The following is a 57,671-nucleotide window of genomic DNA, read 5'->3' as shown; positions in this document are numbered from 1 at the left end:
CAGAAAATCGACGCTGCGACGAATTTCCTCTTCAGCATTAATCTGCGGTTTTGCGCCCAGCGCCTTTATTATTTGTTGCTGCAATGTCATTGAACCCCTCCAGACAAAAAAATAAAACTTCCTTAAAGCTAACCCGTTGCTACAGAAACGACAAGCGACAGCAGGTTGAATGGTGGTTAAAACGTCATACAGGAATCCTCTGAAAGCGAAACCGTTTCGCTCTCAGGCTTGAAAAAGCCCCCGATGTATTCCAGGCTTATCTAACACGCTGATAAACAAGAGGACGGAATATGAACAAGAATATGGCAGGAATTCTGGGTACAGCGGCGGTATTAACCATGCTGGCAGGTTGTACGGCGTATGATCGTACCAAAGACCAGTTTGTACAGCCTGTGGTGAAAGACGTCAAAAAAGGCATGAGCCGGGCGCAGGTTGCACAAATTGCGGGTAAACCTTCGTCTGAAGTGAGCATGATCCATGCTCGTGGTACTTGCCAGACCTACATTCTGGGTCAACGTGATGGTAAAGCAGAAACCTATTTTGTCGCGTTAGATGATACCGGGCATGTGATCAACACCGGCTATCAGACCTGTGCCGAATACGACACTGATCCGCAGGCTGCGAAGTAATTCCTTCATCTGAAAGCTTGAGTCACAACGAAAACCGGCCATTGTGCCGGTTTTTTTATGCGCGTGTTCTTATTTGTTGACGCGAATTATTTAACCGAAATGTGAAGGTGGTCATAACAGCAGGTCAAGGAGAGACAATTTGTATAGTCAAAGAAATACTATTGCTCAGGTCAATACCGTATACTCTTTTCAGCCACCAAAAAAAGTCATGTTGGTTTCGCAAGTTACCCAGAGCATGGAAGCAGGTGAAGGCTTGCGGAGTGTCTGGCTGACAGATAATCGTTGATGAGGGCAGTTTTATGGAAAAGAAACACATTTATCTGTTTTGTTCTGCGGGCATGTCTACCTCTTTACTGGTATCAAAAATGCGCGCTCAGGCAGAAAAATATGAAGTTCCGGTCATTATTGAAGCATTTCCAGAAACGCTGGCTGGTGAAAAAGGGCTGAATGCCGATGTCGTTTTATTAGGGCCGCAGATTGCTTATATGTTGCCCGAAATTCAGCGTTTGTTACCCAACAAACCGGTGGAAGTAATTGACTCGCTGTTATATGGCAAAGTCGATGGTTTAGGCGTGCTTAAGGCTGCAGTTGCAGCAATTAAAAAAGCCGCAGCAAATTAATTTTTAAATTTTCCCGTCAAAGAGTTATTTCATAAATCTATACCGCAATATTTGAATTGCGGTTTTTAAGGGTATTTTTCTATGAGTAATGTTATTGCATCGCTTGAAAAGGTACTCCTCCCTTTTGCAGTTAAAATAGGAAAGCAACCGCACGTTAATGCAATCAAAAACGGTTTTATTCGCTTAATGCCGTTAACCCTCGCAGGGGCTATGTTTGTATTAATTAATAACGTTTTCCTTAGCTTTGGGGAGGGGTCGTTTTTTTATTCCTTAGGTATTCGCCTCGACGCCTCGACCATTGAAACACTCAATGGTCTGAAAGGTATTGGCGGAAATGTTTATAACGGAACGTTGGGGATTATGTCTTTAATGGCACCGTTCTTTATCGGCATGGCGCTGGCTGAAGAGCGTAAAGTCGATGCGCTGGCAGCGGGATTGTTATCCGTTGCGGCGTTTATGACCGTCACGCCTTATAGCGTCGGCGAGGCTTATGCCGTCGGCGCTAATTGGTTAGGCGGCGCAAATATCATCTCCGGGATTATTATCGGCCTGGTGGTGGCAGAAATGTTTACCTTTATTGTCCGCCGCAACTGGGTAATTAGACTGCCTGATAGCGTACCTGCGTCGGTATCGCGTTCTTTCTCTGCATTGATTCCCGGCTTTATTATTCTTTCCGTGATGGGGATTATTGCCTGGGCGCTGACGACCTGGGGTACAAACTTCCATCAGATCATTATGGATACTATCTCGACGCCGCTGGCATCGTTGGGCAGTGTGGTCGGCTGGGCGTATGTGATTTTTGTTCCACTGCTGTGGTTCTTCGGTATTCACGGCGCGCTGGCGCTGACTGCACTGGACAACGGCATCATGACGCCGTGGGCGTTGGAAAACATCGCGACCTACCAGCAATATGGTTCCGTCGAAGCGGCATTAGCTGCCGGTAAGACCTTCCATATCTGGGCCAAGCCGATGCTGGACTCCTTTATTTTCCTCGGTGGTAGTGGTGCGACCCTGGGCCTGATTCTGGCTATCTTTATTGCTTCTCGCCGTGCTGATTATCGTCAAGTGGCAAAACTGGCGCTGCCGTCCGGCATCTTCCAGATTAACGAACCGATTCTGTTTGGTCTGCCGATTATTATGAACCCGGTGATGTTTATCCCGTTTGTGCTGGTACAACCGATTCTGGCTGCAATCACCCTGGCGGCATATTACATGGGCATTATTCCACCAGTGACCAACATTGCGCCGTGGACCATGCCAACCGGTCTGGGAGCCTTCTTTAACACCAACGGTAGCGTTGCCGCCTTACTGGTCGCACTCTTCAACCTCGGTATCGCCACGCTGATTTATCTGCCATTTGTTGTGGTGGCTAACAAAGCACAAAACGTGATTGATAAAGAAGAGAGTGAAGAAGATATTGCTAACGCGCTGAAATTTTAATCGATACCGGCACAGGTAACGCTGTGCCGGGTAAGGAAAGTGAGGAACTGAGTATGATGGATCTCGACAATATCCCGGATACGCAAACCGAAGCCGAAGAACTGGAAGAAGTGGTGATGGGGCTTATCATCAATTCCGGGCAGGCGCGCAGTCTGGCGTATGCGGCGCTGAAACAGGCAAAGCAGGGCGATTTTGCTGCAGCAAAAGCGATGATGGATCAGTCACGAATGGCGTTGAATGAAGCGCATCTGGTACAGACGAAACTGATTGAAGGCGATGCGGGCGAAGGTAAGATGAAAGTGAGTCTGGTGCTGGTCCACGCTCAGGATCATTTAATGACCTCAATGCTTGCACGTGAACTGATTAGTGAATTAATTGAGCTTCATGAAAAATTGAAGGCATAAGGAGTTGATGATGCAGCCAGTGATTAATGCGCCGGAAATTGCCACAGCCCGTGAACAACAACTGTTTAATGGCAAAAACTTCCATGTGTTTATCTACAACAAAACTGAGAGTATCAGTGGGCTGCATCAACACGACTATTATGAATTCACCCTGGTGTTAACGGGTCGTTATTACCAGGAGATAAACGGTAAACGCGTGTTGCTGGAGCGGGGCGATTTTGTCTTTATTCCGTTGGGCTCGCACCATCAAAGTTTTTATGAGTTTGGCGCCACGCGTATATTAAATGTTGGGATCAGCAAACGTTTTTTTGAGCAACATTATCTGCCGTTGTTGCCTTATTGTTTCGTCGCATCACAGGTATACCGAACCAATAACGCTTTTCTCACCTATGTGGAAACGGTCATCTCTTCACTGAATTTCCGTGAAACCGGGCTGGAAGAGTTTGTTGAGACAGTGACTTTTTATGTTATCAACCGCTTACGCCATTACCGTGAAGAACAGGTAATTGATGATGTGCCGCAGTGGCTGAAAGGCACGGTTGAAAAGATGCATGATAAAGAGCAGTTTAGTGAAAATGCGCTGGAAAATATGGTGATACTGTCGGCGAAATCGCAGGAATATTTGACGCGTGCGACCCAGCGATATTATGGCAAAACACCAATGCAGATTATTAATGAAATTCGCATTAATTTTGCCAAAAAACAACTGGAAATGACCAACTATTCGGTAACGGATATTGCATTTGAAGCCGGTTATAGTAGCCCAAGTTTGTTTATTAAAACGTTTAAGAAACTGACCTCGTTTACACCCAATAGTTATCGTAAAAAATTGACTGAATTTAATCAGTAGCCATTGTGTCAGAACACTAAATTTACATGCTTGCTCTGTATAACCTGGTATTTCCGGGTTATTCCTGACTTAGCGGCAGGCACGACGAATATCAGTATTTCCTAATGAAGGGAGAAATTATGAGCCAGAAATTAAAAGTCGTCACTATTGGTGGCGGGAGCAGCTATACCCCGGAATTACTGGAAGGGTTTATTAAACGTTATCACGAATTGCCGGTGAGTGAATTATGGCTGGTGGACGTCGAAGAGGGTAAAGCGAAGCTGGATATTATTTTCGATCTCTGCCAGCGGATGATTGATAACGCTGGTGTACCAATGAAGCTTTATAAAACGCTCGATCGCCGCGAAGCATTGAAAGATGCCGATTTCGTCACTACCCAGTTGCGCGTAGGTCAATTACCAGCACGCGAACTCGATGAACGTATTCCGTTAAGTCATGGTTATCTCGGCCAGGAAACCAACGGTGCAGGTGGCCTGTTTAAAGGTCTGCGTACTATTCCGGTGATTTTTGACATAGTCAAAGATGTTGAAGAACTTTGCCCCAATGCCTGGGTGATTAACTTTACGAACCCTGCGGGAATGGTCACCGAAGCCGTTTATCGTCATACCGGATTTAAACGCTTTATCGGCGTGTGTAATATTCCGATTGGTATGAAGATGTTTATCAGCGATGTTTTAGCGTTGAATGAGAACGATGATTTATCTATCGATCTGTTCGGGCTGAACCACATGGTGTTTATTAAAGATGTGCTGGTAAATGGCAAGTCTCGCTTTGCCGAATTGCTTGATGGTGTGGCATCCGGGCAGTTAAAAGCGTCTGGCGTAAAAAATATTTTCGATCTGCCGTTTAGCGAAGGCTTAATTCGCTCACTGAATCTGTTGCCGTGCTCGTATCTGCTTTATTACTTCAAGCAAAAAGAGATGCTGGCGATTGAAATGGGTGAGTATTATAAAGGCGGCGCACGTGCACAGGTGGTACAGAAAGTCGAGAAACAACTCTTTGACCTGTATAAAAATCCGGACCTGAAAGTTAAGCCGAAAGAACTGGAACAGCGCGGCGGGGCATATTACTCAGATGCGGCGTGTGAAGTGATTAATGCTATCTACAACGACAAGCAAGCAGAACATTACGTTAATATCCCGCATCATGGGCATATTGATAATATTCCGGCAGACTGGGCGGTAGAAATGACCTGTACACTGGGGCGCGATGGCGCGACGCCACATCCACGCATTACACACTTCGATGACAAAGTGATGGGCTTGATTCATACCATCAAAGGTTTTGAAATTGCCGCCAGCCACGCAGCCCTTAGCGGTGAATTTAACGATGTGTTACTGGCGCTCAACCTTAGCCCGCTGGTGCATTCCGATCGTGACGCGGAACGGCTGGCAAGAGAGATGATTCTGGCGCATGAGAAGTGGTTGCCAAACTTTGCTGACTGCATTGCAGAACTCAAAAAAGCACATTAACTGAGGCTGATTATGGAACGCTTACTGATTGTTAATGCTGATGACTTTGGCTTAAGTAAAGGCCAGAACTACGGCATTATCGAGGCCTGTCGTAATGGTATTGTCACCTCAACGACGGCGCTGGTGAATGGGGAAGCTATCGACCATGCGGTGCGGTTAAGTCGTGATGAGCCGAGTCTGGCAGTTGGGATGCACTTTGTCCTTACACTGGGCAAGCCGCTGACTGAGATGCCTGGGCTGACCCGGCAAGGTGTGCTGGGGAAATGGATCTGGCAGCTGGCAGAAGACGATGCCTTACCACTGGAAGAAATTTCCCAGGAACTCGCCCGCCAGTATCTGCGATTCATTGAATTGTTTGGCCGCAAACCAACACATCTTGATAGTCATCATCACGTGCATATGTTCCCGCAGATTTTCCCGATTGTGGCGAAGTTTGCGGCTGAAGAGGGGATTGCGTTGCGTATTGATCGCCAGCCAGTATTTAACGACGGTGATTTACCCGCTAATCTGCGCAGTTCACAGGGCTTCAGTAGTGCATTCTATGGTGAAGAGATCAGTGAATCACTGTTCCTGCAAGTGTTGGATGATTCCAGTCATCGCGGTGAACTCTCACTGGAAGTGATGTGCCATCCTGCGTTTGTCGATAATACAATTCGCCAGAGTGCTTACTGTTTCCCGCGGTTAGCGGAACTGGATGTGTTAACGTCGGCGTCGTTGAAGTATGCCATTGCCGAGCGTGGTTATCGGTTGGGTAGTTATCTGGATGTGTAGGTAAGGCTGTTTTGCCGGATGCGGCGTAAATGCCTTATTTGGCATACAATATATTGAAATTTCATAGCATTATGAACATCCGGTAGGCCTGATAAGCGCAGCGCATCAGGCAAAGGTGGCGCAATTGCGCCACCTATATTTACGCCGGAATTTTGTCAATCTTAGGCATACGTGACCAGACGCGGTGCGCCGCCATTAGCGTTAACAGTTCATCCATAAAACTACCGTCGGCGCTGTCGGCTTCCACAACCCCTTCTTCACTTTTGTCATCCACCTTAATTGTCGCTTTGAACTTGCGGGCGTCTCCCGCCAGCGCAATCGGTTTAAGGTGTTTGTAGGCTTCCATCAGGTAATAGTTCGCATCGCCGTTGTCTGCGATATCCGCAATATTACCGCAAGGGACAATGACCGCATCCACCGTCAGCGAAGGCGCTCCGGCAAAGGTAGCAGCAATTGGCAACACCGTGCCGTCGTCGGCGGTCACTTCGCCCATTCGTGAATAAAGCAGTTTGGCATGAACACCTTTGGCTTTCAGCGCCTTGAGAATGGCCAGCAGGTCTGCCGATCTCACTTCATCATTAAGCAAAATCGCAACCACACGGCCTTTGACATCACCGTCAGGAATGGCATACAGGCTTAATGTTGGGGCATTTTTCAGACCGTTGATGTCTGGTGGCGGGGTAATATTCAGTTGTTCATCAGTCAGTTCGATACCGAGATTTTCCGCCACAGCCTGCGCCAGAGTGAGATCGATATGTGCCAGTTGATCAACGACGCGTTCACGAATATACGGACGAGCAACTTTGCTCAATTCAAAGCTGAAAGCGTCGATAATGTGGCGCTGTTCAAACGGTGTCTGGCTTAGCCAGAACAGACGGGGATGGGAATAATATTCGCCAAACGATGGGCTGCGTTCGCGGACTTTGTTGCCTTCTACACGTTCCTGGTATGATTCAAATCCGCCGCGTTTCGGCCCCGGCGGTGTTTCGCGCGGCCAGTTGTCGTTGATCGAGTTCGGTTCGTAGTTTGCCGGATTTGTGTCAATTCCCATGCGGTGCATGCCGTCACGCTGGAAATTATGGTAAGGGCAGGTCGGGCGGTTAATCGGAATTTCATGGAAATTGGGCCCACCAAGACGACTGATTTGTGTATCGGTATAAGAGAACAAACGCCCCTGCAATAACGGGTCGTTGGTGAAATCCAGACCGGGGACAATATGCCCTGGATGGAAAGCTACCTGTTCGTTTTCGGCAAAGAAGTTATCCGGGTTGCGGTTAAGCACCATTTTGCCGACGCGCTGTACCGGCACCAGTTCTTCCGGGATAAGTTTGGTTGGATCGAGAAGGTCGAAATCAAACTTGAATTCGTCTTCTTCCGGGATTAACTGGAGGCCCAGTTCGTATTCCGGGAAATCGCCTGCTTCAATGGCTTCCCACAGCTCACGGCGGTGGAAGTCCGGGTCACGTCCGGTGAGTTTCTGCGCTTCATCCCATACCAGCGAGGCTTTACCTGCCAGTGGTTTCCAGTGGAAACGCACAAACGTCGCTTTCCCTTCGGCGTTAATCAGGCGGAAAGTGTGGATGCCGAAACCTTCCATCGTACGGTAGCTGCGCGGGATCCCGCGATCCGACATCGCCCACATCACGTTGTGCAGAGTTTCAGGTTGCAGAGAAACATAATCCCAGAAAGTATCGTGGGCGCTTTGCCCTTGTGGAATTGCCCAGTGCGGTTCTGGTTTTACCGCATGAACAAAATCGGGGAATTTATGCGCATCCTGGATAAAGAAGATTGGCGTGTTATTGCCAACGAGGTCAAAAATACCCTCTTCAGTATAGAACTTGGTGGCAAAACCACGGATATCACGCACGGTATCGGAAGAGCCAGCGCCACCCTGAACGGTAGAGAAACGGACAAACACTGGGGTGATTTTGTTCGGGTCAGACAGGAAGTCGGCTTTGGTAATATCGCTTAAGTTTTTATACGGCTGGAAATAACCATGAGCCGCAGATCCTCGCGCATGAACAATACGTTCCGGGATACGCTCATGGTCAAAGTGAGTGATCTTCTCGCGCAGAATAAAATCTTCCAGCAGCGTTGGACCACGGCTACCGGCACGCAGTGAGTTTTGATCGTCAGCGATGCGCACGCCCTGATTGGTGGTCAGCGCATAATTTTCACTACCTTTACGTACATCTTGCAGGGAATTGAGTTTTTCGTTACGCGTATCAGGGGCTTTCAGACTGCCTGGCGCGGTAGGCTGCGCGCCAGGCGGCGTCGGTTCAGCCGCTGGACGATGAGAGCCGTCCTCAGGTGCCAGTGAGTCCATTCCTGGTTTCGCTTCGTTCGAGTCGTGCAGGGGGGACTGGTGCTGATGTGGGTTCTTTTCGTTATGTTGCGACATTGAACTCGTCTCCTTATTTCATTGCTGAAAGGGCCGCTTTTTTGGTCAAAAAACCCTCTAACTATAGACCATCGGGGATGTCTCGCTCTGGAAGTGGTGTCGGCGAAAGTATTTGAAGATGTACGCAAAGCAGGACGGACGTGGGCTAAATCGGCTAAACTACATTTTTTCTGATTTTTAATATGCGTTTAGTGAAGCCAGTAATGAAGAAACCGCTACGTCAGCAAAACCGCCCGATTATTAGCTATGTCCCGCGCACGGAACCTGCGCCGCCGGAGCATGCGATTAAAATGGATTCGTTTCGTGATGTCTGGATACTACGTGGCAAATATGTAGCGTTTGTTCTGGTGGGGGAATCATTCTTGCGCTCACCGGCGTTTAGTGTGCCGGAGGCGGCCCAGCGCTGGGCGAATCAGATTCGACAAGAGAATGAGGTCGAAGAGTGAAAAAAACGCCTGTCGGGATGACAGGCGTTTTGCGTTATAAGCCAGGGTTAACGGTGAGCCAGTTCGGCGTCATCTTCGCTATCCAGAATGGATTTATCGGTCTGCTTCAGCCACTGGCTGGTCAGTGTACCTGCGGTCATAGAACCGCTGACGTTCAGTGCCGTACGGCCCATATCGATAAGTGGTTCAACGGAAATTAACAATGCCACCAGCGTTACCGGCAAGCCCATTGCAGGGAGTACAATCAGTGCGGCGAATGTTGCACCGCCACCAACGCCTGCAACACCTGCTGAACTCACAGTGACGATACCAACGAGTGTCGCAATCCACATTGGGTCCAGCGGATTAATGCCAACCGTAGGCGCAACCATCACTGCCAGCATTGCCGGATACAGCCCGGCGCAGCCGTTTTGACCAATGGTCGCGCCGAAAGAGGCGGCGAAACTGGCGATGGATTCAGGAACACCCAGACGACGCGTTTGTGCTTCTACATTCAGCGGAATAGACGCAGCACTGGAGCGACTGGTGAAGGCAAACGTCAGCACTGGCCATACTTTACGGAAGTATTTCAGCGGGCTTACGCCATTAATGCCCAGCAGAATGCCATGCACTGCAAACATAATGATAAGACCGAGGTAGGACGCGACAACGAAGCTACCCAGTTTAATGATGTCTTGCAGGTTGGAACCAGCAACGACTTTGGTCATCAGTGCCAGAACGCCGTATGGCGTCAGTTGCATGACCAGGCGAACCAGTTTCATCACCCAGCTTTGCAGCGTATCGATAGCGGTTAAGACTCGTTCACCTTTCGGCGCATCATCTTTCAGCAGTTTCAGTGCTGCAACGCCCAGGAAAGCCGCAAAAATTACCACGCTGATAATTGACGTCGGATTGGCGCCGGTCAGATCTGCAAACGGGTTTTTCGGGATAAAGGACAAGACAAGCTGCGGAACGCTCAGGTCAGAGACTTTACCGACATAGTTGCTTTCGATAGCGTTCAGACGCGCAGTTTCTGCACCACCCTGAACCAGCCCCTCAGCCGTCAAACCAAACAGGTTGGTGACCAGCACTCCGACCAGCGCCGCAATCAGCGTGGTAAACAAAAGCGTACCGATGGTCAGAAAACTGATTTTTCCTAGTTGAGACGCGTTATGCAGACGGGCAACCGCACTTAAAATGGAGGCAAATACCAGCGGCATGACGATCATTTGCAGTAGCTGAACATAGCCGTTACCGACAATGTTAAACCACTGAACAGAATCTTTAAGTACCTGGCTGTCAGAACCATAAATGGTATGTAGGGCAAGGCCAAAAACCACACCCATCACCAGACCTACCAGCACTTTTTTGGCCAGACTCCACTGTTTGTGGCGGGTTTGGGCCAGCGCAAACAGCAGCACAACGAACACTATGATGTTCGCAATTAATGGAAAGTTCATCCCCGTTCTCCTGATCTTATTATTTCTATCGCTACGCAGTAGCCATAGTGTTGAAGCAAGATTAACAGAACTGTGAGCTGGCTCTTATATTCAAATGGAATGGCTTATTCCAGAAAAGCGATTTTTGTTTTTTTAGTATTCAACCTGATGCTTAATAAGGCGATGAAACTCGATCTGCAAGGTATTAATCATTTGCGATGACCAACGCACGGCACTGTTTTCGGGCAGTGAATGGGGCATCCACACTGACCAGACAAACAACGCCATGCAGAGAAAACGTTCTAACTGGTTGCCTTTTTGTGGAACCAGAATTGGCAGACGGAAACGCCATCGGCACGGCCAGAGTAGGGGAACGCCAGCGGGGGTCAGCATATCAGCAAGAATATGACTCAAATAACCGAGAACCATACCTTGCAGAGCATCAGCCGGAATAAACCAGCTTTCCGGAACTTTCAGATAAAAAGTCGCCAGTAGAGCAAACACCGCCAGCAGACTGTGGGTAAAGCCACGGTGACCAAAAGCGCGGGCAATGGGTTTTGATATCCACTTTAATCGCTGCCCAAGAAACGACTTTGGATGGTCAATATCCGGTAACAGACAAGTTAATATTGCGGAAGGGACAATATGCCACCAGTCACCCTGTGCCAGCACGGGTGTAAGCTCGGCATTTTTAGCAAACACCGCACAAGCAATAGAAAAGAGGAGGTGACCTTCCGCCGTCATGATAAAACTCACTAAACTGTCGATACGTACAGTATAGGGTTTTTATACAGTGCGCGGAAGTGGTGACGGTGTAACTCTTCATCATAATTTGATGATAAAATCATCAGTTGAACGTGATTTCAGATAAGCAACCAGGGGCCGTGTCACCACGCCCCTTTTTATTAACCGAGGAGGTCTTTCGCGGTGAGTTCGGTCAAGGATGAAAGTTTTACATTCGCCAACACAAAACGGGGATCATTTTGCGCTTCTGGTGCTGGAACGACGATGGAGCGCATTCGTGCTGCCTTCGAGGCGATCATGCCATTAACAGAATCTTCCAGCGCCACGCAGGCGATTGGGTCAACGCCCAGTTTTGCTGCGCAGTCGAGATAAACCTGCGGATGTGGCTTGCTATAAGGCAATTTTTCGGCGGAGGCGAGGGCATCGAAACTGTCACGTAGGTCAAACATGGCCAGCACTTTTTCAAGCATATGCAGCGGTGACGCTGAAGCCAGTCCAACCAATATGCCCTGCGCTTTACATAAAGCAACGGCTTCACGCACGCCAGGCAGTAATGGACGCGTCTCTTCAACCAGCGAAATGGCACGGGCAATTACCCGATCGACCACTTCCTGACGACTCGGTCCATTCCACGGTTGCCGGGCATACCACAGATCAACCACCATATCGATGCGTAAACCTAAGGTGTCCGGTAGCTCATTACGACGGGAGATGTCCACCCCCAGGCTTGCCATCACATCCAGTTCGGCCCGATCCCACAATGGTTCGGAATCGATAAGTAATCCATCCATATCAAAAATTGCAGCAAGAATCTGTCGTGGGGTTGACATTACAACCTCTCCTTTAGAGCATTATGTGTAAGGTATTAAGCTGTGCTTATGATTAAGCGCCTATCATATCGCCTTTAAAGAATGGGCGAAAACAGATATCTACAGGTAAACTAAGTGAATCGACGCGTCTTAATCAAGGAGAACTCATGACGTATCAACAAGCTGGACGCATTGCTATTTTGAAAAGGATTTTCGGTTGGGTGATTTTTATACCAACACTTGTTTCCACGTTGATTTCCTTGCTGAAGTTTATGAATACCCGGCAAGAAACCCAGGAAGGCATTAATGCGGTAATGCTCGACTTTGCCCATGTCATGATCGATATGATGCAGGCGAATACGCCTTTTTTGAATCTGTTCTGGTATAACTCGCCGACGCCCAATTTTAATGGTGGTGTGAACGTTATGTTCTGGGTGATCTTTATCCTGATTTTTGTCGGGCTGGCGTTGCAAGACTCTGGAGCACGCATGAGTCGTCAGACGCGCTTCTTGCGCGAAGGCGTTGAAGATCAACTCATTCTGGAGAAGGCTAAAGGGGAAGAGGGGTTAACGCGTGAACAGATCGAGTCGCGCATTGTCGTTCCACGCCATACTATCTTCACGCAGTTTTTTTCACTCTATATCCTGCCGGTCATTTGTATTGCTGCGGGATACGTGTTCTTTTCTCTGCTCGGTTTCATTTAATACAAAGGCCGCGCGGTGCGGCCATTATCATCGACTCCCGTCACGCGGCTAACAATCTATCCAATGATTGTTGAGCAATAACCAGATGTTGACCACCAAACAACCTTGCACGGTTTAGCAAAGTGTAAAGCTGGTAAATCGGTTGGCGTTCGAGGAAATCGATCGGTAGCGGTGAAACTGATTGATAACCATCATAGATTTGCGGAGGCTGTTCGGTATGTAGCGGCAACATCGCCAGATCGCACTCTCTGTCGCCCCAGTAACAAGCAGGGTCGAAAATATACGGACCATTCGGACCTAGCGCACAATTCCCTGACCATAGATCGCCGTGTAACAGTGATGGTTGCGGCTGATGTGAGGCCAGGCGCTGCTGGATATGCTCGACGATGGCGTCGATATTGCCGAAGGCTATCCCTTTTTCTGCTGCCAGCTCCAGTTGCCAGCCAATCCGTTGTTCAGCAAAAAACGTTGACCAGCGGCGTTGCCAGGTATTGGGTTGAGGGGTAGTAGAAAGGGCGTTGTCGAAATCGAGGCCAAATTGTGGCTGGTCACTCCATTGATGTAGATGCGCAATTTGCTGCCCTAAAATAAAGGCGTTATGTGCATCCAACGGCCGGGGAGGGAGATAATCCATCACCAGAAAACTGTAGTCACGGTCAGCGCCAACTGCCCACACCCTGGGTACGGTGACGGTTTTACTGCGAGACAATAACTCCAGTTGGTCGGCTTCGGCGGTGAAACCGGGAAGCAATTCTCTTTCATCACATTTGACGAAAAAGTCACGTCCTGCATAGCGCAAATGCCATGCGGCATGGACTTCCCCGCCAGGCAGTTCATTACGCAGTTCGATTTCGCCTTCACCTAACTGCTCGCTCAAAAGACGACTGATTACCTGCCACATGATGTCTCTCCCATGCTGTCTGCCAGATCATAAGGTTAGCGCAAGAATAAGGTGTAAAAACACGAGCTAACGCACACCACAGACTGATTATTGCCCAAAAATCTTTATTTGTTGCTATTCCATTCCTCCCAGGTGGTGATCCTTATCTCGGGGTCTTTGCCTGTAGCGCTCTGGGCGAGCCCGGCAACGAGTTCTCTTATCTCATCTTCGTTTTGCGTACTGATAAGTCCAAAGGTATTCGTCCCTAGTTCATGGATATTCCCATCATCGTCAGTCATGGTCAGTGAAAAGCCATCGCGTGTCAGAAAGTTATTTAACTCATTAATTTCAGTTAATGTATCTTCATGCAACATGACGGTAATGACATAACGGACAAGATCGCCACCGGCCATAATTCACCTCTTTGTTATCACGTGATTTTTTAGCATAGTCGCAGAAACGCGTTGCCGACAGGTTTGTGGTGATTCCCCCAACCGATGGGGGAATGTCTCGATTAGCGGGAAAGGTAAGCGTAAATTTTTTGTGTATCGTCATGGGAGCACAGGCGTGTTCCCTGATTGAGTGTTGCGGCACTACCGGCAGCGACGCCAAAACGAACCATTTCATCAAGCGAGGCATTTTCTGCCAGCTTCAGCGTCATAGCCCCTACCATACTGTCGCCAGCACCGACGGTACTTTGGCTTTTTAGCGGTGGTGGCACTACCTGAATGCAGTTTTCGCTATCTACCCCCAACGCTCCTTGTGGACCAAGGGAAACGACGACCCGTTTGGCCTTACCACTATTAACAATTTCCTGCGCGGCTTTACGCACATCATCGGGTTGGGTGAGTTCGCGACCTACCAGTGCGCTGAGTTCTTTTTGGTTAGGTTTAACTAACTCGATATTGCCAATCGCCAGTGCTGCGCTTAAGGCTTCGCCGGAACTGTCGACGATGCAGCGTATTCCTTGTTTTTGCGCAGCAGAAATAAGCTGCGTTAACTTTTCCAGTTTCACGCCTGGTGGCAGGCTTCCACTAATAACCAGAATAGCCCCTGACTCGATTTCCAGAACTTGTTCTTCAAGTTGACGAAATTCATCTTCGCTTAAAGCTGCTCCGGGCATGACAAAGCGATACTGCTCCCCGCTGGATTCCACATGTACATGCAGATTCTGGCGGGTCCAGTCCTTCGCTTCGACAGTGGCAACAGGGACATTTTCATCGGCCAGCAGAGCGACGAGATGTTCCCCGGTCGCGCCACCGGCCGGGAATATAGCCGTCGCGCTCCCGCCCAGATGAGCAATAGCGCGAGCGACATTAATACCGCCGCCACCAGGTTCAAACACGGGGGCAGTACAGCGCAGTTTTCCTTCGGGGTAAATTTGCGGGGTAATTGTTGCGCTATCGAGAGAGGGCGCAAGTGTCAACGTATAGATACGTACCATCATTTCCTCCTATAGGCTGATTTCAGTCTGGCACTGAATCAGTGGAAAGTGAAGGAATTAACAATATGATTTATTAGATATTTATATAGAATTAATAAGGTAAAGATATATAAATAAATATCTGTTTTCGCAACGCGCTTATTCAAAAAATGAAATAAGAAGTCATTGCTAAGTTTTTCACTCCTTTTTATAATTTGTCACCTTTCCAGGGACGCTACTCTTTGATCCTTAAGAAAGTTTCCGGGACCGCGATGGTCTCTTTTTTTGTTGTACGGACTTTTAATAAATGAAGCTTTTGAAGACAGTTCCTGCCATCGTTATGTTGGCGGGGGGTATGTTTGCGTCTCTGACTGCAACTGCCGATGATTCCGTTTTTACTGTCATGGACGATCCTGCCAGCGCAAAAAAACCTTTCGAAGGTAATCTGAACGCAGGTTATCTTGCACAATCAGGCAACACGAAAAGTTCCTCACTGACGGCTGATACCACCATGACCTGGTATGGGCAGACGACTGCCTGGTCGCTGTGGGGAAATGCCAGCAATACTTCTTCTAATGATGAGCGTTCTTCGGAAAAATATGCAGTAGGTGGTCGTAGCCGTTTTAATTTAACTGATTATGATTATCTGTTTGGTCAGGCAAGTTGGCTGACAGACCGTTATAACGGTTATCGGGAACGAGATGTATTGACTGCGGGTTATGGTCGCCAGTTTTTAAATGGCCCGGTACACAGCTTCCGTTTTGAATTCGGCCCTGGCGTGCGTTACGACAAATATACCGATAATGCCAGTAAAACGCAGCCGCTGGGGTATGCCTCCGGAGCTTATGCATGGCAGTTGACCGACAACGCTAAATTTACCCAGGGTGTATCGGTTTTTGGTGCTGAAGACACTACGCTGAACTCGGAAAGCGCATTAAATGTTGCCATCAATGAACATTTTGGTCTGAAGGTGGCCTACAACGTTACATGGAACTCTGAACCGCCTGAGTCTGCGCCAGAACATACCGATCGCCGCACCACGTTATCGCTGGGCTACAGGATGTAATAATGTGCCGGACCGTGTTATGCGGTCTGGCTGCATTGTTTGTTGATAGCGCATCACCATTCAGCCCCAAATCATCGCTGCCCAGCGTAGCAACAGCATCGCGCCGCAAATAGACAGCAGGACTACCACCATCTTCCAGTGTTTTTTGTTGAAACGTTTTGTCGGCATGCGTTTTTCCAGGGGATTTCCAGTCTTCAATAATCGAGTGTAACAAAAGGGTCAGGTGTTGCCTGTATTGATTTATATCATATCGAACATGATGATTGTCGCTTTGCCCGATAACAATTACCGTGTAAACTGCCAAGCGGTATTATCAGAAAGTGGGTGTAGGTCTGGCATCGCCAATCAGCATGCTGTGACATATTTCGCAGAGTGAAGCGGGAATCAGCTCAAACCTTTTTGATAAATTTCATATGAATCTTTGTATGTGATCTTTCGTGTGGGTCACCACTGCAAATAAGGATATAACATGCCTGTTATTACTCTTCCTGATGGCAGCCAACGCCATTACGACCACGCTGTAAGCCCCATGGATGTTGCGCTGGACATTGGTCCAGGTCTGGCGAAAGCCTGTATCGCAGGGCGCGTTAATGGCGAACTGGTAGATGCGTGCGATTTGATTGAAAACGACGCTAAACTGGCGATCATTACCGCTAAAGACGAAGAAGGTCTGGAGATCATTCGTCACTCCTGTGCGCACCTGTTAGGGCACGCAATTAAACAACTTTGGCCGCATACCAAAATGGCAATCGGCCCGGTTATTGACAACGGTTTCTATTACGACGTTGATCTTGACCGCACGTTAACTCAGGAAGATGTCGAAGCACTCGAGAAGCGGATGCATGAGCTTGCTGAGAAAAACTACGACGTCATTAAGAAGAAAGTCAGCTGGCACGAAGCGCGTGAAACTTTCGTTAAACGCGGCGAGAGCTATAAAGTCTCCATCCTGGACGAAAACATCGCCCATGATGACCAGCCTGGCCTCTATTTCCACGAAGAATATGTCGATATGTGCCGCGGTCCGCACGTACCGAATATGCGTTTCTGCCACCATTTCAAACTGATGAAAACGGCAGGGGCCTACTGGCGCGGCGACAGCAACAACAAAATGTTGCAACGTATTTATGGTACTGCGTGGGCAGATAAAAAAGCCCTCAACGCGTACCTGCAGCGTCTGGAAGAAGCCGCTAAACGCGACCACCGTAAAATCGGTAAACAGCTCGACCTGTACCATATGCAGGAAGAAGCGCCGGGTATGGTGTTCTGGCACAATGACGGCTGGACCATCTTCCGTGAACTGGAAGTGTTCGTTCGTTCTAAACTGAAAGAGTACCAGTATCAGGAAGTTAAAGGTCCGTTTATGATGGACCGCGTCCTGTGGGAAAAAACCGGTCACTGGGAAAACTATAAAGATGCAATGTTCACCACCTCTTCTGAGAACCGTGAATACTGCATTAAGCCGATGAACTGTCCGGGTCACGTACAAATCTTTAACCAGGGGCTGAAGTCGTATCGCGATCTGCCGCTGCGTATGGCCGAGTTCGGTAGCTGCCACCGTAACGAGCCGTCAGGATCCCTTCACGGCCTGATGCGCGTGCGTGGTTTTACCCAGGATGACGCGCATATCTTCTGTACTGAAGAACAAATTCGCGATGAAGTTAACGGATGTATCCGTTTAGTCTATGATATGTACAGCACTTTTGGCTTCGAGAAGATCGTGGTCAAGCTTTCCACTCGTCCTGAAAAACGTATTGGCAGTGACGAAATGTGGGATCGTGCTGAGGCGGACCTGGCAGTTGCGCTGGAAGAAAACAACATCCCGTTTGAGTATCAACTGGGTGAAGGCGCGTTCTACGGTCCGAAAATTGAATTTACCCTGTATGACTGCCTCGATCGTGCATGGCAGTGCGGTACAGTACAGCTGGACTTCTCCTTACCGTCTCGTCTGAGCGCTTCCTATGTAGGCGAAGACAACGAGCGTAAGGTTCCGGTAATGATTCACCGTGCAATTCTTGGGTCGATGGAACGTTTCATCGGTATCCTGACCGAAGAGTTCGCTGGTTTCTTCCCGACCTGGCTTGCGCCGGTTCAGGTTGTTATCATGAACATTACGGATTCACAGTCTGAATACGTTAACGAATTGACGCAAAAACTATCAAATGCGGGCATTCGTGTTAAAGCAGACTTGAGAAATGAGAAGATTGGCTTTAAAATCCGCGAGCACACTTTGCGTCGCGTCCCATATATGCTGGTCTGTGGTGATAAAGAGGTGGAATCTGGCAAAGTTGCCGTTCGCACCCGCCGTGGTAAAGACCTGGGAAGCATGGACGTAAATGAAGTGATCGAGAAGCTGCAACAAGAGATTCGCAGCCGCAGTCTTAAACAATTGGAGGAATAAGGTATTAAAGGCGGAAAACGAGTTCAAACGGCGCGTCCTAACCGTATCAATGGCGAAATTCGCGCCCAGGAAGTTCGCTTAACAGGTTTGGAAGGCGAGCAGCTTGGTATTGTGAGTCTGAGAGAAGCTCTGGAGAAAGCTGAAGAAGCCGGAGTAGACTTAGTCGAGATCAGCCCTAACGCCGAGCCGCCGGTTTGTCGTATAATGGATTACGGCAAATTCCTCTATGAAAAGAGCAAGTCTTCTAAGGAACAGAAGAAAAAGCAAAAAGTTATCCAGGTTAAGGAAATTAAATTCCGTCCTGGTACAGATGAAGGCGACTATCAGGTAAAACTCCGCAGCCTGATTCGCTTTCTCGAAGAGGGTGATAAAGCCAAAATCACGCTGCGTTTCCGCGGTCGTGAGATGGCGCACCAGCAAATCGGTATGGAAGTGCTTAATCGCGTGAAAGACGATTTGCAAGAACTGGCAGTGGTCGAATCCTTCCCAACGAAGATCGAAGGCCGCCAGATGATCATGGTGCTCGCTCCTAAGAAGAAACAGTAAGGCCATCAAGTAATCATTCCTGTGGGCCTCGGCTCACAGGGTGATTCGCCTTTGTTTCTGTTTATCAACAATGCGAAGTGGAAGTTATTAAAATGCCAAAAATTAAGACCGTACGCGGTGCTGCTAAGCGCTTCAAAAAAACCGGTAAAGGTGGTTTTAAGCACAAGCACGCTAACCTGCGTCACATTCTGACCAAAAAAGCGACCAAACGTAAACGTCACCTGCGTCCGAAAGCCATGGTTTCCAAAGGCGATCTGGGCCTGGTAATCGCGTGCCTGCCGTACGCATAAGCCGTTAACGTTTATTAACTTTTTAATTAGAATATAGATACAGGAGAGCACATATGGCTCGCGTAAAACGTGGTGTTATTGCACGCGCACGTCACAAGAAAATTTTGAAACAAGCTAAAGGCTACTACGGTGCGCGTTCTCGCGTATACCGCGTTGCCTTCCAGGCTGTTATCAAAGCTGGTCAGTATGCTTACCGTGACCGTCGTCAACGTAAGCGTCAGTTCCGTCAACTGTGGATTGCGCGTATCAACGCAGCAGCACGTCAGAACGGTATTTCTTACAGCAAATTCATCAATGGCCTGAAAAAAGCCTCTGTTGAAATCGACCGTAAGATCCTGGCTGATATCGCAGTATTCGACAAAGTAGCGTTCACCGCTCTGGTTGAAAAAGCGAAAGCAGCTCTGGCATAAGCCAGTTGAAAGAGGGAGCTAGTCTCCCTCTTTTCGTTTCAACGCCATCAAAACATTGACTTTTATCGCCGTAGCCTTTTCAATAAAGGTCTTTTGAAAAGTACCAAAAGGTAACGCAAGCAATGAATGCTGCTATTTTCCGCTTCTTTTTTTACTTTAGCACCTGACTCCAGGAGGCTAGCGCGTGAGAAGAGAAACGGAAAACAGCGCCTGAAAGCCTCCCAGTGGAGGCTTTTTTTGTATGCGCGTTTTGAAAAATAAAAAGCCTGTCTCATCAGGCGTAATTGTCGCAGCCAGTCTGGACACGGTCAGCGCGGAGAAACCGGAGCGTACTTAAGTACGTGAGGATTTCGAGCACTGCCCGGGACCAAAATGGCAAGTAAAATAGCCTGATGGGATAGGCTCTAAGTCCAACGAACCAGTGTCACCACTGACACAATGAGGAAAACCATGTCACATCTCGCAGAACTGGTTGCCAGTGCGAAGGCGGCCATTAGCCAGGCGTCAGATGTTGCCGCGTTAGACAATGTGCGCGTCGAATATTTGGGTAAAAAAGGGCACTTAACCCTTCAGATGACGACCCTGCGTGAGCTGCCGCCAGAAGAGCGTCCGGCAGCTGGTGCGGTTATCAACGAAGCGAAAGAGCAAGTTCAGCAGGCGCTGAATGCGCGTAAAGCCGAACTGGAAAGCGCAGCGCTGAATGCGCGTCTGGCTGCAGAAACTATTGATGTTTCCCTGCCAGGTCGTCGTATCGAAAACGGCGGTCTGCATCCGGTTACCCGTACCATCGACCGTATCGAAAGTTTCTTCGGTGAGCTTGGCTTTACCGTGGCAACCGGGCCGGAAATCGAAGACGATTATCATAACTTCGATGCTCTGAACATTCCTGGTCACCACCCGGCGCGCGCTGACCACGACACTTTCTGGTTTGACGCTACCCGCCTGCTGCGTACCCAGACCTCTGGCGTACAGATCCGCACCATGAAAGCCCAGCAGCCACCGATTCGTATCATCGCGCCTGGCCGTGTTTATCGTAACGACTACGACCAGACTCACACGCCGATGTTCCATCAGATGGAAGGTCTGATTGTTGATACCAACATCAGCTTTACCAACCTGAAAGGCACGCTGCACGACTTCCTGCGTAACTTCTTTGAGGAAGATTTGCAGATTCGCTTCCGTCCTTCCTACTTCCCGTTCACCGAACCGTCTGCAGAAGTGGACGTCATGGGTAAAAACGGTAAATGGCTGGAAGTGCTGGGCTGCGGGATGGTGCATCCGAACGTGCTGCGTAATGTTGGCATCGATCCGGAAGTTTACTCCGGTTTCGCCTTCGGTATGGGGATGGAGCGTCTGACCATGTTGCGTTACGGCGTCACCGACCTGCGTTCATTCTTCGAAAACGATCTGCGTTTCCTCAAACAGTTTAAATAAGGCAGGAATAGATTATGAAATTCAGTGAACTGTGGTTACGCGAATGGGTGAACCCGGCGATTGATAGTGATGCGCTGGCGAATCAAATCACGATGGCGGGCCTGGAAGTTGACGGTGTAGAACCGGTTGCCGGTAGCTTCCACGGCGTGGTCGTTGGTGAAGTGGTTGAATGTGCGCAGCATCCGAATGCTGACAAACTGCGAGTGACCAAAGTCAACATCGGTGGTGATCGCCTGCTGGACATCGTCTGCGGCGCGCCAAACTGTCGTCAGGGCCTGCGTGTGGCGGTAGCAACTATTGGTGCTGTACTGCCGGGCGATTTCAAAATTAAAGCCGCGAAACTGCGCGGTGAACCGTCTGAAGGGATGCTGTGCTCCTTCTCTGAGCTGGGTATTTCTGACGATCATAACGGTATTATCGAACTGCCTGCGGATGCGCCAATTGGCACCGACATCCGTGAATACCTGAAACTTGATGACAACACCATCGAAATCAGTGTGACGCCAAACCGTGCAGACTGCTTAGGCATTATCGGCGTAGCGCGTGATGTTGCCGTGCTGAACCAGCTTCCACTGGTTGAACCGGAAATTGTCCCGGTTGGTGCAACCATCGATGACACGCTGCCGATTGCGGTAGAGGCACCGGAAGCCTGCCCGCGTTATCTTGGCCGCGTAGTAAAAGGCATTAACGTTAAAGCGCCAACTCCGCTGTGGATGAAAGAAAAACTGCGTCGTTGCGGGATTCGTTCTATCGATGCAGTCGTTGACGTCACCAACTATGTGCTGCTTGAACTGGGCCAGCCGATGCACGCTTTCGACAAAGATCGCATTGAAGGCGGCATTGTGGTGCGGATGGCGAAAGAGGGCGAAACGCTGGTACTGCTCGACGGTACCGAAGCGAAGCTGAACGCTGACACCCTGGTCATCGCCGACCACAACAAGGCGCTGGCGATGGGCGGTATCTTTGGTGGCGAACACTCTGGCGTGAATGACGAAACGCAAAACGTCCTGCTGGAATGCGCTTTCTTCAGCCCGCTATCAATCACCGGTCGTGCTCGTCGTCATGGCCTGCATACTGATGCGTCTCACCGTTATGAGCGTGGCGTTGATCCGGCACTGCAGCACAAAGCGATGGAACGTGCGACCCGTCTGCTGATCGACATCTGCGGTGGTGAGGCTGGTCCGGTAATTGATATCACCAGCGAAGCAACGCTGCCGAAGCGTGCAACCATCACTTTACGTCGTAGCAAACTGGATCGCCTGATCGGCCATCATATTGCGGATGAGCAGGTAACTGACATTCTGCGTCGTCTCGGCTGCGAAGTGACCGAAGGCAAAGACGAGTGGCAGGCAGTTGCGCCGAGCTGGCGTTTCGATATGGAGATTGAAGAAGATCTGGTCGAAGAAGTCGCGCGTGTTTACGGCTACAACAACATCCCGGATGAGCCGGTACAGGCAAGCCTGATTATGGGTACTCACCGTGAAGCTGACCTGTCGCTCAAGCGCGTGAAAACGCTGCTCAACGACAAAGGCTATCAGGAAGTGATCACCTACAGCTTCGTTGATCCGAAAGTGCAGCAGATGATCCATCCAGGCGTTGAAGCCTTACTGCTGCCAAGCCCGATCTCTGTTGAAATGTCAGCAATGCGTCTTTCTCTGTGGACCGGCCTGCTGGCAACCGTGGTGTACAACCAGAACCGTCAGCAGAACCGTGTGCGCATTTTCGAAAGCGGCCTGCGTTTCGTACCAGATACTCAGGCACCGTTGGGCATTCGTCAGGATCTGATGTTAGCCGGTGTGATTTGCGGTAACCGTTACGAAGAGCACTGGAACCTGGCAAAAGAGACCGTTGATTTCTATGATTTGAAAGGCGATCTTGAATCCGTTCTCGACCTGACCGGTAAACTGAATGAGGTTGAGTTCCGTGCAGAAGCGAATCCGGCACTGCATCCGGGGCAATCCGCAGCGATTTATCTGAAAGGTGAACGTATTGGTTTTGTTGGGGTTGTTCATCCTGAACTGGAACGTAAACTGGATCTTAACGGTCGCACTCTGGTGTTCGAACTGGAGTGGAACAAGCTCGCAGACCGCGTGGTGCCTCAGGCGCGCGAGATTTCTCGCTTCCCGGCGAACCGTCGTGACATCGCGGTGGTGGTCGCAGAAAACGTTCCCGCAGCGGATATTTTATCCGAATGTAAGAAAGTTGGCGTAAATCAGGTAGTTGGCGTAAACTTATTTGACGTGTACCGCGGTAAGGGTGTTGCGGAGGGGTATAAGAGCCTCGCCATAAGCCTGATCCTGCAAGATACCAGCCGTACACTCGAAGAAGAGGAGATTGCCGCTACCGTCGCCAAATGTGTAGAGGCATTAAAAGAGCGATTCCAGGCATCATTGAGGGATTGAACCTATGGCGCTTACAAAAGCTGAAATGTCAGAATATCTGTTTGATAAGCTTGGGCTTAGCAAGCGGGATGCCAAAGAACTGGTTGAACTGTTTTTCGAAGAGATCCGTCGCGCTCTGGAAAACGGCGAGCAGGTGAAACTCTCTGGTTTTGGTAACTTCGATCTGCGTGATAAGAATCAACGCCCGGGACGTAACCCGAAAACGGGCGAGGATATTCCCATTACAGCACGGCGCGTGGTGACCTTCAGACCCGGACAGAAGTTAAAAAGCCGGGTCGAAAACGCCACACCCAAAGACGAGTAATCTGATCTAACTAAAAAGGCCGCTCTGCGGCCTTTTTTCTTTTCACTGTCGAAGAGTCACCGTAAAATCAACGGAATGACACTTCAGCAGAACGGATACCATGCTGACACTTGCCCGCCACCAACAGCGACAAAATATTCGCTGGTTACTATGCCTGTCAGTTTTGATGCTGCTGGCGCTTCTCTTAAGCCTTTGCGCTGGTGAACAATGGATTTCACCTGCCGACTGGTTCACTCCTCGTGGCGAACTGTTCGTCTGGCAAATTCGCCTGCCACGTACCCTGGCTGTATTGCTGGTTGGCGCGGCGCTGGCGTTATCAGGCGCGGTCATGCAGGCGCTGTTTGAAAACCCTCTTGCGGAGCCGGGGCTGCTTGGCGTCTCTAACGGCGCTGGAGTAGGGCTTATCGCCGCTGTATTGCTCGGGCAAGGGCAGTTACCGAACTGGGCGCTGGGGCTGTGTGCGATTGCTGGCGCGCTTATTATCACCTTAATTCTCTTGCGTTTTGCCCGCCGTCATCTTTCAACCAGCCGATTACTGCTGGCTGGTGTTGCGCTGGGTATCATCTGTAGCGCGTTAATGACGTGGGCCATCTACTTTTCCACGTCTGTTGATTTACGCCAACTGATGTACTGGATGATGGGCGGCTTTGGTGGTGTAGACTGGCGGCAAAGTTGGCTGATGATGGCCTTGATTCCGGTGTTGTTGTGGATTTGCTGTCAGTCCCGCCCAATGAATATGTTAGCGCTGGGTGAAATTTCGGCGCGACAACTGGGGTTACCCCTGTGGCTCTGGCGCAATGTGCTGGTCGCGGCTACCGGTTGGATGGTCGGTGTCAGTGTGGCGTTGGCTGGCGCTATTGGGTTTATTGGCCTGGTTATCCCACATATTCTGCGGCTGTGCGGATTAACCGATCACCGGGTATTACTTCCCGGCTGCGCGCTGGCAGGTGCTACTGCGTTGCTGCTTGCCGATATTGTTGCTCGACTGGCGCTGGCTTCCGCAGAGTTACCGATTGGTGTGGTCACCGCCACCTTGGGCGCGCCGGTGTTTATCTGGTTATTGTTAAAAGCAGGACGTTAGCCGCATAAAGACGGTCTATGATTAAAAGCTAAGATTTTTACTGACCTTATCCAGGAGACACGATGCAAGATCCCATTCTGACCACCGTAGTGAAGACGATTGACGGGGAAGTGACCACGCTGGAGAAATATGCCGGTAATGTGCTGCTGATTGTCAATGTCGCTTCAAAGTGTGGCTTAACGCCGCAATATGAACAGTTGGAGAACATCCAGAAAGCCTGGGCCGATCGTGGTTTTGTCGTGCTGGGATTTCCGTGCAATCAGTTCCTTGAACAAGAACCAGGTAGTGATGAAGAAATTAAAACTTATTGCACCACCACCTGGGGCGTGACGTTCCCAATGTTCAGTAAGATTGAAGTTAATGGCGAAGGACGCCATCCGCTATATCAAAAATTGATTGCCGCAGCGCCCACGGCGGTGGCACCGGAAGAGAGCGGTTTCTACGCGCGAATGGCCAGTAAAGGCCGCGCACCGCTGTATCCTGATGATATTTTGTGGAATTTTGAAAAGTTTCTGGTGGGTAGAGACGGAAAGGTCATCCAGCGTTTTTCCCCGGATATGACGCCGGAAGATCCTATTGTAATGGAAAGCATTAAACTGGCGTTGGCAAAATAATGTCTATTGTGATGCAGTTACAGGATGTAGCGGAATCAACCCGCCTTGGGCCACTTTCTGGCGAGGTCCGGGCAGGGGAGATCCTGCATCTGGTGGGGCCGAACGGCGCGGGCAAGAGCACCTTGCTGGCCCGAATGGCGGGGATGACCAGTGGTCAGGGAAGCATTCAGTTTGCAGGTCAACCACTGGATACCTGGCCCGCAACAAAACTCGCCCTGCATCGTGCTTATCTTGCACAACAGCAGACGCCGCCGTTTGCTATGCCGGTCTGGCATTACCTGACCATGCACCAGCACGATAAAACGCGAACCGATCTGCTAAATGATGTCGCAGGGGCGCTGGCCCTTGATGACAAACTTGGCCGTAGCACCAATCAACTTTCCGGTGGTGAATGGCAACGTGTTCGTCTTGCGGCTGTGGTGCTACAAATTACGCCGCAAGCGAATCCGGCAGGTCAATTGCTTCTCCTTGATGAACCCATGAATAGCCTTGATGTTGCCCAGCAAAGCGCGTTAGATAAAATTTTGAGCGCGCTATGTCAGCAAGGCGTGGCGATTGTGATGAGCAGTCACGATCTTAACCACACATTGCGTCACGCGCATCGGGCGTGGTTACTTAAACAAGGAAAACTGCTTGCCAGTGGGCGGAGAGATGAAGTACTAACGCCGCCGAATCTGGCCCAGGCTTATGGCATGAGCTTCCGTCGTCTGGACATTGAAGGTCACCGAATGCTGATTTCGACCACCTGATTTCATTAGCATCTTGAAAAACGGGTAATTTCGACGCTAAATTAATGCAAGAATAAAAAACAGAGGATTCGTACGGAATGCGTTTCTGCCTAATTTTAATTACAGCACTGTTTCTGGCCGGGTGTAGCCATCATAAAGCGCCGCCGCCAAACGCCAGGCTTTCTGACTCCATTACTGTCATTGCCGGTTTGAACGATCAACTACAGAGCTGGCATGGTACGCCGTATCGTTATGGCGGCATGACTCGACGTGGAGTGGACTGTTCGGGGTTCGTGGTTGTGACGATGCGCGACCGTTTCGACTTGCAGTTGCCACGCGAAACAAAACAACAGGCCGCTATCGGTACCCAAATTGATAAAGAAGAATTGCTGCCAGGCGATCTGGTCTTTTTCAAAACAGGTTCCGGGCAAAATGGTTTACACGTGGGTATTTACGATACCAACAATCAATTCATTCACGCCTCTACCAGCAAGGGGGTGATGCGTTCTTCCCTCGATAATGTCTACTGGCAGAAAAATTTCTGGCAGGCGAGACGAATCTAGTATCCCAATAAATGGACGGTGATGATACCGCACCGTCTGTTAACTCCTGAATACAGTAGTATTTTGCAGACAAAAATACCGCAAATGGAATATTCGTTTATACTCAGGATAATCTAAAAAAAGGACCCCTGAAAAAGTGGTTAACATGGAACAAATGAAAGTTATTCCTTCTGTATTTGTTATGCCTTATGGCCTCAAACTTTTTATCTGGATGTTGAAAAAAATCCGTAGAGAGGGGCTGTTACCATGAAGGTCTTACTGGAGAATCTTTATCATTCTGATTACTATTTTCTACCGATAAGAGACAGCCAACAAAATCTTGTTGGGGTTGAGTTAATAACCCATTTCTCCAGTGACGACGGTACGGTTCGCATCCCGACGACACGGGTTATTGCACAACTTTCAGAGGAGCAGCATTGGCAATTATTTGCCGAAAAGTTGGAATTACTAAAATCATGCCAACATTTTTTTATTCAACACAAACTCTTTGCCTGGATTAATTTAACGCCACAAGTAGCAAAGTTATTATTAGATAGGGATAATTACGCAAGCAAACTATTAAAAATTCCTTTTGCTGAATTGATGATTAATGAAAATTATCCTCATCTTAATGAGGGAAAAGATAATTATGAACTTTTGCACTTATCGCAAATTTTCCCATTGGTTTTGGGAAATTTGGGTGCAGGCAACAGTACAATGAAGGCTGTTTTTGATGGGCTTTTTACTCGCGTCATGCTGGATAAAGGTTTTATTCAGCAACAAATAGTCCATAAATCTTTCGCTCCTTTTATTCGTGCGCTCCATGCGCAAATTTCACCTTGTTGCAATTGTATTATTGCTGCTGGTATTAATACATCGGAGATGTTGGCGCAGATGGTGCCGTTTGGTTTCCATGCTTTTCAGGGATGCTTGTGGCCCGCAGTTCCCGTAAGCCAGATAACAACGCTGGTCCAGCGATAACCCTCTTGTTTGCTGGTGTTTAAGACGAGAGTAACCGTCTACACTATCAAACAGGAGGATCTATGACCCTGTCTTTTATTACCCGCTGGCGTGATGAATTGCCGGCAACATATACATCGCTTTCCCCTACGCCTTTAAATAATGCCCGGTTGATTTGGTATAACGCCGAACTGGCTAATACGCTGGGTGTTCCATCGTCGCTGTTTGAAAGTGGCGCGGGTGTCTGGGGCGGCGAAACTTTACTGCCAGGTATGTCGCCACTGGCCCAGGTCTACAGTGGCCACCAGTTTGGTGTCTGGGCGGGGCAGCTTGGCGACGGGCGCGGTATTTTACTCGGCGAGCAACAGTTTGCCGACGGCACCACCATGGACTGGCATCTGAAAGGTGCGGGGCTGACGCCTTATTCGCGGATGGGCGACGGACGTGCGGTTTTACGTTCAACAATTCGCGAAAGTCTTGCCAGTGAGGCAATGCATCACCTTGGCATTCCGACGACACGCGCCTTAAGCATTGTTACCAGCGATACGCCGGTTTACCGGGAGACGGTCGAATCAGGAGCGATGCTGATGCGCGTAGCGCAGAGTCATTTGCGATTTGGCCACTTTGAACACTTTTACTATCGTCGGGAACCGGAAAAAGTTCGCCAGCTGGCTGACTTCGCCATTCGCTATTACTGGCCGCATCTTCAGGATGAAGAGGATAAATACCGCCTCTGGTTTACCGATATTGTCGCACGTACGGCTTCGTTAATCGCCAGCTGGCAGACAGTCGGTTTTGCTCACGGGGTGATGAACACGGATAACATGTCGATTCTCGGGCTGACGCTGGATTATGGTCCATTTGCTTTCCTCGATGATTATGAACCGGGCTTTATTTGTAATCACTCTGATCATCAGGGACGTTACAGCTTTGATAATCAACCTGCCGTTGCGTTGTGGAATTTACAGCGTCTGGCGCAGACATTGTCGCCGTTTATCACTGTCGACGCGTTAAACGAGGCGCTGGAAAGCTATCAACAGGTTTTGTTGAAGCATTATGGAAAACGTATGCGGCAGAAGCTGGGCTTTATGACGGAGCAAAAAGAGGATAATGCGCTACTGAATGAATTGTTCAGTCTGATGGCGCAAGAGCGCAGTGATTATACCCGCACATTCCGCATGTTAAGTCTGACCGAGCAGCACAGTGCGGTTTCACCACTGCGCGATGAGTTTATTGACCGGGCGGCGTTTGATGACTGGTTTACGCGTTATCGGGCGCGCTTGCAACAAGACGGAATTGCCGATAGTGAACGTCAGCAACTGATGCAGAGCGTTAATCCTGCGCTGGTATTGCGAAACTGGCTGGCACAACGCGCCATTGAGGCGGCAGAAAAGGGTGATATGACGGAATTGCACCGCCTGCATGAGGCGTTGCGAAATCCTTTCAGCGACAGGGATGATGACTATGTCAGTCGTCCACCTGACTGGGGTAAACGGCTGGAAGTCAGCTGCTCGAGTTAAAGGCTACTTGGTCAACAGCAGCTTGCCAGCCTGAGTTTTACGGAGCAGATATTCTTGCCCGTCATGATCGATAATCAGTTTGCCATCCGGACCTAACAGTGTCTGGCTGGTAATTCGCCGAATGGGCTGCGGGGAAGCGGTCTTGTGATTGGCATCCGTTTCAGGCGTGAGTTTTCTGCTATCCGTATAACGCATAGAAATTAATAATAATTGATATAACAATGATTCTTATTATCAATATTATGGCGAGCCAGAGCAAGCAGTAATGTGTTGAGAAGACAACAAGTTGCGCAGAAATGCCCATTCCGTCAGGAATGGGCACGCATTCAGAAGCGGGAATCTACCGCAGAGGCGAGTTTTTCGACCAGGCGTTCAGTATCTTCCCAACCTAAACAAGGATCGGTAATCGACTGACCGTAGGTGAGCGGCTGACTGCTGGCGATTTTTTGTGTACCTTCGCGCAGGAAACTTTCCGCCATAATTCCAGCAATCGCCGTAGAGCCATTGCGGATTTGCTGACAAATATCCTCACAAACTTCTAACTGGCGACGGTGCTGCTTCTGGCAGTTACCGTGGCTGAAATCCACCACCAGATGTTCAGGTAAATCAAACTCGTGCAGCGTATCGCAGGCTGCGGCGATATCATCGGCATGGTAGTTCGGTTTTTTGCCGCCACGCATAATAATGTGGCCATACGGGTTGCCGCTGGTCTGATAGATGGTCATCTGACCGTTTTTGTCTGGCGAGAGGAACATATGGCTGGCACGGGCTGCGCGGATAGCATCCACGGCAATCCGCGTGTTGCCATCGGTACCGTTTTTAAAACCTACCGGACAAGAGAGTGCCGAAGCCATTTCGCGGTGGATCTGACTTTCGGTAGTCCGTGCGCCAATCGCGCCCCAACTGATTAAATCAGCAATAAACTGACCGGTCACCATATCGAGAAACTCGGTTGCGGTGGGAACGCCCAGTTCATTTACCTGCAACAGCAACTTACGTGCCATTTCAAGGCCGTGATTAACGCGATAGCTGCCGTTTAAATCCGGATCGGAGATGAGTCCTTTCCAGCCGACAACGGTACGCGGTTTTTCAAAATAGGTGCGCATTACAATTTCCAGTCGTGACTGGTACTGGTTGCGCAACGTCTGAAGACGGGTGGCGTACTCCATTGCAGCGGTGAGATCGTGGATCGAGCAGGGGCCAATAATGACCAACAGTCGCTTATCTTCACCATTCAGTATTTTTTCAATTCTGCGGCGGGAGTCGGTGACATGGGTGGCGACGCCAGGCGTTACGGGATACCGTAGCGCGAGTTCGGCGGGCGTTACCAGGCTCTCGATACGCGCAGTACGGAGTTCGTCAGTTCTGTTCATTACAAGTCTCAGAAATTTGTTGCTTCAACGGCAGGACTACCGGGAAGTGATGCGCATCACGATAAACCAATCGCAGCTGATTTCAAGTGCGAGGTGTGTCACACCTCGCCGGGTGGTTAGCATGATAACAAAAATACAAGCTAATGCACTAGTTCTCTAGTACATTCGACGGCTAAGGCCCATGATATCGAGGATCTTGGTGGCAATCTCTTCTACCGAATAATTGGTACTGTTAATCCACGGGATCTGATTTTTACGGTACAACGCTTCCACTTCCGCAACCTCCATCCGGCACTGGCGAAGCGAGGCATAGCGACTGTTCTCCCGACGCTCTTCGCGAATCGCCGCCAGACGCTCCGGGTCGATAGTCAGTCCGAACAATTTATGCTGAAGCGGCTTGAGCGACGCGGGTAGCACCAGATTATCCATGTCATCGGCAATAAAGGGGTAGTTTGCCGCGCGGATACCAAACTGCATCGCCAGATACAGGCTGGTGGGGGTTTTACCACAACGAGAGACACCGAGCAGGATCACCTGAGCCTGATCCAGATTGCGCAACGAAATGCCGTCGTCATGGGCGAGGGTGTAATCAATTGCCGCAATACGCGCATCATATTTATTGAGATTATTAGGGTTCAGGCCGTGGGTACGGTGAGCAATCGGCGTCGGGTCCAGTTTCATCTCTTGCTGGAGAGGGGCAACCAGCGCCTGCACAATATCCTGGCAAAAACCTTCGCTTTGCAAAATGATGGCGCGGATTTCCGGTAGCACAATGGAGTAAAAAACCAGCGGGCGCACACCTGTCTGGTGATAAATTGCGTCAATCTGATCCTTCACCGCCCGTGCACGGCTTTCATTTTCGACAAACGGCAGCGTAATGCTGCTGATAGTAACGGGAAATTGTGACATCACTGCGTGTCCTAATACCTCCGCAGTTATAGCCGTACCATCAGAAATATAAAAAACGTGGCGATCAACAGCATTATCCATTTTGTTCTTCCCGTGATGCAGACATAATTCTATGAAAGCATAAATTAAAAACGTACAGAAGCGTAGAAGGTTATGCATGGTTTATAAAATGAACCTTCAATTTTATATTTTATGAAAACAGTATTTCATTTTTACGCTTTCGTTTATACCGATGGTTTATGTGGAAATTACTGAAGATAGCGGATTTGCGCAACGCTGGGATCAGTCTTAAAAAGTAAAAAAATATATTTGCTTGAACGATTCACCGTTTTTTTCATCCGGTTAAATATGCAAAGATAAATGCGCAGAAATGTGTTTCTCAAACCGTTCATTTATCACAAAAGGATTGTTCGATGTCCAACAATGGCTCGTCACCGCTGGTGCTTTGGTATAACCAACTCGGCATGAATGATGTAGACAGGGTTGGGGGCAAAAATGCCTCCCTGGGTGAAATGATTACTAACCTTTCCGGAATGGGCGTTTCCGTTCCGAATGGTTTCGCCACAACCGCCGACGCGTTTAACCAGTTTCTGGACCAAAGCGGCGTAAACCAGCGCATCTATGAACTGCTGGATAAAACGGATATTGACGATGTTACCCAGCTTGCGAAAGCGGGCGCGCAAATCCGCCAGTGGATTATCGACACTCCCTTCCAGCCTGAGCTGGAAAACGCCATCCGCGAAGCCTATGCACAGCTTTCCGCCGATGACGAAAATGCCTCTTTTGCGGTGCGTTCCTCCGCCACCGCAGAAGATATGCCGGACGCTTCCTTTGCCGGTCAGCAGGAAACCTTCCTCAACGTTCAGGGTTTTGACGCCGTTCTCGTGGCAGTGAAACATGTCTTTGCTTCTCTGTTTAACGATCGCGCCATTTCTTATCGTGTGCACCAGGGTTATGATCACCGTGGCGTGGCACTCTCCGCCGGTGTTCAGCGGATGGTGCGCTCCGACCTCGCATCTTCTGGCGTGATGTTCTCCATTGATACCGAATCCGGCTTCGACCAGGTGGTGTTTATCACTTCCGCATGGGGCCTGGGTGAAATGGTGGTACAGGGAGCTGTCAACCCGGATGAGTTTTACGTGCATAAACCAACACTGGCGGCGAATCGCCCGGCTATCGTGCGCCGCACCATGGGGTCGAAAAAAATCCGCATGGTCTACGCGCCGACCCAGGAGCACGGTAAGCAGGTTAAAATCGAAGACGTACCGCAGGAACAGCGTGACATCTTCTCGCTGACCAACGAAGAAGTGCAGGAACTGGCAAAACAGGCCGTACAAATTGAGAAACACTACGGTCGCCCGATGGATATTGAGTGGGCGAAAGATGGCCACACCGGTAAATTGTTTATCGTGCAGGCGCGTCCAGAAACTGTGCGCTCACGCGGCCAGGTGATGGAGCGTTATACGCTGCATTCACAGGGTAAGATTATCGCCGAAGGCCGCGCTATCGGTCATCGCATCGGCGCGGGTCCGGTGAAAGTCATCCATGACATCAGCGAAATGAACCGCATCGAACCTGGCGACGTGCTGGTTACTGACATGACCGACCCGGACTGGGAACCGATCATGAAGAAAGCATCTGCCATCGTCACCAACCGTGGCGGTCGTACCTGTCACGCGGCGATCATCGCTCGTGAACTGGGCATTCCGGCGGTAGTGGGCTGTGGAGATGCAACAGAACGGATGAAAGACGGTGAGAACGTCACTGTTTCTTGTGCCGAAGGCGATACCGGTTACGTCTATGCGGAGTTGCTGGAATTTAGCGTGAAAAGCTCCAGCGTAGAAACGATGCCGGATCTGCCGTTGAAAGTGATGATGAACGTCGGTAACCCGGACCGTGCTTTCGACTTCGCCTGCCTACCGAACGAAGGCGTGGGCCTTGCGCGTCTGGAATTTATCATCAACCGTATGATTGGCGTCCACCCACGCGCACTGCTTGAGTTTGACGATCAGGAACCGCAGTTGCAAAACGAAATCCGCGAGATGATGAAAGGTTTTGATTCTCCGCGTGAATTTTACGTTGGTCGTCTGACTGAAGGGATCGCGACGCTGGGTGCCGCGTTTTATCCGAAACGCGTGATTGTCCGTCTTTCTGATTTTAAATCCAACGAATACGCCAATCTGGTGGGTGGTGAGCGTTACGAGCCGCATGAAGAGAACCCGATGCTGGGCTTCCGTGGCGCGGGCCGCTACGTTTCTGACAGCTTCCGCGACTGCTTCGCACTGGAGTGTGAAGCGGTGAAACGTGTGCGCAACGACATGGGGCTGACTAACGTAGAGATCATGATCCCGTTCGTGCGTACCGTGGATCAGGCGAAAGCAGTGGTTGAAGAACTGGCGCGTCAGGGGCTGAAACGTGGCGAGAACGGGTTGAAAATCATCATGATGTGCGAAATTCCGTCCAACGCCTTGCTGGCTGAACAGTTCCTCGAATATTTCGACGGTTTCTCTATCGGCTCAAACGACATGACACAGCTGGCGCTCGGTCTGGACCGCGACTCCGGTGTGGTGTCTGAACTGTTCGATGAGCGCAACGACGCCGTGAAAGCACTGCTGTCGATGGCGATCCGTGCTGCGAAGAAACAGGGCAAATATGTCGGCATTTGCGGTCAGGGACCGTCCGACCACGAAGACTTTGCTGCATGGCTGATGGAAGAGGGGATCGATAGCCTGTCTCTGAACCCGGACACCGTGGTGCAAACCTGGTTAAGCCTGGCTGAACTGAAGAAATAAAATAAATACCCGGCGGCGTTTTGTCGCCGGGTCCATTTCTATATCCCCACCTTTTAACAACCTACTTCAGGCAAACGCGCTCGTGCAATATAAAAAGCTTCCGGGCATCATCGGAATAATTGGCTGGTGTTCTTTCTGATTTTAATTCGTTTGAGATCCTCTCCACAGAATAATTCTCGATACCATTTTTTCTCAAAGTCGAATGTGACCACTCGTCAATTTCCTTAAGCATATGCGTAATTTTTTCGTCCAGAGTTCGTTGGATTGCACGAAGTCACTGGCGAGTCCCGTTTTTATACTGTCTTCAACCACAGCATAAAAAGGGATATGGCTATGAAAAATTACCGCACCGTTATTCAGACATAAGCGCAGATTATGTAATTCAGAGAATTTATTCGAACTAAAGCCGATTTTCTGATTTGTCTGGCTGTACAGAAAACAGGATAAATTCCCTCCACGAGCGGAGGGAAACAGCTACAGGGATTGCATATGAGTTGCTATTTGAAAGTCCTGATTTGTGCGATTGTCGCACTCGCTATATGGTTTTCCCCCGTCCCCGACGGGTTAACACCCTTAACCTGGCACATTCTGGCAATATTCATCACCACTGTGGTGGCGTTTATTCTGCAACCGTTGCCGGTAGGCGCTATCGCGTTAATAGCCATCAGTTTTATTATGCTTACCGGCATGATGAAAACCAGCGAAGCCTTAAAAGGTTTCAGCAGCACCACGGTATGGCTTATTGTCGCCGCATTCCTGTACGCGAAAGGATTCATCAAAACGGGGTTAGGACGACGTATCGCCTATTTACTGATTCGCGGATTTGGCGGCAGCTCGTTGCGTCTGGGTTATACCTTAGCGCTAAGCGATATGATTATCGCGCCCGCAACGCCATCAAACACAGCGCGAGCAGGGGGGATTTTGTTCCCGATTGTTCGCAGTGTCTCTAACAGCTTTGGATCTGAACCGGATCAAGGGCCGCGTAAAATCGGCTCTTATCTGATGCAGACGGTGTTCCATTCCAACTGTCTCTCATCCTCGATGTTTATGACGGCCAGCGCGCCAAATGCGCTAATTGTATCTCTGGCGGCCAGTACCTTATTTGTTGATATCTCATGGGGGATGTGGACGCTAAGTGCACTGGTACCGGGCATTATCGCTTTTATCACTATGCCGTTGGTCATTTACAAACTTTACCCGCCAGAGATCAAAAAGACGCCAGAAGCCAAAGCGTTGGCACAGGAAGAACTTATCAAAATGGGGCCGGTAACCCGTGATGAGCGCGTGACGATTGGCATTTTCCTGCTTTCATTATTGGCCTGGAGTACATCGAAATGGACTGGCCTGGATGCGACGGCTGTCGCGCTTTCCGGCGTCTGTTTAATGTTGATGACCCGGATTATCACCTGGCAGGATGTGCAGTCAGAGAAGGGGGCCTGGGACATTCTGGTCTGGCTGGGAGTCATGATCTGTATGGCAGATAAGCTCAATCAGCTTGGCCTGTTCAAATGGTTTGCCGTCACAACCTCGGCGCTGTTCACCGGCATTCCCTGGGAAATAACACTGACGGTTTTGCTGATAGTTTACTGCTATTCCCACTATTTCTTTGCCGGAAGTACGCCGCATGTAGTGGCGATGTATGCCGCTTTTGGCAGCGTCTCGGTTGCTGCAGGCGCACCGCCGATGATGGCAGCTCTGTCACTGGCGTTCGTCACTAACCTGATGAGCGGCATTTCGCATTATGGCAACGGACCCGCAGTGATCTATTACGGCGCAGGCTATGTCTCGCAACGAGAATGGTGGCGGCTGGGCTTTATCGTCATGTTGTTGAACATTGTCATCTGGTTCGGACTGGGGGCGGTGTGGTGGAAAATTCTTGGCCTGTGGTAAGTGGTCTGCGGCAAACATCAATCAAGGAATAGTGTATGAACTTAAAAGATATTCAGGTGGCGATCGTCGGCAAATTAAGCGACCGCTTAATGGCTAAAGTTGAATCTACCTTCACCGCATATCGCCTGTGGGAACTGACCGACGCAGACGCTTTTTACACGCAGATCGCGCCGGATATTCAGGCGCTGGTGACCAGTGGTAATCCGGTAATGGGAGCTTCTCGGGCGCTCATTGAAAAATTTCCGAATCTGAAGATTATTGCCAGCAACGGTGTGGGCTATGACCCTATTGATATCGTGGCAGCCAGGGAGCATGGCGTTATCGTCACCAACACCCCTGGCGTGCTTAATGATTGTGTTGCAGACATTGGCATGGCGTTGTTACTCAATGTTGCCCGACGTATTAACATTGCCGATCGTTATGTTCGTGACGGCCGTTGGCCAAACGAAGGGCGTTTCCCGATGGCGACGAAAGTGAGTGGTAAGCGTTGCGGAATTGTTGGTCTGGGGAACATTGGTAACGCTGTAGCCCGCCGTGCAGCAGCATTTGAAATGGAAATTCACTATTTCGACCCAAAACCGCATAACAAACCTGGATGGACGGCGCATGATTCGCTGGTTTCTCTGGCGCAAGCGGTGGATTTCCTCGTTCTGACGCTGCCAGGCGGGGCAAGTACACGCGGCGTTATTGACAAAACTGTGCTGCAGGCTCTGGGGGGGACCGGGCATTTGATCAGTATTTCCCGGGGTTCAGTGGTGAACGAAACTGATCTGATTGATGCTCTGCAAAATAACATAATTGCTGGTGCGGCACTGGACGTTTATGCCAACGAACCACATGTGCCAGAACAATTAATGTCGCTGGATAACGTTGTCCTTACGCCACATATCGCCAGTGGTACGAGCGAAACGTTTAATGCGATGGCGGATTTGGTTTTTGATAACTTACAGGCTTTCTTTAGCGGACAGCCAGTTATTACCCCTGTTACTCAATAAGGCGGAAAATATGATTTATGGTGATATCACTTATCTTAGTGAACAACAAAAACGAACATTTCATCCTGTCATCGCTCGTGTCATTGAGTATCTTTCACAACATGATCTGAATAGTGTTCCTGTAGGGAAGAAGGTTTTTATTCAGGATGACTCAATTTTTTATACCGTGGTTGAACCGATGACTAAACCACTACATGAATGCCGACCAGAAGTTCATCGTAAATATCTTGATGTCCATTTCTTAATTACCGGAGAAGAGCGGATTTGTGTGGATTTTGATGATGGAGAAAACTCGGTTGTAGAAAGCCACCTGGGCGACCGTGACGTTATTTTTTATGCTGATGAACGTATTAATGATCGGATAATCACGTTGACACCAGGACAGTTTGTGGTGGTCTTCCCGGAAGAGGTACATCGGGCATGTTATAAAGTCGATAACGTGGAGAAAATCAAAAAAACAGTCGTGAAAATCGACATGAGTCTATTATAGGTGGAGCTGGTTATGACAAAAATTGCCCTGGTGACAGGGGGAAGTAAAGGTATCGGCTACGCGGCAGCAAGGGCGCTCTATGACATTGGATATACTGTTATTGTTGCCGCGCGTAACGAAGAAACCTTACAGCAATGTGCACAAGAATTAGCCAAGGAACGCTTTATTCCTCTGGTTGCTGATGTAACGGATGAGTCCGCTGTCGTTGCACTATTTGCCGAGATTAAGGCTCGTTTTGGTCGACTGGATCTCTTGTTCAATAATGCGGGCAATAATAGTCCGGCAAAAAGTATTGAAGAGGTTGAGTTTACTGAGTGGATACGCGTATTTAACGCCAATATTCACTCGACATTTTTGTGTTCGAAAGAGGCGATTAAAATTATGAAAGCGCAGCAGCCAATGGGAGGACGTATTATTAACAATGCGTCGATTTCCGCACTGACGCCGCGCCTCTATACTGCGCCATACACGGCGTCGAAACATGCTGTTACCGGGTTGACCAAGGCCATTTCCCTGGATTGTCGCAAATTTAATATCGCTTGCGGGCAAATTAATATCGGCAATGCGGAAACGACATTATCGAATCGGATGCGTAAGGGCGTTTATCAGGCAGATGGCGCTATTAAAGCGGAAGATATGATGAATGTTGCTGATGTTGCAGCAGCCATTCAGATGATGGCCCAATTGCCAGTAACCACGAATGTGCTGGAAATAACGATTATGGCAAACAATATGCCATATGTCGGACGTGGTTAATCGGGATTGAATAAAGCACCTTGCGTATAAGGTGCTTTATTATTTATGACTTATGCCTCAACGCATGATTGTTCCAGCCGTTGAACAATATCTTTCCTTAACAAAAACTTTTGTATTTTACCTGATGCAGTCCGCGGTAATTTTTCGATCACCACGATATGTTCAGGGTATTTATATTTCGCGACCCGCTTACGGCTAAAAAAAGCCACTACATCTTCCAGCGATAATGAATGATGCGGTGCTTTCAGCACTACATAGGCACATGAACGTTCACCTAAGCGTTCATCGGGCATTGCAACCACACAAGCATCGTGAATTTTAGGATGCTGCAATAGAATATCTTCCACTTCACGGCTGCTAATATTTTCGCCGCCGCGGACAATAATATCTTTCTTGCGTCCGGTTATTTTTATATAGCCAGCTTCATCCATGCGGCAGAGATCGCCACTGTAATACCAGCCCTCTTCATCCAGCGCGCGAGCGGTTAATTCAGGTTCATCAAAATAACCCATAAACACATTAGGGCCGCGTGAAGCCTCTTCACCTTCGCAACCTGGCGGTAAGGTCTTGCGTGCATCATCGACCACTTTAATTTCCACGCCTGTGGCAGCGTAACCATCGGTATGCATAAAGCGCGACAAAGGATCGTCGAGATTCACCACTGCATGTGGCGAGCTTTCTGTGGAACCATAAACGCTTAATAATTTAATGCCGCGCTGCTGGCATTCACGCGCCACTTTTTTGGGGATCGTGGTGCCGCCGCAAAGAAAGAAACGCAGCGCAGAAAGGTCGGCAGACTGTTTCTCAAGTAGATTCAAAAGGTCATAAACAAACGGCGTTGCTCCGAGCATACAGGTGCAACGTTGTTGCTCAAGCAGCGAGAGACAGGCTTCCGGGGTAAAAATATCTAACAACACGCTGCGGGCGCCAATCAAAAACGGCGCTGTTACGCCATGCAGAAACCCCGTCGCGTGACCGAGTGGTGCAGGCATCATAAAGACATCCAGCCAGGTCAGGTTAAGCCGTGCACAATAAGCCCGTTCGCTGGCAAGAATATTATTATGCGTTAGCATCACGCCCTTTGGCATGCCCTCAGTTCCGGAGGTAAATAGCACCGCCGCTAATTCATCGCCGTGGACCGATGTTGCGGCGGCCAGCGGGGGATTGTCGGCAATAATCTGACTTAACGAGAGAGACGAGGTGGCGGGGGCCAGCTTATCCACGCCGACGATCTGTTGTAGTTGTGGAAGCTGATTTTGCAGTGGCAGGATTAAATCTACCGGACGCGTTTGTTTAAACAATGTCGGTGCAAAAAACATTTTTGCCTGACACTTATTGAGCACCCACACCAGTTCTGCTTCCCGCCAGGAAGGTAACAGCGGCACGGAAACCGCACCGGTTTTCAGGCAGGCAAGATAGATAACGGTAAATTCACACCAGCCTGGCAGTTGAAATGCGATGCGATCGCCTGATTCAATACCCTTCGCTAACATCCAGTTTGCCAGACAGTTCGAGGCGTGATCGAGCGCGCTATAGGTGTACGTTGCACCATGATTATCGACCACGGCAATTTTGTCTGGCATCGCACGAGCGGTTTGCTGCCAGTAATCGGCCAGCGAAGCATCGCCCCATAACCCTTGCTGACGATACGCCGCACGACGTTGTTCGTTGAACGTTAATGTCACTTTCATTTTGGACTCTCGAAACAGAACATCAGGCCCGAGATGCGGGCCTGTGGGAGGCATGATTAGCCATAGCGAAATTCAATACCGAAGGTGCCTGCGGGATATTGCCACTGTTCGAGAATAGTGTTGCCGCACAGCACCCGACAGGTGCCGCACTCCAGACAACCGGCGGAATCGAAATGAATGTTTCCTGCGTCATCCTGCTTATACAGTCCGGCAGGGCAGGCTTTCATTAATTTTTGAAATTCATTGATGTCGGGATTTGCCGCCAGAATGATATGCGGGTGGCCCTCATCAACATGGAATTTATTGACGCCTAATTTGATGTCGACGTTAACCGTAGCGTTCTGGCTCATAGCGCGGTTGCTCCCTTAATGCCATCTTTCAGCAAGTTGATCAGCCCAATTTTCTTCGCATGTCCCATGATCATTTTGCGTACCGGCTGGTTTGGTTTGCCGTCAATGGTGAACATATCGTTCATGATGTCGGCTACCATTCGTGGGTATTGGCTAAACAGGCGCGGGTTTTCCATCAGCGCCGGGATCTTGCGAAAATGCTGCATATCACGCATGACACAGCTTTGTTCCAGCTCGTGCTTGTATTGCGCCAGACTGCTGGTGGAGAAATCCGCGCGTTCTTTGGCGGCAATCGCCGTTGTGGCAGCCGCCAGGGCCGATGCGATGGCTAAATCCATTCCGCGAACCGTAAAGCCCAGATTGAGGCAGAAGCCTGCGGCGTCTCCGACGATCATCACACCATCGTTAACCAGCTGCGGTACCATTGCCAGACCGCCTTCCGGCACCATATGCGCGGAATATTCAAGCAGTTTGCCACCGCTAATCAGTGGGCGAATGGCGGGGTGCTGTTTAAAATCCTCCAGCATTTGCGGCACGCTTTTTTGCGCATGGGCGATATCACCCAATCCACAAACCAGACCCAACGATACGGAATCCTTGTTGGTATAGAGAAATCCCCCGCCCATCAGGCCGTCAGAAGGGGAACCGGCAAACAGCCAGGCGGCACCTTCATCGCCAGTGACGTTAAAGCGATCGTTGATTTGCTCCGGCGTGAGGCCAATGACTTCTTTAACGCCAACAGCGTAATGATGCGGATCGGAGGCGGGAACCATTCCCAGCGAACGGCCAAGCATTGAATTAACGCCATCAGCCAGAATCACCACATTGGCTTCGAGAATATCATCCCCGGCCTGGACGCCAGTGACCTTGTTACCTTCACGAACCAGCGCATCAACGCGAACGCCCGGGATAAACTGCGCGCCCGCCTGTTCGGCTTGTTCCATCAACCACGGGTCGAGACGATTGCGCAATACGCTATAAGAAGCGTGTTGCGGAACATCTGGCTGCTCGCGGTGAAAATCGAGGGTAACGGCGCTCTCTTCGGTTAAGAAGGAGATTTTCTCGCGTGTGACTTTGCGTTCTACCGGCGCTGATGCAGCAAAGCCGGGAATGATCGCTTCAAGCGTGTGGGCATAAAGACGCCCGCCGGTCATATTTTTACATCCGGCACTGTCGCCGCGTTCTATCACCAGGACATCCAGTCCGGCTCGCGCCATGACCAATGCGGCAACGCTACCGGCAACGCCCGCACCGACCACAATGGCATCAAATTTGTCATCCGACATGCGTTATGCTCCCTTCCCGCTGCGTTTACAGCGGGAGATGTGGTTGAAAGGGAATTAGCGGCTCAACTGGCTAATCAGGGCAGGGACGACTTTGTAGATATCGCCCACCAGACCGTAGTCGGCATAGTTGAAGATTGGCGCGTTTTTATCTTTATTGATGGCGACAATCACTTTTGCGCCATTGCCGCCAACCATATGTTGGATCTGCCCGGAGATCCCCAGCGTCAGGTAGAGATCGGATTTCAGCAACACGCCGGAGACACCGATATAACGTTCACGCTCCATCCAGTTCTCGCCTTCGGCAATCGGGCGTGAACAACCGACTTCAGCATTGAGTGCCGCTGCCAGTTCGTGGACCATTTTCAGGTCATCCTGCGCCGCCAGACCACGACCAACGCCAACCACACGTTTTGCTTTGCTCAGGTCCACGCTGCTTGCCGCTTTCGCACGGCGTTCGCGACTAAGAATTTCATGACGCGGAGAAACGTAAGGCACAGTTTCAATCGGACACTGATGCGAGGCGTCACTGGTGCACGGTTCCTGAACACCGGGTGCAAGGGTAATGATCGCCAGCGGGCTATTGATCTTTTCCTGGGCGAACGCCAGTCCGCCATACATACGGTGCTCGGCGTAAACGTGACTATCGACCACATCAACCGCAGTGGCATCGTTCACCAGCGCCGCATTCAGTTGCACACTTAACCGTGCAGCCAGCGCTTTACCGCGTTTCGTCGCGGCCAGCAGCAACATAGAGGTGTGTTTATCTTTCAGCAGGGCAGCAATGCTTTCAGAGTAATTTTCAGTGCGTTGCAGTGCATCGTTTTGCTCAAGAACATAAATACATTTTGGACCATAAGGCATAACAGCCTGTGCCTGGTCGGTATTTTGTACAATGGCATACACCTGTTGGCCCCATTGCTGCGCGCCGCCAAACAGTTCGGCATAACGTTCAGGATTATCGCTAAAGACCCAGACGTTGTTTAATTGACTCATCGTTTCTTCTCCGTTGGCTTTAGTTCAGGGCTTTCTTCAGATGTTCCGCCAGCTCGGCAATGGCTTCCGGCGAATCGTTATCGAGAATGATGTGTTTGCGTTCTGTTTGCGGCGGTACGCGAACGCCGATCAGTTCAGCAAGCGGCGTGGCCTGGCTCCAGCCGATATCACTCGCCTGCCACTGATGTACCGTTTTTTTGCCCGCACCGAGAATGGCTTTCATCGATGGAATGCGTGGCACGTTAATATCGGACGTGACGCACAGAACGGCTGGAACAGCGAGTTCGATCACTTCAACTTCATCTTCAAGAGTGCGTTCAACTACCAGCGTATTCCCCTGACGCTGAATGGCACTCACCGTGTTGATCACCGGAAGTTGCAACATTTCTCCCACCAGCAGGCCAACCTGTTGGGCATAGAGATCGCCAGAACCTTCACCGAAGATCAGTAAATCGAAGCCGATCTTTTCTGCCGCCGCGGCCAGGGCCTTAGCCGTATCAAGGGGGAGTGCATACTCAAGCTGGGCATCCTGCACCATATACAGACAGTGCGGTCCGCGGGATAACACGTCTTTACGCACTTTTGAGTTCTGCAACAATGAACCGCCAACGGTCAGCGCGGCTATCTCATCATCCGTTGCAAGCTGGCTTGCAGCTTCAATGGCATTGAGATCGAACTGGCTAATTTTGGCGTCGGCATTGTCGAAATTGAGGGTGTACTCGGGAGTGACAACAATGTCCTGTTCTTCAGGCACCAGCTTAAAGCAGGTTATTATTTTCATGATTTCTCCTGTGGGTCGCATACGGAACCATCTCCGATGGAAGGTAAAAATGGCCTGAAAATAGTGTGCGATAGCAGGACGGGGTTTTCGACGGAGCAATCTGTTTTCCTTGCAAACAATCTTGCAAAAAAAATGAGATCGTTAAAACAAAAGCGCAATAAGCGGCAATATTATGCCGTCGTGGACGTACTATCTTGCATTCAGTGTAAATAATCTTGTTTAGCTCTCGCTAAACGCGGTTGTATAACCGCAATACACGCCGTATTTTATCCGGCATATATTGTTTTTGCTTGCTCATGGAATAGGGAGGTTGTCATGTATCAACGCTGTTTTGATAATGCCAGCGAAGTGCTGTTTGTCGCCGGTAAAACGCCACGACTTTCGCGCTTTGCGTTTAGTGACGATCCTAAATGGGAGTCGGGACATCACGTTCATGATAATGAAACCGAGCTGATTTATGTTAAGAAAGGAGTGGCAAGATTTACCATTGATTCTTCGCTCTATGTGGCACATGCCGATGACATTGTGGTGATAGAACGTGGCAGACTGCACGCGGTAGCTTCAGACGCTAACGACCCGGCAACGACCTGTACCTGTGCGCTATACGGTTTTCAGTTTCAGGGCGCAGAAGAAAATCAGTTACTGCAACCGCATTCCTGTCCGGTAATTGCCGCAGGGCAGGGAAAAGAGGTCATCAAAACGCTTTTTAATGAATTAAGTGTGATTTTACCGCAAAGTAAAAATGGCAACACATCTTCAGTGTGGGATGCATTTTCCTATACGTTAGCGATTCTCTATTACGAAAACTTTAAAAATGCTTATCGTTCGGAGCAGGGGTATATTAAAAAAGATGTTCTGATAAAAGATATTCTCTTTTATCTTAATAATAATTACCGCGAAAAAATTACTTTAGAACAGTTATCGAAAAAATTTCGTGCCAGCGTCAGTTATATTTGCCATGAATTTACTAAAGAGTATCGCATTTCCCCCATTAACTACGTCATTCAACGGCGTATGACGGAAGCAAAATGGCTGTTGACCAACACTGATATGTCGCAGGCAGAGATCTCCTGGCGCGTGGGTTATGAAAATGTCGATCATTTTGCCAAACTGTTTTTGCGCCATGTTGGCTGTTCGCCCAGTGATTACCGCAAACAATTTAAAAATTGTTTTGCGGAACAAGAAATCTTATCTGAATTTTCTGAACCTGTAAGTCTTGCCGGATAAATCTGGCGGCGCAGTTTTTGTCAGAAGCTGCGCCGCCTGAAGATTATTTATTCTGGTAATCTTTCAGGATCTGCCGACCTGCAACGTAAATCATAATCTCGTCAGTACCACCGCCAATCCGTTCACAGCGAACATCACGCCAGAAGCGGGAGACGCGCGCCTCATCGGTGTAGCCCAGACCGCCCATGATTTGAATCGCATCGTCAATGACTTCCATCGCAGTACGCGCGCAGTACAGTTTTGCCAGCGCCGCGCTGGTGCGCAGTGACTGATGCTGATCAGCTTGCCACGCTACTTTCAGCACCATATTGCGCATGTTGTCGATCTTAATCGCCATCAGTGCCAGCTTTTCCTGGATCATCTGGTTATGACCAATTGGCTTACCAAAAGCGATACGCTGGTTGGCATAGCGTGCGGCATCTTCGAATGCGCATTCGGCAAAGCCGGTGCTGCGCGCGGCGTTGATCAGGCGCTCCATCTCAAAGTTGTACATCACATTGAGGAAACCCATTCCTTCTTCGCCTACCATGTCGCTCTCTTCAACTTCCACGTTGTCGAGATAAACTTCGCAGGTGCTAAGCATATGCCAGCCGATTTTATGCAGCGGATTGATCTTAATGCCGGGCTTACTGGACTCAACCCACCACAGGGTGAAGGCTTTTTTCGGATCTTTCGGTTCTGGATCGCGCGCCAACACCAGCATATACGGGTACTCTTTCGCACCGGTAATAAAGGTTTTCTGTCCGTTGATGTAAACCTTGCCATTTTTACGCGTGTAAGTGGTGGTGGCGCTGTTGTTATCTGAGCCAGCACCGGGTTCCGTCAACGCCAGGGCATAGGCGGGGTCGCCGGTTTCCAGGGTGCTTTCTGCCGTTTTACGTAGCTGCTCCTCAGAACCGAAACGGCGCATGCTGTGAATACACTGACCGTTGGTAATCAAAAACGCCGGAGCACCGCATTTTGACACTTCCATCAGCGCCAGCATCTGAGTGACGTAATCCGCAGGGATGCCGCCGAACTCTTCCGGCACGCCAAGCATAGAAATGCCGTTATCCGCCAGCGCCCGCATAAACTCACGCGGATATGTACCGTTTTGATCGCAGGTGCGGAAATACTCTTCCGGAAAGTTAGTTGTAATCAGTTCGCGAATACTGGCCAGCAGCAGTTCTTGTTCTTCAGTTAAAGAAAAATCCATCGTGATACTCCTGTTAATGAGCCGCTTCAGGCAGGACAAAACCCATCGCCGCATCGATAAATAATCTTTCGTCCATCATTTTCAGTTCTGGCGAAATAACTGGGGTGAAATCCATTTTGTCGAGAATATCTTTTTGTAAATCGACGCCAGGGGCGATTTCGATTAAATGCAGGCCGTCTTCTTTCAGAGTGAATACAGCACGTTCGGTGATGTAACGAACATCCAGTCCCCGTTCGAGCGCGATTTTTCCGCTAAAAGTAATTTCCGGTAGTTCACGGATAAATTTATTTACCCGTCCTTCCTGGACGATATTTAATTTACCATCGGCAATTTCTGTTTTTAAACTGCCTGCAGTTAACGTGCCGCAGAAAATGATTTTCTTCGAGGTGGCACTGATATCAATAAATCCACCTGTACCCATGATTTTGCCATTGAATTTATGCACACCGACGTTACCGTGCTGGTCGACTTCGGCAAAACTCAAATAACAGACATCCAGACCACCGCCGTGGTAAAAATCGAACTGGGAAGTCATATCCAGAATGGCGCGGGTATTCACGTTCGCGCCAAAGGCGATACCTTGCGAAGTAATACCGCCAATTGGGCCTGTTTCCACCGTCAGAATAAAGTCATCAGCACAACCTTCTTCCCGGGCGACCAGGCCAATACCGTCGGCAATACCGACACCAACATTCCCCACAGCACCTTTGCGCATTTCAAACAATGCGCGCCGCGCGACTAATTTACGCTGATTAAGAGGCAAGCTAAGTTGGGTACTATCATCCAGGGTGAAGTCACCAGAAATAAAACGATTAACTGGCGCACCGCCATACAGTTGGGTTTGGTCCGGATCGACCACCACAATATCGATAAGATAACCTGGAATACGGACAGCTTTAGGATGCAGCGTGGCTTTCTTAACTATCTTCTGCACCTGCATCATCACGATACCACCGTTATTGTGCACCGCCTGGGCAATAACCAATGCGTCGAGATACATCACTTCATCTTCAAAGGTGGCGTAGCCTTCGCTGTCGCAGGTGGTGGCACGAATAAAGGCAATATCTGGAGCGATCGCTTTGTAATAGAGATATTCTTTATTATCAAACTCGACCAGTTTAATCAGATCTTCTTTAGTCACTTCATTCAGTTTGCCGCCTTGCTGGCGAGGGTCGACAAACGTTCCGATACCAATATCGCTAATAATTCCTGGCTGGTGGGCAGCAGCAGCGCGCAATGTTTGAGTGAGCACACCTTGTGGATAGTTATAGGCAACAATTTTATTTTGTTCTGCGAGTTCAGAAATACGCGGTGATTGTCCCCAATGGCCGCATAATGCCCATTTCACCAGGCCTTCTTGCGCCAGCGGACTAATACCCCGATCGGCGCGATCGCCAAGCCCTGTAGGGCTAATAATCGATAAATTACGCGGTGTCTGGGTTTGTTTATATTTGTCAGCAAGAGCGGTAATTAATGTGGTGGCTTCCAGAATACCGCCACCTGCACCTAATACACAAAGCGTTGCTTCGTCGGGAATATAACTTACCGCTTCCTGTGCCGACAGGACCGGCACGCGTCCATTAATACGAGGTGGTTTTACAGGTTTCATTATTTTTTCCTGATTCAGGTATGGATTTCTCTGCGCAAGCATTAAAAATAGCGCACAGAAACCCACAGAATATTTTTATCACATACTCTTTAAAAATATTTTTTTAATACGGCGGGGAAGGTTACTCCCGCCGGTACGTTATTTATTACGCCTGGTGCAAAATAGTTAATACTGTGCGCAAATCATTCACCGATATTTGCCCAGGCGCAGAGGCTTTTTTTACTGCGCCAAACGTTGCGGCCGAACCAAATACTTCACCAGCCAGACGGGAAATTACGCCAGTTTTTGCCATCGACATCGTGATGATTGGACGATCGGCATACTGCTCCTGCATCTCCAGGGTAGCGGCAAGCAACGTCAGGACATCGCTGGTGCTTTGCGGCATCAACGCAATTTTAGGAATATCGGCGTCGAAGGACTGCATTTTACGCAAACGGGCAATAATCTCTTCGGCTTCCGGCGTTTTATGGAAGTCATGGTTGGACATGACAACCTTCACATCATGCGCATGTGCATAGGCGACGGTTTCTTTAACCTGATCATCGCCGGTAAATAACTCCAGATCGATCATATCGACCAGACCGCTGTCGATGGCTGCGCGATTGAGTGCAATATAAGCCTCAGTGGAAATCGCCTGCTCACCGCCTTCTTTAGCGCTACGGAAGGTAAACAGCAGCGGTTTTTCTGGCATTACCTCACGGAGGATTTTTGCCGCGGCCATGACAGACTCCACGCTGGAGAGGTCGGCAAAGTGGTCCACACGCCATTCCAGAATATCAAAGTCCGCTTCACGATAGGCGAGAGCTTCAGATTTCACGCTGGCGATATCTTTCGCCATCAGCGAGACGATGATTTTTGGTGCGCCCGTGCCAATGACGAGATCTTTTACTGTTACGGTTTTCATTTTTTACCCTTTCTGCACGCGGTCAGCCTGTCAGGCGCCGAACCCCATGACCTGTTTAACGTATTCCAGAGGGAAATCTTTGCCAGTCCATAACGTGAACTGTTCAGCCCCTTGCCACAACAACATGCCGTATCCATCAATCGTTTTGCAACCTGCTTGTTGCGCCTGCTGCAATAACTTCGTCATATGCGGGTTATACACGCATTCAGTGACCAGCAGCCCTGGGTGTAACATACTGACATCGTTAACTAATGATTCATTTTCAAGAGGCTTCATACCCACTTTTGTGCCGTTGGTTAAAATATCGGCGCAAGCCAGGGCTTCAGCAAAGGCTTGCTGATCGGCCAGATCGGTAACGGTGACGACACAATCGGTGTTTTCGTTGACCCGCTGCGCGAAGGCGAGGGCTTTATCGAAGAATTCATCCCGACGGTTGAAGATTTTAATCTCTTTTAAACCTTCAATCGCGCCCTGCGCACCAATCGCCGTTGAGGCACCACCGGCACCTAGCAGCACCATCGTTTTGCCTTTGATATCAAAACCGCTCTCTTTAATGGCGCGAATATGGCCCGTGCCGTCGGTGTTATAGCCGCGCAGGTAGCCGTCATCATTGACGATGGTATTGATAGCGCCAACCAGTTTTGCCGCAGGTGTTAATTCATCAACATATTCACACGCCAGTTGTTTGTTAGGCATCGACACACCGGTTCCGCGCATTTTTAAGGCTTTTAAGCCTTCAATTGCGCCGGCAAAGCTATCGTTATCCACTTCAAAGGCCATATAGGTAAATGGCAATCCCGCTTTTTCTAAGGCTTTGTTTTGCATTTCAGGCGATAAACTGTGGCGAATAGGATAGGCCATCAGGCCAATCAATTCGTATTTAGCGGTAACATCCATAATTAACTCCTCTAATTTTTTTGCTTAATTGTGTTTAACCGGGGTGCTAAGATTGCGTTCGCCAAACCGGACATCATTTTCAGGAATAATGAAAACGCGGTAATAGCGGATGAAAACAATAATTGCGGTAATCAGGGCCAGCAGCGCGAAAGTAAAATCGAGAACGATGATGTATTGCAGGCCGATATTCGACAGATAACCGGTAATCAGCGGAATAACAAAATTGGCCAGACCACCCATCATCATATAAATACTGGTGACTTTGGCTTTGCTTTTTGGAAAAAACTCGGACATGACTGAAACGCCAAGCTGTAAAATACCGCCAGCAGCAGAAAAACCGATAACAAAAGCCCCGGCATTACAGACCAGTGGAGAAGGGTACAGATAAATGATAGCAGCGGTTACCGTTGCCAGCGCTGAGTTAAACACGTTAGCCCAGATGGGACGTACCATTTTTTTCAATAGGGCGGCAAAAATAAAGACACAGACCAGCGAACCCATACTGTAATAAGAGATAGTTTTTAATGCCTCGGATTCCGACATACCGGCAAATGCCATCGCATATTTGGGCATCCACACGACAATTACATAAAAGGTCGAGAACGCGGCAACACCGAACAGTACTGATGAAACACCTTCCAGCCAGACTAACGGCTTACTGTTCATTTGCGGTAGTTCACCAGCTACGCTGGCATCCACCAACTGACCTGGGAATTTGCTTTTCAATAGCAGCAGCGTGATCAGCACAAACAGAATGCCTGGAATAATCAGCCCATAACCGTACCAGATGTTATTCAACAGCATATAACTCACCAGCATCGGATAGAGCATTTGCCCGAACGATATCATCGCCTTAACCAATATTACGGCTGAACCCGAGGCTTTCGGGAAGCATTCCATCAACGCCGGATATCCACCGGTATCCAGGGCCGAGTTGGCGATACCAACGCACACTGCCAGACCGTAAGCGAGAGCTAAACTTGGGCAGGCCGGAATACCAAAGAAAAACAGCATATACATGGCAACGGCCATGAATATTACTGCTCGCCGACCAAATTTATCGGAGATTACACCGAAGAATAAAATACTTATCAGACGGCCCAGACCGATACCAGAAATTAAATAGGCGATACCGGCGTTATCGGTCGAAAATTTTTCTGCCAGAGATGACATATTTTGTGCAAGCGTAATAACACTAATGCCGTGCAGGAAATAACTGAAGTAAATACAAAGAACAGCCAGGATAAATGGCGTGCTGAAAGCCTTATTTTGAGACATTTTCACAGCTCCTTGCTGAAAGATAATTTTGTTACCGTCCGTGTTGTATTTCGACGGTTTTCATAATCACTATACTGAAGATGATTTTCTCTGGGTACATGGCATAAAGTTTATGTTTCCAGGAATATTGCATGTGATAGTTTGTTTTTGATCGCGATTTTCCTTAATTAGCGCAGAAAGAGTAATTTATCCGTAAGATCTTGCATGACCTGAAAAGAATATTGCATTACCCGCCCGTAGCAACATTCTCCTTTAATGATGGATGTTGTGCTTCTTTTCGACTGCGTACGCCAATAAACAGCGCCAGTAAAAAGCCGATAGCAGCGATGGCGGTATCGAACCACATAATATCGGCAATACTTCTTTGCGAAAGATGAGCCGTAATCAACGGAATGGTAAATGTTGCAATGCTGCCCGCACTGTAATAGATCCCCGTTGCTTTTCCTTTGGCATGGGGAAAACGTTCCGCCATTAACGTCAGGCCAATTTGTACAACACCACCTGCGGAGGTAAAACCGATGACGAAAGCAAATATTATCACCACATAAAATGTGGGATGCAGGCAGACGGTGAGCAGGGCGATAAATGAGATAAAAGTGTACAGCATCAACAATGTTGTTGAGTGAACGGTTTTACGAATGAGTGGAGCAGTAATAAATACACACAGCAGCGAACCCACGGTATAGATACTGAGTAATTTGATCGACATGGTGTATGACATGCCAGCGACAAATTGCCCGTATTGTGCCAGCCACTGGCTAACCAGATAAAAGGTTGCCATTGAAATATAGCCATAGAGGGTGTAACTGGCTAAATCAATAATTGAGCAGCGATGCCCCGCGGAAGTGGTCGCTTTCTTTATCACAGGCAAGCGACGGCCCGGATGTGGTGGAAAAGTACAGCGATATAAAAACAGACCGTTAACGATCATAATTGCTGCGGCAATCATAAAAGACCAACCGAACCACAGTTCAGCCCACACTAACAGACTGATAATTAGCGGCAATAAAAATTGCCCGCTGGAGACAAAGGCTTTAATTAAAATATTGGCTGTACCCGGTGAATGAGGAAAGGCCTCCATCAAACTGGGATAGGTACCAGCATCGAGAAAACTGTTCGCCATGCCCGCCAGGAAACCAAAAGCATAAGCAATAATGATGTTATTGGTGTGCAGGATGCCAAAAAAGAAGGCCATATAGCAGCACATACCCAGAATAATAAAAGGGCAGCGACCAAAGCGATCGGATAATAATCCTGCAAAAAGCAAGACACTCAATCGTCCTATACCTAATGATGAAATAACAATCGAAACGCCTGCGGCATTGGTCTGCCAAAGCGTCTCAAGCGAGGCCATATTCAGGCTCATCAAAATGACGCCCATACCATGCACCAGGTAATTGAAATACAGCCCCAGTGCGGTAGGGAGATAGGGATTTTTCATAAGATCTACTTAGCAATATTGCTTAAAAAGTTGCTGTTGTTATGTCAGCATCCGTTTATTATTTTTGTCATGACGTCCGTTGTATCCCGTTAAAATATCAACACAGGCGTTCCAGATCGTGAGCATATAATTCAGCTGCAACAGACTGGTAAATCTTCCAGTCAATAAAATTGCCGTCAGGGTAGACTTGTTGAAACGCGGTTAAGTCGGGGAAAAAACGCATGGTGTTGTTGCCGATGCGGTTATTTATTTTCTCTATGATGGCACGAAGATGTTTTTTTCTTTGCTGACGCATAGCCAACAGTTGCTCGACCACACAATCAGGAATGGCGCATTTGCCATTTTCCCACTGACGCCAGTTTTCACTGTCACCGGACTGGGCAATCCAGGTCGCGCATTCATCAATAGTCATGGCAAAAATATGGCGTAGTGCCTGGAGTTCATAAGCGTTCATCGTGTATTGGCTGCATGAAAAAAAGAATAAAATATAAATAACATTATCAGCCTGCTTACGGCTTGAAGAGAGTCACAGTATCTTGTGCAACATTATTGGAAAGAACGAGAGGCGGGGTAATGAAGCAAAAAATGTTAAAAAAAAGCCCATCGTGGGAGATGGGCAAAGACTACACACAGCAATTCGTTGTTTCACTCAGGGGATTTCCATGCTTATAAATCAATATGTTGATTTATAACCGTGAGCTAATAGTAGGCATACGGACTTTTTGCGTCGATCAGATTCGTCTCATTAGTTTAAAAACTGTAAAGGATTTGCGACAGATACTGCCAGCTGAATGGCGGTAAGCAGGAAAATACGGACTGGAGGAATGAAATATCAATTAGCAGTGATTAACAATCAGGCGGCAGAGCCGCCTGATGAGAAATTACTTATTCGGTTTCTCGATTTCGCCCAGCTCTTCGAGAATTTCCTCTGGTTGGTCAGTCGGCGGCGGGACTTCTTCAACCCACGCGGCAAACAGACGCCAGGAAACAGCCAGTAGTACCGGACCAATAAACAGACCGATCATACCGAAAGCAATCAAACCACCAATAACCCCGGAGAGGATCAGAATCAGCGGTAAATCTGCGCCCATGCGAATTAACATTGGGCGGATGACGTTATCCAGAGTGCCAACCACACCGCTCCACACTAACAATACCGTTCCCCAGGTGGTATCGCCGGTCCAGTAGAGCCATATAATCGCCGGAATCAACACTGGCAGCGGGCCTAGCTGAACAAGGCAGGAGAGGATCATTAATACCGTTAGCAGCGTGGCGTAAGGCACACCGGAAACGGCCAGACCGATACCGCCAAGCACTGCCTGCACTAACGCAGTCACCACAACGCCCAGGGCCACCGCGCGGATAGCTTGTGCCGCCAGCAGAACTGCCGCATCACCACGAACGCCCGCCAGACGGGTCGCAAAATGGCGGATGCCTTGCGCCACCTGTTCACCGCGCCAGTACAGCAGGGCGCTGAAGAGAAGCATCAGCGCACAATGCACCATAAAGCGCCCGATATGCGCCGCCTGCCCAACGAACCAGGTTGTGGTGGTGCCAATATAAGGACGGACTTTCGCCATAATTGCCGTGCCGCCCATATCCAGCAAATTGTGCCAGCCTGCGTACAGCTTCGCGCCAATCACCGGAATGGTATTAAGCCACGCTAAATCCGGTAATGTCATATCTCCACTGGAGATGGCCTTAATTAACGGGCCACTGCCGTCGACGATACTGTTAACCAGCAAAGCAATAGGGATGATAAACACCATCACCAGGAGCAACGTCATTACCAGAACGGCGAGAGAGCGGCGGCCAAACATGATCTTTTGCAAACGTAACAATACCGGCCAGGTGGCGATAACCACCGTACCGGCCCATGCGAAGCCGAGAATAAAGGGTTGAACGATCCACAGACATGCCACAATCATGATGGCTAAAAACAGCACCGAAAGCAGAATTTGTGCGACATCCCTGGGCTGACGAACATTTACCATAACTACTTTTCACCTTTTTTGTGCGTCAAATCGTCGACGCGACGTGAACACGCGAAACTCACCTGCATAATGATGAGCAATTTCAGCGGTTTTTAACAGGCCGATTCTGCCCTTAATTCTGATGGGCGTGTTAGAAAAAAATGTGGTACAACAACTCAGGTAACACGCAAACGATTTACTCGTCGTATTTCAAGTGGCATGTGCTGCGGCTACGTTCGTTCACCCCAGTCACTTACTTTTGTAAGCTCCTGGAGTTCACTCGCTTGCCGCCTTCCTGCAACTCGAAATCCATAGAGTAAACAAACATCACCTTTCAGTGTGCTATTGCAGCAGCCTGAAAGAACAGTGTATCGACCTACATCACAGACCGCAGGAAAGGGTCAATATAATGATTCCACAGATTTCCCAGGCACCCGGCGTCGTTCAACTGGTGCTTAATTTTTTGCAAGAGCTGGAGCAACAAGGTTTTACCGGCGATACGGCGACAAGTTATGCCGATCGTCTGACAATGTCGACCGACAACAGTATTTACCAACTTCTCCCCGATGCGGTGGTATTTCCGCGTTCAACCGCAGATGTGGCGCTGATCGCCCGTCTTGCCGCCCAGGAACGCTATACATCGCTGATCTTTACCCCCCGCGGCGGCGGCACCGGCACTAACGGTCAGGCGCTCAACCAGGGGATTATTGTTGATATGTCCCGCCATATGAACCGCATCATCGAAATTAACCCTGAAGAGGGCTGGGTGCGCGTTGAGGCCGGGGTGATAAAAGACCAACTCAATCAGTACCTGAAACCGTTCGGCTACTTTTTTGCACCAGAACTTTCGACCAGCAACCGGGCAACGCTCGGCGGGATGATCAATACCGATGCATCAGGTCAGGGATCGCTGGTCTATGGCAAAACGTCAGATCACGTGTTGGGCGTGCGGGCGGTGTTGTTGGGGGGCGATATTCTCGATACGCAACCTTTACCCGTCGAACTTGCTGAAACGCTGGGTAAAACCAATACCACGATTGGGCGGATCTACAACACTGTCTATCAACGTTGCCGTCAGCAACGCCAGTTAATCATCGACAAATTTCCCAAACTTAACCGTTTTCTTACCGGTTACGATCTGCGTCATGTCTTTAACGATGAAATGACCGAGTTCGACCTGACGCGCATTCTGACCGGATCAGAAGGGACGCTGGCCTTTATTACCGAAGCGCGGCTGGATATTACGCGCTTGCCTAAAGTGCGCCGTCTGGTGAACGTCAAATATGACTCTTTTGACTCCGCGCTGCGTAATGCGCCGTTTATGGTTGAGGCGCGTGCGCTTTCGGTAGAGACGGTGGACTCAAAAGTGCTGAATCTGGCGCGGGAAGATATTGTCTGGCATTCCGTCAGCGAACTGATTACCAATGTGCCAGACAAAGAGATGCTCGGGCTGAACATTGTTGAATTTGCCGGAGATGATGAGGCGCTGATTGACGAGCGGGTAAATTCACTCTGTGCGCGGCTGGATGAACTGATTGCCAGCCAGCAGGCAGGGGTGATCGGCTGGCAGGTGTGCAGTGAGCTGGCAGGTGTTGAGCGTATTTATGCAATGCGCAAAAAAGCCGTCGGCCTGCTCGGCAATGCCAAAGGTGCCGCTAAGCCAATTCCGTTTGCTGAGGATACCTGCGTACCGCCGGAACATCTGGCAGATTATATTGCTGAATTTCGCGCACTGCTCGACAGCCACGGTTTAAGTTATGGCATGTTTGGCCACGTCGACGCAGGTGTCTTGCACGTCCGTCCGGCGCTGGATATGTGCGATCCGCAACAAGAGATGTTGATGAAGCAAATCTCTGATGACGTGGTGGCGCTGACTGCAAAATACGGTGGCTTGTTATGGGGCGAGCACGGTAAAGGTTTTCGTGCCGAATACAGTCCGGCGTTTTTCGGTGAGGAGCTTTTCGCAGAACTGCGTAAGGTTAAAGCGGCGTTTGATCCGCATAACCGACTAAATCCAGGGAAAATCTGCCCACCAGAAGGTATTGACGCGCCAATGATGAAAGTGGACGCGGTAAAGCGTGGCACGTATGACCGACAAATCCCCATCGCGGTACGCCAGCAGTGGCGCGGCGCTATGGAATGTAATGGCAACGGTTTGTGCTTCAACTTTGATGCCCGCAGCCCGATGTGTCCGTCAATGAAGATAACTCAGAACCGCATTCATTCACCGAAAGGGCGTGCAACACTGGTGCGTGAATGGTTACGTTTGCTGGCGGATCGCGGCGTTGACCCTCTAAAACTGGAGCAAGAGCTACCAGAGTCTGGCGTCAGCTTGCGCACGTTAATTGCCCGTATGCGCAATAGCTGGCATGCAAATAAGGGCGAATATGACTTCTCGCACGAAGTGAAAGAGGCGATGTCGGGCTGCCTGGCCTGTAAAGCGTGTTCGACTCAGTGTCCGATCAAAATTGACGTACCGGAGTTTCGCTCTCGTTTCTTGCAACTCTATCACACGCGCTATCTACGCCCATTGCGCGATCATCTGGTGGCAACGGTCGAAAGTTACGCACCGCTGATGGCGCGTGCGCCAAAGACTTTTAACTTCTTCATTAACCAGCCGCTGGTGCGCAAACTCTCGGAAAAACACATCGGTATGGTCGATTTGCCGCTGCTTTCAGTGCCGTCGCTGCAACAACAAATGGTGGGGCATCGCTCGGCAAACATGACGCTGGAACAGCTTGAAGCGCTCAGTTCAGAACAGAAAGCACGCACGGTGCTGGTAGTGCAGGATCCTTTCACCAGTTATTACGATGCGCAGGTGGTGGCGGATTTTGTTCGTCTGGTCGAAAAATTAGGTTTCCAGCCAGTGCTGTTGCCATTCTCACCGAATGGTAAAGCGCAGCATATCAAAGGCTTTCTTAATCGTTTTGCGAAGACGGCGAAAAAGACGGCGGATTTTCTCAACCGTATGGCGAAACTGGGGATGCCAATGGTGGGGGTCGATCCGGCTCTGGTGCTCTGTTATCGCGATGAATATAAACTGGCTCTGGGCGAGGCGCGTGGCGAGTTTAACGTCTTACTGGCGAATGAATGGCTGGCAAGCGCGCTTCAGTCACAGCCAGTGACAGCAGTCAGCGGTGAATCATGGTATTTCTTTGGTCACTGTACTGAAGTTACCGCCTTGCCGGGGGCGCCAGCACAATGGGCCGCGATATTTGCCCGTTTTGGCGCGAAACTGGAAAATGTCAGCGTGGGTTGCTGCGGCATGGCAGGGACTTACGGACATGAGGCGAAAAACCATAAAAACTCGCTCGGGATCTATGAGTTATCCTGGCATCAGGCAATGCAGCGTCTACCGCGTAATCGCTGTCTGGCGACCGGGTATTCTTGCCGCAGCCAGGTTAAACGGGTTGAAGGGACGGGGGTACGCCATCCCGTGCAGGCATTACTGGAGATTATTAAATGATATGGAAACGTAAAATCACCCTGGAAGCACTGAATGCTATGGGTGAAGGAAACATGGTGGGGTTGCTGG

General features: G+C 49.4%; 56 protein-coding genes, 1 other RNA gene, 1 pseudogene and 1 other annotated feature (2 of these 59 running past the window's edge). Of the genes and pseudogenes, 32 read left to right on the top strand and 26 right to left on the bottom strand.

All coding sequences use genetic code 11. From position 1 onward, the window contains the following. Positions 1-90, bottom strand: partial view of an ammonia-dependent NAD(+) synthetase gene (gene nadE / locus FEK47_RS01680; protein ID WP_064529168.1) — the start only. The gene continues 738 nt to the left of window position 1, outside the view; only the first 90 of its 828 coding nucleotides appear in the window; the start codon lies at positions 88-90; the stop codon falls past the left edge of the window. Between the two features lie 200 nt (positions 91-290). Between nadE and osmE the strand changes: the two genes are divergently transcribed. The 7 genes from osmE to chbG all read left to right on the top strand — a co-directional run bounded on the left by osmE (position 291) and on the right by chbG (position 6,186). Then, a complete protein-coding gene (gene osmE, locus FEK47_RS01675; protein WP_135487702.1) occupies positions 291-629 on the top strand; it encodes an osmotically-inducible lipoprotein OsmE in 339 nt (112 codons plus the stop codon). Positions 630-928: 299 nt separating this feature from the next. Further along, on the top strand, positions 929-1,249 hold the full coding sequence (gene chbB / locus FEK47_RS01670) for a PTS N,N'-diacetylchitobiose transporter subunit IIB (RefSeq protein ID WP_000412160.1): 321 nt from the start codon (positions 929-931) through the stop codon (positions 1,247-1,249). 81 nt (positions 1,250-1,330) lie between these two features. Continuing rightward, the gene (gene chbC / locus FEK47_RS01665) at positions 1,331-2,689 is read left to right on the top strand and encodes a PTS N,N'-diacetylchitobiose transporter subunit IIC (RefSeq protein WP_130208308.1); all 1,359 of its coding nucleotides are present in this window, start codon (positions 1,331-1,333) and stop codon (positions 2,687-2,689) included. Between the two features lie 53 nt (positions 2,690-2,742). After that, entirely contained in the window at positions 2,743-3,093 is a 351-nt protein-coding gene (gene chbA / locus FEK47_RS01660; RefSeq protein WP_064529165.1) for a PTS N,N'-diacetylchitobiose transporter subunit IIA, read from the top strand. A 7-nt stretch (positions 3,094-3,100) separates the two neighbouring features. Next, positions 3,101-3,943 carry a transcriptional regulator ChbR gene (gene chbR, locus FEK47_RS01655; protein WP_171020845.1) on the top strand — a complete coding sequence of 281 codons (843 nt, stop codon included), beginning with the start codon at positions 3,101-3,103 and terminating at the stop codon, positions 3,941-3,943. 119 nt (positions 3,944-4,062) lie between these two features. Continuing rightward, entirely contained in the window at positions 4,063-5,415 is a 1,353-nt protein-coding gene (celF, locus tag FEK47_RS01650; RefSeq protein ID WP_135487703.1) for a 6-phospho-beta-glucosidase, read from the top strand. 12 nt (positions 5,416-5,427) lie between these two features. Next, positions 5,428-6,186 (top strand): chitin disaccharide deacetylase, encoded by a 759-nt coding sequence (gene chbG, locus FEK47_RS01645; protein ID WP_135487704.1) that lies wholly within the window; start codon positions 5,428-5,430, stop codon positions 6,184-6,186. A gap of 139 nt (positions 6,187-6,325) precedes the next feature. Here the strand turns inward: chbG and katE are convergent, their stop codons facing one another. Further along, positions 6,326-8,587: a catalase HPII gene (katE, locus tag FEK47_RS01640; protein ID WP_135487705.1), complete on the bottom strand. Its 2,262-nt coding sequence runs from the start codon at positions 8,585-8,587 to the stop codon at positions 6,326-6,328. Between the two features lie 182 nt (positions 8,588-8,769). Here katE and cedA point away from each other — a divergent pair, with 182 nt between their 5' ends. Beyond that, positions 8,770-9,033, top strand: a complete 264-nt coding sequence (gene cedA / locus FEK47_RS01635) for a cell division activator CedA (protein WP_130208300.1) — start codon at positions 8,770-8,772, stop codon at positions 9,031-9,033. Between the two features lie 47 nt (positions 9,034-9,080). Here the strand turns inward: cedA and tcyP are convergent, their stop codons facing one another. The 3 genes from tcyP to hxpB all read right to left on the bottom strand — a co-directional run bounded on the left by tcyP (position 9,081) and on the right by hxpB (position 12,025). Next, positions 9,081-10,472, bottom strand: coding sequence for a cystine/sulfocysteine:cation symporter (gene tcyP, locus FEK47_RS01630; RefSeq protein ID WP_064529160.1), 1,392 nt, complete (start codon positions 10,470-10,472; stop codon positions 9,081-9,083). Positions 10,473-10,604: 132 nt separating this feature from the next. Continuing rightward, the gene (locus FEK47_RS01625) at positions 10,605-11,195 is read right to left on the bottom strand and encodes a metal-dependent hydrolase (RefSeq protein ID WP_064529159.1); all 591 of its coding nucleotides are present in this window, start codon (positions 11,193-11,195) and stop codon (positions 10,605-10,607) included. A gap of 161 nt (positions 11,196-11,356) precedes the next feature. Next, entirely contained in the window at positions 11,357-12,025 is a 669-nt protein-coding gene (gene hxpB / locus FEK47_RS01620; protein WP_135487706.1) for a hexitol phosphatase HxpB, read from the bottom strand. 146 nt (positions 12,026-12,171) lie between these two features. Here hxpB and FEK47_RS01615 point away from each other — a divergent pair, with 146 nt between their 5' ends. Beyond that, positions 12,172-12,708 (top strand): YniB family protein, encoded by a 537-nt coding sequence (locus tag FEK47_RS01615; RefSeq protein ID WP_130218885.1) that lies wholly within the window; start codon positions 12,172-12,174, stop codon positions 12,706-12,708. Positions 12,709-12,748: 40 nt separating this feature from the next. On the opposite strand, the gene FEK47_RS01610 is transcribed toward FEK47_RS01615, so the two are convergent. The 3 genes from FEK47_RS01610 to pfkB all read right to left on the bottom strand — a co-directional run bounded on the left by FEK47_RS01610 (position 12,749) and on the right by pfkB (position 15,032). Then, positions 12,749-13,609 carry a fructosamine kinase family protein gene (locus tag FEK47_RS01610; protein WP_130257723.1) on the bottom strand — a complete coding sequence of 287 codons (861 nt, stop codon included), beginning with the start codon at positions 13,607-13,609 and terminating at the stop codon, positions 12,749-12,751. 104 nt (positions 13,610-13,713) lie between these two features. Continuing rightward, positions 13,714-14,001: a type V toxin-antitoxin system endoribonuclease antitoxin GhoS gene (gene ghoS, locus FEK47_RS01605; RefSeq protein WP_130218889.1), complete on the bottom strand. Its 288-nt coding sequence runs from the start codon at positions 13,999-14,001 to the stop codon at positions 13,714-13,716. A 101-nt stretch (positions 14,002-14,102) separates the two neighbouring features. Further along, positions 14,103-15,032: a 6-phosphofructokinase II gene (pfkB, locus tag FEK47_RS01600; RefSeq protein WP_130208719.1), complete on the bottom strand. Its 930-nt coding sequence runs from the start codon at positions 15,030-15,032 to the stop codon at positions 14,103-14,105. A gap of 286 nt (positions 15,033-15,318) precedes the next feature. Here pfkB and FEK47_RS01595 point away from each other — a divergent pair, with 286 nt between their 5' ends. Beyond that, on the top strand, positions 15,319-16,077 hold the full coding sequence (locus FEK47_RS01595) for a YdiY family protein (RefSeq protein WP_130218891.1): 759 nt from the start codon (positions 15,319-15,321) through the stop codon (positions 16,075-16,077). 60 nt (positions 16,078-16,137) lie between these two features. Here the strand turns inward: FEK47_RS01595 and yniD are convergent, their stop codons facing one another. Next, entirely contained in the window at positions 16,138-16,245 is a 108-nt protein-coding gene (gene yniD, locus FEK47_RS01590) for a small membrane protein YniD (protein ID WP_064529152.1), read from the bottom strand. A 301-nt stretch (positions 16,246-16,546) separates the two neighbouring features. Here yniD and thrS point away from each other — a divergent pair, with 301 nt between their 5' ends. From thrS to selO, 14 genes are all read left to right on the top strand, one after another. Continuing rightward, the gene (gene thrS, locus FEK47_RS01585) at positions 16,547-18,475 is read left to right on the top strand and encodes a threonine--tRNA ligase (protein ID WP_130208286.1); all 1,929 of its coding nucleotides are present in this window, start codon (positions 16,547-16,549) and stop codon (positions 18,473-18,475) included. A gap of 3 nt (positions 18,476-18,478) precedes the next feature. After that, the gene (gene infC, locus FEK47_RS01580; protein WP_001700733.1) at positions 18,479-19,021 is read left to right on the top strand and encodes a translation initiation factor IF-3; all 543 of its coding nucleotides are present in this window, start codon (positions 18,479-18,481) and stop codon (positions 19,019-19,021) included. A 92-nt stretch (positions 19,022-19,113) separates the two neighbouring features. Then, complete coding sequence (gene rpmI / locus FEK47_RS01575) at positions 19,114-19,311, top strand: 50S ribosomal protein L35 (RefSeq protein WP_001124225.1); 198 nt, start codon at positions 19,114-19,116, stop codon at positions 19,309-19,311. A gap of 53 nt (positions 19,312-19,364) precedes the next feature. After that, positions 19,365-19,721, top strand: coding sequence for a 50S ribosomal protein L20 (rplT, locus tag FEK47_RS01570; RefSeq protein ID WP_000124850.1), 357 nt, complete (start codon positions 19,365-19,367; stop codon positions 19,719-19,721). Between the two features lie 116 nt (positions 19,722-19,837). Then, positions 19,838-19,962: a sequence feature (Phe leader region), on the top strand. After that, a complete protein-coding gene (pheM, locus tag FEK47_RS01565; RefSeq protein WP_001386830.1) occupies positions 19,844-19,888 on the top strand; it encodes a pheST operon leader peptide PheM in 45 nt (14 codons plus the stop codon). (Overlaps the previous feature by 45 nt.) 209 nt (positions 19,963-20,171) lie before the next feature. Next, a complete protein-coding gene (gene pheS, locus FEK47_RS01560) occupies positions 20,172-21,155 on the top strand; it encodes a phenylalanine--tRNA ligase subunit alpha (RefSeq protein ID WP_000018588.1) in 984 nt (327 codons plus the stop codon). Between the two features lie 14 nt (positions 21,156-21,169). After that, on the top strand, positions 21,170-23,557 hold the full coding sequence (pheT, locus tag FEK47_RS01555; RefSeq protein WP_135487707.1) for a phenylalanine--tRNA ligase subunit beta: 2,388 nt from the start codon (positions 21,170-21,172) through the stop codon (positions 23,555-23,557). Positions 23,558-23,561: 4 nt separating this feature from the next. Continuing rightward, a complete protein-coding gene (gene ihfA, locus FEK47_RS01550) occupies positions 23,562-23,861 on the top strand; it encodes an integration host factor subunit alpha (RefSeq protein WP_002440155.1) in 300 nt (99 codons plus the stop codon). A 100-nt stretch (positions 23,862-23,961) separates the two neighbouring features. After that, the gene (gene btuC, locus FEK47_RS01545) at positions 23,962-24,942 is read left to right on the top strand and encodes a vitamin B12 ABC transporter permease BtuC (RefSeq protein ID WP_135487708.1); all 981 of its coding nucleotides are present in this window, start codon (positions 23,962-23,964) and stop codon (positions 24,940-24,942) included. Positions 24,943-25,004: 62 nt separating this feature from the next. After that, positions 25,005-25,556, top strand: coding sequence for a bifunctional thioredoxin/glutathione peroxidase (btuE, locus tag FEK47_RS01540; RefSeq protein WP_130208280.1), 552 nt, complete (start codon positions 25,005-25,007; stop codon positions 25,554-25,556). Continuing rightward, positions 25,556-26,305 carry a vitamin B12 ABC transporter ATP-binding protein BtuD gene (gene btuD / locus FEK47_RS01535; RefSeq protein ID WP_130257766.1) on the top strand — a complete coding sequence of 250 codons (750 nt, stop codon included), beginning with the start codon at positions 25,556-25,558 and terminating at the stop codon, positions 26,303-26,305. Before btuE ends, btuD begins: the two co-directional genes overlap by 1 nt. Positions 26,306-26,382: 77 nt before the next feature. After that, the gene (locus tag FEK47_RS01530) at positions 26,383-26,847 is read left to right on the top strand and encodes an NlpC/P60 family protein (protein ID WP_130208276.1); all 465 of its coding nucleotides are present in this window, start codon (positions 26,383-26,385) and stop codon (positions 26,845-26,847) included. A 246-nt stretch (positions 26,848-27,093) separates the two neighbouring features. Next, entirely contained in the window at positions 27,094-27,807 is a 714-nt protein-coding gene (locus FEK47_RS01525) for an EAL domain-containing protein (RefSeq protein ID WP_135487709.1), read from the top strand. 62 nt (positions 27,808-27,869) lie between these two features. Further along, positions 27,870-29,306, top strand: coding sequence for a protein adenylyltransferase SelO (selO, locus tag FEK47_RS01520; protein ID WP_135487710.1), 1,437 nt, complete (start codon positions 27,870-27,872; stop codon positions 29,304-29,306). 3 nt (positions 29,307-29,309) lie between these two features. Here selO and hemP read toward each other — a convergent pair whose 3' ends face one another. From hemP to ppsR, 3 genes are all read right to left on the bottom strand, one after another. Beyond that, a complete protein-coding gene (gene hemP, locus FEK47_RS01515; protein ID WP_001270810.1) occupies positions 29,310-29,501 on the bottom strand; it encodes a hemin uptake protein HemP in 192 nt (63 codons plus the stop codon). A gap of 131 nt (positions 29,502-29,632) precedes the next feature. Further along, on the bottom strand, positions 29,633-30,679 hold the full coding sequence (gene aroH / locus FEK47_RS01510; RefSeq protein WP_135487711.1) for a 3-deoxy-7-phosphoheptulonate synthase AroH: 1,047 nt from the start codon (positions 30,677-30,679) through the stop codon (positions 29,633-29,635). 156 nt (positions 30,680-30,835) lie between these two features. Next, on the bottom strand, positions 30,836-31,669 hold the full coding sequence (gene ppsR / locus FEK47_RS01505; protein ID WP_000368046.1) for a posphoenolpyruvate synthetase regulatory kinase/phosphorylase PpsR: 834 nt from the start codon (positions 31,667-31,669) through the stop codon (positions 30,836-30,838). A gap of 332 nt (positions 31,670-32,001) precedes the next feature. On the opposite strand from ppsR, the gene ppsA reads away from it, so the two are divergent. The 5 genes from ppsA (at position 32,002) to FEK47_RS01480 (ending at position 38,511) form a co-directional block, all read left to right on the top strand. Next, positions 32,002-34,380 (top strand): phosphoenolpyruvate synthase, encoded by a 2,379-nt coding sequence (gene ppsA, locus FEK47_RS01500; RefSeq protein WP_130208268.1) that lies wholly within the window; start codon positions 32,002-32,004, stop codon positions 34,378-34,380. A gap of 489 nt (positions 34,381-34,869) precedes the next feature. After that, entirely contained in the window at positions 34,870-36,270 is a 1,401-nt protein-coding gene (locus tag FEK47_RS01495) for an anion permease (protein ID WP_135487712.1), read from the top strand. Positions 36,271-36,305: 35 nt separating this feature from the next. Then, positions 36,306-37,265, top strand: a complete 960-nt coding sequence (locus FEK47_RS01490; RefSeq protein WP_021556864.1) for a 2-hydroxyacid dehydrogenase — start codon at positions 36,306-36,308, stop codon at positions 37,263-37,265. A 10-nt stretch (positions 37,266-37,275) separates the two neighbouring features. Continuing rightward, positions 37,276-37,755, top strand: a complete 480-nt coding sequence (locus tag FEK47_RS01485; protein ID WP_135487713.1) for a YhcH/YjgK/YiaL family protein — start codon at positions 37,276-37,278, stop codon at positions 37,753-37,755. Positions 37,756-37,767: 12 nt separating this feature from the next. Next, positions 37,768-38,511: an SDR family oxidoreductase gene (locus FEK47_RS01480; protein WP_000160968.1), complete on the top strand. Its 744-nt coding sequence runs from the start codon at positions 37,768-37,770 to the stop codon at positions 38,509-38,511. 50 nt (positions 38,512-38,561) lie between these two features. Here FEK47_RS01480 and fadK read toward each other — a convergent pair whose 3' ends face one another. Genes fadK through FEK47_RS01455 form a run of 5 tightly spaced genes read right to left on the bottom strand, consistent with a single transcriptional unit; the run spans position 38,562 to position 43,612 of the window. Beyond that, the gene (gene fadK / locus FEK47_RS01475) at positions 38,562-40,202 is read right to left on the bottom strand and encodes a medium-chain fatty-acid--CoA ligase (protein WP_135487714.1); all 1,641 of its coding nucleotides are present in this window, start codon (positions 40,200-40,202) and stop codon (positions 38,562-38,564) included. A 56-nt stretch (positions 40,203-40,258) separates the two neighbouring features. Next, positions 40,259-40,552 carry a ferredoxin family protein gene (locus FEK47_RS01470; RefSeq protein WP_135487715.1) on the bottom strand — a complete coding sequence of 98 codons (294 nt, stop codon included), beginning with the start codon at positions 40,550-40,552 and terminating at the stop codon, positions 40,259-40,261. Further along, positions 40,549-41,838 (bottom strand): FAD-dependent oxidoreductase, encoded by a 1,290-nt coding sequence (locus FEK47_RS01465; protein ID WP_135487716.1) that lies wholly within the window; start codon positions 41,836-41,838, stop codon positions 40,549-40,551. The genes FEK47_RS01470 and FEK47_RS01465 overlap by 4 nt, the downstream gene beginning before the upstream one ends. Before the next feature lie 54 nt (positions 41,839-41,892). Further along, positions 41,893-42,831 (bottom strand): electron transfer flavoprotein subunit alpha, encoded by a 939-nt coding sequence (locus tag FEK47_RS01460; protein WP_135487717.1) that lies wholly within the window; start codon positions 42,829-42,831, stop codon positions 41,893-41,895. Between the two features lie 19 nt (positions 42,832-42,850). Continuing rightward, entirely contained in the window at positions 42,851-43,612 is a 762-nt protein-coding gene (locus FEK47_RS01455; protein WP_135487718.1) for an electron transfer flavoprotein, read from the bottom strand. A 315-nt stretch (positions 43,613-43,927) separates the two neighbouring features. Here FEK47_RS01455 and FEK47_RS01450 point away from each other — a divergent pair, with 315 nt between their 5' ends. After that, positions 43,928-44,839 (top strand): AraC family transcriptional regulator, encoded by a 912-nt coding sequence (locus FEK47_RS01450; RefSeq protein WP_135487719.1) that lies wholly within the window; start codon positions 43,928-43,930, stop codon positions 44,837-44,839. Between the two features lie 43 nt (positions 44,840-44,882). Here FEK47_RS01450 and FEK47_RS01445 read toward each other — a convergent pair whose 3' ends face one another. From FEK47_RS01445 to ydiK, 9 genes and pseudogenes are all read right to left on the bottom strand, one after another. Then, complete coding sequence (locus FEK47_RS01445) at positions 44,883-46,034, bottom strand: acyl-CoA dehydrogenase (RefSeq protein WP_000347861.1); 1,152 nt, start codon at positions 46,032-46,034, stop codon at positions 44,883-44,885. Between the two features lie 13 nt (positions 46,035-46,047). Further along, a complete protein-coding gene (locus FEK47_RS01440) occupies positions 46,048-47,643 on the bottom strand; it encodes an acyl CoA:acetate/3-ketoacid CoA transferase (RefSeq protein WP_138183077.1) in 1,596 nt (531 codons plus the stop codon). A 145-nt stretch (positions 47,644-47,788) separates the two neighbouring features. Continuing rightward, positions 47,789-48,547, bottom strand: coding sequence for a type I 3-dehydroquinate dehydratase (gene aroD / locus FEK47_RS01435; protein ID WP_130218927.1), 759 nt, complete (start codon positions 48,545-48,547; stop codon positions 47,789-47,791). A 30-nt stretch (positions 48,548-48,577) separates the two neighbouring features. Beyond that, positions 48,578-49,444: a quinate/shikimate dehydrogenase gene (gene ydiB / locus FEK47_RS01430; protein ID WP_135487720.1), complete on the bottom strand. Its 867-nt coding sequence runs from the start codon at positions 49,442-49,444 to the stop codon at positions 48,578-48,580. Positions 49,445-49,455: 11 nt separating this feature from the next. After that, a pseudogene (locus FEK47_RS01425) lies at positions 49,456-50,722 on the bottom strand (MFS transporter). A 226-nt stretch (positions 50,723-50,948) separates the two neighbouring features. After that, the gene (locus FEK47_RS01420; protein ID WP_135487721.1) at positions 50,949-52,163 is read right to left on the bottom strand and encodes an MFS transporter; all 1,215 of its coding nucleotides are present in this window, start codon (positions 52,161-52,163) and stop codon (positions 50,949-50,951) included. Positions 52,164-52,260: 97 nt separating this feature from the next. After that, positions 52,261-52,617: a YdiL family protein gene (locus tag FEK47_RS01415; RefSeq protein ID WP_135487722.1), complete on the bottom strand. Its 357-nt coding sequence runs from the start codon at positions 52,615-52,617 to the stop codon at positions 52,261-52,263. Positions 52,618-52,751: 134 nt separating this feature from the next. Beyond that, an RNA gene (gene rprA / locus FEK47_RS01410) (antisense sRNA RprA) lies at positions 52,752-52,859 on the bottom strand. Between the two features lie 185 nt (positions 52,860-53,044). After that, positions 53,045-54,157 (bottom strand): AI-2E family transporter YdiK, encoded by a 1,113-nt coding sequence (gene ydiK / locus FEK47_RS01405; RefSeq protein ID WP_000248636.1) that lies wholly within the window; start codon positions 54,155-54,157, stop codon positions 53,045-53,047. Positions 54,158-54,545: 388 nt separating this feature from the next. Between ydiK and FEK47_RS01400 the strand changes: the two genes are divergently transcribed. Beyond that, positions 54,546-57,602, top strand: a complete 3,057-nt coding sequence (locus tag FEK47_RS01400; RefSeq protein ID WP_130224687.1) for an FAD-binding and (Fe-S)-binding domain-containing protein — start codon at positions 54,546-54,548, stop codon at positions 57,600-57,602. Next, positions 57,599-57,671, top strand: partial view of a 1,4-dihydroxy-2-naphthoyl-CoA hydrolase gene (menI, locus tag FEK47_RS01395; RefSeq protein WP_000637986.1) — the 5' portion only. The gene runs 338 nt beyond the window's last position; 73 of the gene's 411 nt are visible here — the first part of the coding sequence; it begins with the start codon at positions 57,599-57,601; its stop codon lies off the right edge, out of view. Before FEK47_RS01400 ends, menI begins: the two co-directional genes overlap by 4 nt.

Origin of the sequence: Escherichia sp. E3659 (assembly GCF_005781135.1) — a bacterium.
Taxonomy (GTDB): Bacteria; Pseudomonadota; Gammaproteobacteria; order Enterobacterales; family Enterobacteriaceae; genus Escherichia.
Note: the sequence above shows the minus strand (reverse complement) of the source record. Positions and strands in the feature narration are given on the sequence as shown.

Excerpts from the sequence above, each read along its gene's own strand:
- osmE (WP_135487702.1), top strand. The coding sequence starts at position 291 with ATGAACAAGAATATGGCAGGAATTCTGGGTACAGCGGCGGTATTAACC.
- chbB (WP_000412160.1), top strand. The coding sequence starts at position 929 with ATGGAAAAGAAACACATTTATCTGTTTTGTTCTGCGGGCATGTCTACC.
- chbC (WP_130208308.1), top strand. The coding sequence starts at position 1,331 with ATGAGTAATGTTATTGCATCGCTTGAAAAGGTACTCCTCCCTTTTGCA.
- chbA (WP_064529165.1), top strand. The coding sequence starts at position 2,743 with ATGATGGATCTCGACAATATCCCGGATACGCAAACCGAAGCCGAAGAA.
- chbR (WP_171020845.1), top strand. The coding sequence starts at position 3,101 with ATGATGCAGCCAGTGATTAATGCGCCGGAAATTGCCACAGCCCGTGAA.
- celF (WP_135487703.1), top strand. The coding sequence starts at position 4,063 with ATGAGCCAGAAATTAAAAGTCGTCACTATTGGTGGCGGGAGCAGCTAT.
- chbG (WP_135487704.1), top strand. The coding sequence starts at position 5,428 with ATGGAACGCTTACTGATTGTTAATGCTGATGACTTTGGCTTAAGTAAA.
- katE (WP_135487705.1), bottom strand. The coding sequence starts at position 8,587 with ATGTCGCAACATAACGAAAAGAACCCACATCAGCACCAGTCCCCCCTG.
- cedA (WP_130208300.1), top strand. The coding sequence starts at position 8,770 with ATGCGTTTAGTGAAGCCAGTAATGAAGAAACCGCTACGTCAGCAAAAC.
- tcyP (WP_064529160.1), bottom strand. The coding sequence starts at position 10,472 with ATGAACTTTCCATTAATTGCGAACATCATAGTGTTCGTTGTGCTGCTG.
- FEK47_RS01625 (WP_064529159.1), bottom strand. The coding sequence starts at position 11,195 with ATGACGGCGGAAGGTCACCTCCTCTTTTCTATTGCTTGTGCGGTGTTT.
- hxpB (WP_135487706.1), bottom strand. The coding sequence starts at position 12,025 with ATGTCAACCCCACGACAGATTCTTGCTGCAATTTTTGATATGGATGGA.
- FEK47_RS01615 (WP_130218885.1), top strand. The coding sequence starts at position 12,172 with ATGACGTATCAACAAGCTGGACGCATTGCTATTTTGAAAAGGATTTTC.
- FEK47_RS01610 (WP_130257723.1), bottom strand. The coding sequence starts at position 13,609 with ATGTGGCAGGTAATCAGTCGTCTTTTGAGCGAGCAGTTAGGTGAAGGC.
- ghoS (WP_130218889.1), bottom strand. The coding sequence starts at position 14,001 with ATGGCCGGTGGCGATCTTGTCCGTTATGTCATTACCGTCATGTTGCAT.
- pfkB (WP_130208719.1), bottom strand. The coding sequence starts at position 15,032 with ATGGTACGTATCTATACGTTGACACTTGCGCCCTCTCTCGATAGCGCA.
- FEK47_RS01595 (WP_130218891.1), top strand. The coding sequence starts at position 15,319 with ATGAAGCTTTTGAAGACAGTTCCTGCCATCGTTATGTTGGCGGGGGGT.
- yniD (WP_064529152.1), bottom strand. The coding sequence starts at position 16,245 with ATGCCGACAAAACGTTTCAACAAAAAACACTGGAAGATGGTGGTAGTC.
- thrS (WP_130208286.1), top strand. The coding sequence starts at position 16,547 with ATGCCTGTTATTACTCTTCCTGATGGCAGCCAACGCCATTACGACCAC.
- rpmI (WP_001124225.1), top strand. The coding sequence starts at position 19,114 with ATGCCAAAAATTAAGACCGTACGCGGTGCTGCTAAGCGCTTCAAAAAA.
- rplT (WP_000124850.1), top strand. The coding sequence starts at position 19,365 with ATGGCTCGCGTAAAACGTGGTGTTATTGCACGCGCACGTCACAAGAAA.
- pheS (WP_000018588.1), top strand. The coding sequence starts at position 20,172 with ATGTCACATCTCGCAGAACTGGTTGCCAGTGCGAAGGCGGCCATTAGC.
- pheT (WP_135487707.1), top strand. The coding sequence starts at position 21,170 with ATGAAATTCAGTGAACTGTGGTTACGCGAATGGGTGAACCCGGCGATT.
- ihfA (WP_002440155.1), top strand. The coding sequence starts at position 23,562 with ATGGCGCTTACAAAAGCTGAAATGTCAGAATATCTGTTTGATAAGCTT.
- btuC (WP_135487708.1), top strand. The coding sequence starts at position 23,962 with ATGCTGACACTTGCCCGCCACCAACAGCGACAAAATATTCGCTGGTTA.
- btuE (WP_130208280.1), top strand. The coding sequence starts at position 25,005 with ATGCAAGATCCCATTCTGACCACCGTAGTGAAGACGATTGACGGGGAA.
- btuD (WP_130257766.1), top strand. The coding sequence starts at position 25,556 with ATGTCTATTGTGATGCAGTTACAGGATGTAGCGGAATCAACCCGCCTT.
- FEK47_RS01530 (WP_130208276.1), top strand. The coding sequence starts at position 26,383 with ATGCGTTTCTGCCTAATTTTAATTACAGCACTGTTTCTGGCCGGGTGT.
- FEK47_RS01525 (WP_135487709.1), top strand. The coding sequence starts at position 27,094 with ATGAAGGTCTTACTGGAGAATCTTTATCATTCTGATTACTATTTTCTA.
- selO (WP_135487710.1), top strand. The coding sequence starts at position 27,870 with ATGACCCTGTCTTTTATTACCCGCTGGCGTGATGAATTGCCGGCAACA.
- hemP (WP_001270810.1), bottom strand. The coding sequence starts at position 29,501 with ATGCGTTATACGGATAGCAGAAAACTCACGCCTGAAACGGATGCCAAT.
- aroH (WP_135487711.1), bottom strand. The coding sequence starts at position 30,679 with ATGAACAGAACTGACGAACTCCGTACTGCGCGTATCGAGAGCCTGGTA.
- ppsR (WP_000368046.1), bottom strand. The coding sequence starts at position 31,669 with ATGGATAATGCTGTTGATCGCCACGTTTTTTATATTTCTGATGGTACG.
- ppsA (WP_130208268.1), top strand. The coding sequence starts at position 32,002 with ATGTCCAACAATGGCTCGTCACCGCTGGTGCTTTGGTATAACCAACTC.
- FEK47_RS01495 (WP_135487712.1), top strand. The coding sequence starts at position 34,870 with ATGAGTTGCTATTTGAAAGTCCTGATTTGTGCGATTGTCGCACTCGCT.
- FEK47_RS01490 (WP_021556864.1), top strand. The coding sequence starts at position 36,306 with ATGAACTTAAAAGATATTCAGGTGGCGATCGTCGGCAAATTAAGCGAC.
- FEK47_RS01485 (WP_135487713.1), top strand. The coding sequence starts at position 37,276 with ATGATTTATGGTGATATCACTTATCTTAGTGAACAACAAAAACGAACA.
- FEK47_RS01480 (WP_000160968.1), top strand. The coding sequence starts at position 37,768 with ATGACAAAAATTGCCCTGGTGACAGGGGGAAGTAAAGGTATCGGCTAC.
- fadK (WP_135487714.1), bottom strand. The coding sequence starts at position 40,202 with ATGAAAGTGACATTAACGTTCAACGAACAACGTCGTGCGGCGTATCGT.
- FEK47_RS01470 (WP_135487715.1), bottom strand. The coding sequence starts at position 40,552 with ATGAGCCAGAACGCTACGGTTAACGTCGACATCAAATTAGGCGTCAAT.
- FEK47_RS01465 (WP_135487716.1), bottom strand. The coding sequence starts at position 41,838 with ATGTCGGATGACAAATTTGATGCCATTGTGGTCGGTGCGGGCGTTGCC.
- FEK47_RS01460 (WP_135487717.1), bottom strand. The coding sequence starts at position 42,831 with ATGAGTCAATTAAACAACGTCTGGGTCTTTAGCGATAATCCTGAACGT.
- FEK47_RS01455 (WP_135487718.1), bottom strand. The coding sequence starts at position 43,612 with ATGAAAATAATAACCTGCTTTAAGCTGGTGCCTGAAGAACAGGACATT.
- FEK47_RS01450 (WP_135487719.1), top strand. The coding sequence starts at position 43,928 with ATGTATCAACGCTGTTTTGATAATGCCAGCGAAGTGCTGTTTGTCGCC.
- FEK47_RS01445 (WP_000347861.1), bottom strand. The coding sequence starts at position 46,034 with ATGGATTTTTCTTTAACTGAAGAACAAGAACTGCTGCTGGCCAGTATT.
- FEK47_RS01440 (WP_138183077.1), bottom strand. The coding sequence starts at position 47,643 with ATGAAACCTGTAAAACCACCTCGTATTAATGGACGCGTGCCGGTCCTG.
- aroD (WP_130218927.1), bottom strand. The coding sequence starts at position 48,547 with ATGAAAACCGTAACAGTAAAAGATCTCGTCATTGGCACGGGCGCACCA.
- ydiB (WP_135487720.1), bottom strand. The coding sequence starts at position 49,444 with ATGGATGTTACCGCTAAATACGAATTGATTGGCCTGATGGCCTATCCT.
- FEK47_RS01420 (WP_135487721.1), bottom strand. The coding sequence starts at position 52,163 with ATGAAAAATCCCTATCTCCCTACCGCACTGGGGCTGTATTTCAATTAC.
- FEK47_RS01415 (WP_135487722.1), bottom strand. The coding sequence starts at position 52,617 with ATGAACGCTTATGAACTCCAGGCACTACGCCATATTTTTGCCATGACT.
- ydiK (WP_000248636.1), bottom strand. The coding sequence starts at position 54,157 with ATGGTAAATGTTCGTCAGCCCAGGGATGTCGCACAAATTCTGCTTTCG.
- FEK47_RS01400 (WP_130224687.1), top strand. The coding sequence starts at position 54,546 with ATGATTCCACAGATTTCCCAGGCACCCGGCGTCGTTCAACTGGTGCTT.